Annotated in this window: 32 protein-coding genes and 1 tRNA gene; 12 read left to right on the forward strand and 21 right to left on the reverse strand. The window is 37.8% G+C overall.

Annotated features, from left to right (window positions below; all coding sequences use genetic code 11):
• From BM141_RS18680 to BM141_RS18730, 11 genes are all read right to left on the reverse strand, one after another.
• On the reverse strand, nt 1-268 hold a 268-nt coding region (locus BM141_RS18680), incomplete at its 3' end, for a hypothetical protein (RefSeq protein WP_091549511.1).
• A gap of 223 nt (nt 269-491) precedes the next feature.
• Nucleotides 492-1,058: a hypothetical protein gene (locus BM141_RS18685; RefSeq protein ID WP_245764112.1), complete on the reverse strand. Its 567-nt coding sequence runs from the start codon at nt 1,056-1,058 to the stop codon at nt 492-494.
• A gap of 54 nt (nt 1,059-1,112) precedes the next feature.
• Nucleotides 1,113-2,759, reverse strand: coding sequence for a SusD/RagB family nutrient-binding outer membrane lipoprotein (locus BM141_RS18690; protein WP_091548991.1), 1,647 nt, complete (start codon nt 2,757-2,759; stop codon nt 1,113-1,115).
• 54 nt (nt 2,760-2,813) lie between these two features.
• On the reverse strand, nt 2,814-5,975 hold the full coding sequence (locus BM141_RS18695) for a SusC/RagA family TonB-linked outer membrane protein (RefSeq protein ID WP_091548992.1): 3,162 nt from the start codon (nt 5,973-5,975) through the stop codon (nt 2,814-2,816).
• A 547-nt stretch (nt 5,976-6,522) separates the two neighbouring features.
• Nucleotides 6,523-7,410, reverse strand: a complete 888-nt coding sequence (gene fabD / locus BM141_RS18700; protein WP_091548993.1) for an ACP S-malonyltransferase — start codon at nt 7,408-7,410, stop codon at nt 6,523-6,525.
• Between the two features lie 533 nt (nt 7,411-7,943).
• The gene (locus BM141_RS18705; protein ID WP_091548994.1) at nt 7,944-9,332 is read right to left on the reverse strand and encodes an ATP-binding protein; all 1,389 of its coding nucleotides are present in this window, start codon (nt 9,330-9,332) and stop codon (nt 7,944-7,946) included.
• Nucleotides 9,333-9,494: 162 nt separating this feature from the next.
• Nucleotides 9,495-10,277 carry a bacteriorhodopsin-like gene (locus BM141_RS18710; protein WP_091548995.1) on the reverse strand — a complete coding sequence of 261 codons (783 nt, stop codon included), beginning with the start codon at nt 10,275-10,277 and terminating at the stop codon, nt 9,495-9,497.
• A gap of 180 nt (nt 10,278-10,457) precedes the next feature.
• Nucleotides 10,458-10,874, reverse strand: a complete 417-nt coding sequence (locus BM141_RS18715) for a Cif family virulence factor (RefSeq protein ID WP_091548996.1) — start codon at nt 10,872-10,874, stop codon at nt 10,458-10,460.
• A 126-nt stretch (nt 10,875-11,000) separates the two neighbouring features.
• The gene (gene hemE / locus BM141_RS18720; RefSeq protein WP_091548997.1) at nt 11,001-12,035 is read right to left on the reverse strand and encodes a uroporphyrinogen decarboxylase; all 1,035 of its coding nucleotides are present in this window, start codon (nt 12,033-12,035) and stop codon (nt 11,001-11,003) included.
• Between the two features lie 141 nt (nt 12,036-12,176).
• Nucleotides 12,177-13,337, reverse strand: a complete 1,161-nt coding sequence (locus tag BM141_RS18725) for a cysteine desulfurase family protein (RefSeq protein ID WP_091548998.1) — start codon at nt 13,335-13,337, stop codon at nt 12,177-12,179.
• 94 nt (nt 13,338-13,431) lie between these two features.
• Entirely contained in the window at nt 13,432-14,151 is a 720-nt protein-coding gene (locus BM141_RS18730) for a pyridoxine 5'-phosphate synthase (protein WP_091548999.1), read from the reverse strand.
• A 555-nt stretch (nt 14,152-14,706) separates the two neighbouring features.
• Here BM141_RS18730 and BM141_RS18735 point away from each other — a divergent pair.
• The 3 genes from BM141_RS18735 (at nt 14,707) to holA (ending at nt 22,369) form a co-directional block, all read left to right on the forward strand.
• Nucleotides 14,707-20,292 (forward strand): nSTAND1 domain-containing NTPase, encoded by a 5,586-nt coding sequence (locus BM141_RS18735; protein ID WP_091549000.1) that lies wholly within the window; start codon nt 14,707-14,709, stop codon nt 20,290-20,292.
• Nucleotides 20,293-20,413: 121 nt separating this feature from the next.
• Entirely contained in the window at nt 20,414-21,292 is an 879-nt protein-coding gene (locus BM141_RS18740) for an OmpA family protein (protein ID WP_091549001.1), read from the forward strand.
• A 54-nt stretch (nt 21,293-21,346) separates the two neighbouring features.
• The gene (gene holA, locus BM141_RS18745; RefSeq protein WP_091549002.1) at nt 21,347-22,369 is read left to right on the forward strand and encodes a DNA polymerase III subunit delta; all 1,023 of its coding nucleotides are present in this window, start codon (nt 21,347-21,349) and stop codon (nt 22,367-22,369) included.
• A 3-nt stretch (nt 22,370-22,372) separates the two neighbouring features.
• On the opposite strand, the gene BM141_RS18750 is transcribed toward holA, so the two are convergent.
• Nucleotides 22,373-23,923: a GAF domain-containing protein gene (locus BM141_RS18750; protein WP_091549003.1), complete on the reverse strand. Its 1,551-nt coding sequence runs from the start codon at nt 23,921-23,923 to the stop codon at nt 22,373-22,375.
• 221 nt (nt 23,924-24,144) lie between these two features.
• On the opposite strand from BM141_RS18750, the gene BM141_RS18755 reads away from it, so the two are divergent.
• On the forward strand, nt 24,145-24,615 hold the full coding sequence (locus tag BM141_RS18755) for a Fur family transcriptional regulator (RefSeq protein ID WP_091549019.1): 471 nt from the start codon (nt 24,145-24,147) through the stop codon (nt 24,613-24,615).
• Between the two features lie 25 nt (nt 24,616-24,640).
• Nucleotides 24,641-25,003: an STAS domain-containing protein gene (locus BM141_RS18760; protein WP_091549004.1), complete on the forward strand. Its 363-nt coding sequence runs from the start codon at nt 24,641-24,643 to the stop codon at nt 25,001-25,003.
• Between the two features lie 8 nt (nt 25,004-25,011).
• Here the strand turns inward: BM141_RS18760 and BM141_RS18765 are convergent, their stop codons facing one another.
• From BM141_RS18765 to BM141_RS18785, 5 genes are all read right to left on the reverse strand, one after another.
• The gene (locus BM141_RS18765; protein ID WP_091549005.1) at nt 25,012-26,580 is read right to left on the reverse strand and encodes a GMC family oxidoreductase; all 1,569 of its coding nucleotides are present in this window, start codon (nt 26,578-26,580) and stop codon (nt 25,012-25,014) included.
• 358 nt (nt 26,581-26,938) lie between these two features.
• A complete protein-coding gene (gene trxA / locus BM141_RS18770; protein WP_245764113.1) occupies nt 26,939-27,235 on the reverse strand; it encodes a thioredoxin in 297 nt (98 codons plus the stop codon).
• Between the two features lie 11 nt (nt 27,236-27,246).
• Complete coding sequence (locus BM141_RS18775) at nt 27,247-27,864, reverse strand: Tll0287-like domain-containing protein (protein ID WP_091549007.1); 618 nt, start codon at nt 27,862-27,864, stop codon at nt 27,247-27,249.
• 1 nt (nt 27,865) lies between these two features.
• Nucleotides 27,866-28,177 carry a rhodanese-like domain-containing protein gene (locus tag BM141_RS18780; protein WP_091549008.1) on the reverse strand — a complete coding sequence of 104 codons (312 nt, stop codon included), beginning with the start codon at nt 28,175-28,177 and terminating at the stop codon, nt 27,866-27,868.
• Between the two features lie 57 nt (nt 28,178-28,234).
• A complete protein-coding gene (locus tag BM141_RS18785; protein ID WP_091549009.1) occupies nt 28,235-28,546 on the reverse strand; it encodes an ArsR/SmtB family transcription factor in 312 nt (103 codons plus the stop codon).
• 247 nt (nt 28,547-28,793) lie between these two features.
• Here BM141_RS18785 and BM141_RS18790 point away from each other — a divergent pair, with 247 nt between their 5' ends.
• On the forward strand, nt 28,794-29,498 hold the full coding sequence (locus BM141_RS18790; protein WP_317039492.1) for a TatD family hydrolase: 705 nt from the start codon (nt 28,794-28,796) through the stop codon (nt 29,496-29,498).
• Nucleotides 29,492-30,571, forward strand: coding sequence for an asparaginase (locus tag BM141_RS18795; protein WP_091549011.1), 1,080 nt, complete (start codon nt 29,492-29,494; stop codon nt 30,569-30,571). The genes BM141_RS18790 and BM141_RS18795 overlap by 7 nt, the downstream gene beginning before the upstream one ends.
• 18 nt (nt 30,572-30,589) lie before the next feature.
• Here the strand turns inward: BM141_RS18795 and BM141_RS18800 are convergent, their stop codons facing one another.
• Nucleotides 30,590-31,642, reverse strand: coding sequence for a hypothetical protein (locus BM141_RS18800; protein ID WP_091549012.1), 1,053 nt, complete (start codon nt 31,640-31,642; stop codon nt 30,590-30,592).
• A gap of 195 nt (nt 31,643-31,837) precedes the next feature.
• The gene (locus BM141_RS18805) at nt 31,838-33,979 is read right to left on the reverse strand and encodes a S46 family peptidase (protein ID WP_091549020.1); all 2,142 of its coding nucleotides are present in this window, start codon (nt 33,977-33,979) and stop codon (nt 31,838-31,840) included.
• Nucleotides 33,980-34,243: 264 nt separating this feature from the next.
• Here BM141_RS18805 and BM141_RS18810 point away from each other — a divergent pair, with 264 nt between their 5' ends.
• A complete protein-coding gene (locus tag BM141_RS18810; RefSeq protein WP_091549013.1) occupies nt 34,244-36,148 on the forward strand; it encodes a SpoIIE family protein phosphatase in 1,905 nt (634 codons plus the stop codon).
• Here the strand turns inward: BM141_RS18810 and BM141_RS18815 are convergent, their stop codons facing one another.
• On the reverse strand, nt 36,149-36,910 hold the full coding sequence (locus BM141_RS18815) for a hypothetical protein (protein WP_143090991.1): 762 nt from the start codon (nt 36,908-36,910) through the stop codon (nt 36,149-36,151).
• A 435-nt stretch (nt 36,911-37,345) separates the two neighbouring features.
• On the opposite strand from BM141_RS18815, the gene BM141_RS18820 reads away from it, so the two are divergent.
• The 4 genes from BM141_RS18820 (at nt 37,346) to fbp (ending at nt 41,180) form a co-directional block, all read left to right on the forward strand.
• Complete coding sequence (locus tag BM141_RS18820; RefSeq protein ID WP_091549015.1) at nt 37,346-37,921, forward strand: LysM peptidoglycan-binding domain-containing protein; 576 nt, start codon at nt 37,346-37,348, stop codon at nt 37,919-37,921.
• Nucleotides 37,922-37,998: 77 nt separating this feature from the next.
• Nucleotides 37,999-39,672, forward strand: a complete 1,674-nt coding sequence (locus BM141_RS18825; protein WP_091549016.1) for a S8 family serine peptidase — start codon at nt 37,999-38,001, stop codon at nt 39,670-39,672.
• 182 nt (nt 39,673-39,854) lie between these two features.
• A tRNA-Val gene (locus tag BM141_RS18830) sits at nt 39,855-39,929 on the forward strand.
• 216 nt (nt 39,930-40,145) lie between these two features.
• The gene (gene fbp / locus BM141_RS18835; protein ID WP_091549017.1) at nt 40,146-41,180 is read left to right on the forward strand and encodes a class 1 fructose-bisphosphatase; all 1,035 of its coding nucleotides are present in this window, start codon (nt 40,146-40,148) and stop codon (nt 41,178-41,180) included.
• A 271-nt stretch (nt 41,181-41,451) separates the two neighbouring features.
• Here the strand turns inward: fbp and BM141_RS23105 are convergent.
• The coding region (locus tag BM141_RS23105; protein ID WP_394331694.1) for a hypothetical protein at nt 41,452-41,957 on the reverse strand (506 nt) is incomplete at its 5' end.

The raw sequence follows: 41,957 nt of genomic DNA on the forward strand, positions 1-41,957 counted from the left end.
GTTCCAAAAGTTTAGGAAATAATGCTAAGTAGTTCTTCTTGACTATTTTATACCAAGCCTTCTCAGAATCGCAAACCATTTGACCGACAAGATTTAGACAAATCACTTCACTATCCGAAAAAGTTGGTTTAGGTCCCGAACGTTCAACTAACTGACCGACTTCTTTGTAAATTTCATCTATAATGAAAAAAGTAAGGGTCAGAAAATCTGATAAATTTAACTCTTTTATATTATCTTTGAATACTGAATCAATTGCGATTTGGTGCATAGGTTATCTCTTTTTATGGTTGCACCTTAGAGATAACCTTTTTTACTGAAAATTCCAAACTAGCACAATCGGTATTTTTTAATCAAACCTAAACTTAAAGTAGGTGAAAAACTCGATAATATACAAATATTAAGGAAAAATTAAGGCTAATAAAACTTAAAATAAAAAAACCTCCTATGTGTCATATACATAGGAAGTTTTTATTAGTTCAAATAAATTAGTACTAATTCGCTACTGTGATTCTATAGAAGAAAGGCGAATTGTAGAATGCTCCACCCAAAATATTTGCTCCTGTATTTCTTGAATTAAATGCCTTACCATTTTTCAACTTAATGGTCGCATCTATTTCAAACTGGTCAGTAGGAGAAACATTTGCCTCTGTCAAACCTAAGGTTCGGATTAAATCTGCTGCTCTAATTACCATAGTAGTACGTGGTAAATTAGTTTTGGCATCACGAGTGAACGCAGAGGCAGGAATACTCAAAAATGCCCTGTAAGCTACAGAGTTAGTGCCATTAGCAGGAGTTCTATCTACAAATCTCGCTTGTAAATCATACGAATCGAGCAGGTTGCCTTTTTCTATGTCATAAGCCTCAATTACATAGCTTACTTGAGCCGAGCCTAAACTTGCCTTAGACATCTGTTGATTAGAAGGTGTAATAGAGATAGTACGCATATACCCTCCATGCTCCGTATTAACTATATCTATCCTATCTATCATTTCTGTCTTGCAAGACATCACCACGAACGATAAGAAAAGAAATGAAAAAAGTGTTTTTATGTATTTCATATTAAAATCAATTTAAAAGTTAGAAGTTAATCAGTATGTTCCTTGTTACCAATATTATCTGGTCAAGCCTGGAGGGTTAGTGTCCCAGAAAACAGGCGTAGTAACATTATCTTTTTGCTTAGCATTGGCATTACGATTAGCAAATACCGCAGGATAGAAGAAAGAGCGGATAAAGCCTCCCGGATTTGCTTCTAAGGCTGGCTGCATACCTGCAGGTTTTCCTGTGCGTCTGTACAAGTTGTATGCTTCTATCCCATTGCCGTACAAAGCTAACCAATATTCACGCGCAATAACGTCTAACCTTGCATCATCAGTAGTAGCGGCATCATAAAGTTCTAATACTCTATTGACATACCTATTTACTTCATTGTCCCAATTAATACCTCTGGCAGCCTCAAAGTTAGTAACGAAACTTGCCTCTATGGTACTAAGAGCAAAACTACGTACGTCTGCCATAGATTTGCGAACAGCAGATTCTAATAAGGCTCTTGGATTACCTGTGGTTTTAAGTACTAAAGCGGACTCTGCCAGCATGAAATCTACAAATGAAGACATCATAATCGGGTGAATACCTGCTCCTTGCGCACCTGTTACCAAAGTTACAGGTTGTCCTCTATCATCATCAAAACGACCACCTGCAGGATACAAGCCCCAAGCAGTACGTGCCAAGCCATCGGGTGGGATGCCTTCATTGCTGAGGTGGTCTCTACCCCAATAGCCTAAAGAAGCTGTAGAACCAAAGCAGAAAGGCATACCCTGAGGATAATGTGCAGGCGGTTGGTTAGTAATACAACGCAACTCATTTACATCAGTAGTATTTCTCAATCTTTGACGATAGAAGTAGTAACGCGTACGAGGGTCTTGGAAACCCTTGCTATCGTTCATTGTCCACATATAGAAGTTAGCTTGGTAGTCACCACCACCAGTAGGAGAATACTGACCTGCATAGCGAGGATGACGGCTGTCAGGGTTTGCCAAGTTGGCACTAAATCTGAATCTGAAATTCTGCGCACCTGTACTAATCAGTCTATTAGTAGCAATCAAACTATTAATAGTAGCAGCTGCACCATTATCTACCAACCTACGTGTCAGAACTAATTTTAGCTTAAGTGAATTTGCCGCTCTAATCCAATTTTCACGGTTGCCTGCATAGAAATAATCTGAGGGTATAGCAGAAGAATTAGCATTAAAGTTTTCTATCGCTTTGTCCAAATCAGCTATTGCCGCTTGGTAAATAGTGGCTCCCTCATCAGCTTTGGGGTTAAAGTTCGTGCCGTCTAAAGCCTCCGTCAAAGGCACAGAGCCAAAGAAATCTGTCATCGTAGCAATAACATAAGCACGAATCACTCTTGCTATCCCCGCATGGACAAACAAGTTAGACCTTTCTGCCAAAGGAATCAAGGTTTTTACGTCTGTTAAAATATTGGCATAGCCATTTGTCCACATCCCATCTAAGGTTTGAGGAGAATAGGCATTGATATAAATCGCAGAACCTTGGTTAATCATACGCGTCAGGCGCATGCCTGGGTCGCTTGCTTGATTAAAAAAAGTAGCAAAATCTAACTGAATCCTATTCAGGATAAAAGTTGGACTGGCACTGTTCAGTGTTACGGCATTAGGGTTGTCGAGTAAGTCTAACTTACACGCGTTCAAAAACAAAATGCCCAGTACCAAAGAAAATATTTTTATATATTTTATCATAAGAATATGAATGTTAAATGTTTTGAATAAAGTTCACGCTAAAGCGTCGTTTACTTAAAAGGTTAATCTCAAAGTACCACCCCATCTACGAGCAGCAGGACCAGCCAAAAACTCAAAGCCCAAGCCGTTACCTACACCCAAACCCAAGTTTTCAGGATCCACTCTTAAGTATTTAGGCATATTTACTGCCCTGAACCACAAGTTATTACCTTGTAAAGAGAAGGATACTCCTTTGAAAGGTGTTTTACCCACAATATTTTTAGGTAGGCTATAAGACAAGGAAACCTCTCTGATACGGATGGTAGTACCGTCAAACATACGACCCTCGTCCCCAAAGAAGTAGTAGTTATTGAAGTGCGTATCTGAGGCAGTAACTTGAATATCGTTAGGTGAACCGTCTTGCTTTACACCGGGCAAGATAAAGGTAGCATCTCTATCAAACTCTGTATCTTTGCTCAATCCACGACCTATTACTGCACCTGCTGTACTTGAGTAGATTGCTCCTCCATGGCGATATTCTAACATCACATTTAAACTTAAGCCTTTATAGCTCAAAGTATTAATCCATGAGGTATTGAAAGCAGGGTTTGGATTACCTAACTCTCTGATGTTAGGGTCAGACAAGTAGTTACCATCGCCGCCTACCACTCTATTTCCGTTGGCATCTTTCAAAATAGCTGTACCTTTGATGATATTGAAAGGTCTGCCTGGTACAGCAAAGTTACCTAAGTTAGTAAAGCCAGCTACAACTACTTCCTGCAAGCTACCCCCTAACTCTACGGTTACAGGCACTACTCTGCTATAGTTCACTACAGTTTCCCAAGTAAAGTTATCTGTACGTACTGGAGTAGCATTGATAGCTAACTCTATCCCTGAGTTGCGGATTTTACCGATATTAATAGCTGTACTTGTAAAACCTGTTGAAGGGTCAATAGGAGTATTAGTAATTAAGTTAGTAGTTTCTCTGCGGTAAAGCGTCAAATCTACTCCAATTTTATTATTGAACAACTTAGTTTCTAAACCCGCCTCATACTCAGTAATTAACTCTGGTTTTAAATTAGGGTTGCCTAAGAAGTTATCTACAGTATGGGTTTGTGTAACGTTCCCACTTGCGTCCAAGAAAGCTCTTGCGTTCTGATTCAAAATATTACGAGTACTATATGGTGAAGGGAAACCTGCAGAAGTACCTACCCCAGCCCTAATTTTCAAAAAGTTCAGGAAGTTGGACTGCAAGCCCTCAAAAGCAGAAGTAGGAATGAAGGAAACACTGGCTGATGGATAGAAAATACGGCGATTTTCTAATTCTACAGTAGATGTCCAGTCATTTCTTGCCGCTATGTTAGCATACAAATAGTTTTTGTAGTCTGCGGTAACTTCGCCATATACCCCCATTCTTGTTTGCTCTTCTGTAAAGCTACCTGCCACATTATCTATAAAATTTTGGTGACGCATCAAACCAAAAGCCAACTGGTTTACACTGGTAGCGGATTGCTGCTCAAATCTATCATTACGCATATTTCCCCCTAATTTTGCCGCTAAGGTCAAGTTCTCATTTAATTGCTTAGAGTAAGAGAAAATTACGTCGTGATTCCAAATAGTATTGGTGATATTACGTGTTTCATAGCGACCTTGTACGAAGTTCACCCCTCCCTTATTGTATTGATTTTCTTGCAACTCGTTATAGGTATCTAAACCTACACGGTAAGTAACAGAGAGGTTTTCTGCCAAATCAACAATGACAGAATTAGAAGTAAAGAAACGATTAGTGATGCTTGGTGTCTTGTAGTATTTCAAAATCCAACGTGGGTTAGGAATATCGTTAGGACTTCTGAAATATACACTTTGATTAGTTACAGGGCTTTCAAAGGGCCAGCCCATCAAATCTACTGTTCTCGGTGTAAAGAACACGTTTGCCAATACAGAAGGAGCATCATAAGCATTATTCCCACCGCTACCACTCAAAGGAGGAGTTTGCATATCTGTATTAATGAAGTTAAAAGAGGTTTGGATAGTTACTCCTTTGATAACTTGCGTCCTTGCTCCTAACCCTAAGGTCAATCTTTTCAAATCATTGTTAGGGATGTAACCTTGCTCCCTGTTGTAGCCCACAGAAACATTATAGCTTGTAGTAGCATTTCCTCCTGTTAGGTTTAAGTTACTGGTACTTATCAACCCCGTACGGAAGAAATCTCTTACGTTATTAGGATAAAACTGTAGAGTAAATGGATTGTTGGCTACCCATTCTGCCATCTCTGCCCTTAGAGCTGCATTAGACAAAGAAGCAAATGGGTGATTAAGTTTCAAAGGGTTGTTGTCAGGCACTTGGTCAAGTCTTGGACCCCAGTTGCTAAAGAAGTAACCCGGATTTTGCTGGAAACCACCCATGTAAGTATTTTGATAAACGGGCAAAATGGCACTATTGGCAAATAAAGATTGAGTAAAGTTAATTTCTGCGGGTTTATTTTTTGCCGAAGCGTTCTTAGTAGTAACCAAAATTACCCCGTTTCGTCCTTGGTCGCCATAAAGTACAGATGCCGCCAAACCCTTCAATACGTTGATACTTTCTATGTTATTAGGGTCTATGTCCAAGAAACGGCTGGGAGCAGCTTGTCCACCTTGAGTAAAGCCACCTCTTTGGTTTGTAGCAGAGTTGAAAGGTACCCCGTCCACCACGAAAAGAGGTTGGTTAGAACCAGTGATAGAGGAATATCCTCTAATGATAATATTAGTTCCTGTACCTGATACGCCCGATACTTGGTTAATATTCACCCCTGCTATTTTGCCTTGGAGCACGCGACCTACGTCAGCTAAGGGGCGGTCAGCAATTGCATCTTGCCCTACAGAGGCTACCGCATAACCTAATGCTCTTTTTTCGCGAGCAATACCCTGTGCAGTTACTACTACCTCGCTGAGTTGCTTGGTATCAGGGTCTAAGGCAATATCCACCGTAGTTCTATTGCCTATTTCTACCTCCTGTGTTACAAAACCTACGAAAGAGAACACCAATCTGGTTGCTCCCGCAGGCACATTGAGTTTGTACTTGCCTTCTGTATCGGTAATGACACCTGCATTTGTGCCTTTTGCCACTACGTTTACGCCCGGCAGGGCAGACTTGTCCTCACTCGAAGTTACCGTTCCTGAGATAGTACGGTCTTGAGCTAACAAACTGCCTAAGAAGAATACACAAAGTATTCCTGTTAGTAAGAGTCGTTTCATGTTTTTAATGTTAAGTTTGAAAATCAGTAAATTAAATAATAGTTAATCAGTAAATTTTAAAAATTAAAATTTAAGCAAGAAGAAAGAAAAATGTCGTATGTGATTGGTTTGGTTTGCGTTGGTAGAATACAATGCTATTATGTGTTATGTCAAGTCTTTGCCCAATCCTCCATCAGCTATGAGCTAAGGATTAATCATAATAACTAAATGTATGATATAGTAGAATTGTCTTTCATTCATCAATAATCTTTAATAATATGTTTTAACTTGTTTTAATAATTTTATGTTTGCAATTTATAATATTTCAAGATAAATTTCAAAATAAGTTAAATTAAGTTTTTATATTTTTTCATAAAAAAATCATAAATGCTTATTAAACAGCACTTTCTAATAAAATAAATTTTAAAAATTTAACATTTTATTGATTTAAAGCAAAGAGTGGCATAAAGAAATTATTAACAAAAAAAGTAGCAAATCCAATATAAACGGAATTTGCTACTTTTTCTTACATGACAGTTTTAAGGGGGGCATCAATGACTTTATAAGTTTAATATTCCAAAGAACTCACTTCTGCTTCTTTGTTGATTTTCTTCACTAATCCCTGCAAGACTTTGCCAGGTCCGCACTCTATAAATGAAGTTGCTCCATCTGCTATCATATTTTGTATGCTTTGCGTCCAGCGCACAGGAGCCGTCAGTTGGGTTATCAAGTTTGCTTTGATTTTCTCTGGCTCAGTAAAAGGTTTGGCACTGACATTCTGATAAATAGGGCAAACAGGAGTTCTAAAGTGCGTACTTTGGATTGCTTTTGCTAATTCTTCTTCAGCGGGCTTCATCAAAGGCGAGTGAAAAGCCCCTCCTACTTGCAAAGGAAGTACTCTTTTCGCGCCTGCTGCTTTGAGTTGCTCTCCTGCAAGTTCTATGCCTTTAAAGCTACCAGATATGACCAACTGTCCTGTGCAGTTGTAGTTAGCCGCCACGACTACTTCGCCACTTTCACTTACTTCCTTGCAAATTTTTTCTACCACCTCGTCGTCCAATCCAAGTACAGCTGCCATAGTAGAGGGGTTGGCTTCACAGGCTTTTTGCATGAAAAAAGCTCTTTGAGCTACTAATTTCAATCCATCTTCAAAACTTAACGCCTTTGCTGCTACTAAAGCCGAAAACTCTCCTAAGGAATGACCCGCCACCATTTGAGGCTCAAAACTACTCGCTACTGATGCCAAAACCACAGAGTGCAAGAAAATAGCGGGCTGAGTAACTTTGGTTTGCTTGAGCTCCTCCTCTGAACCTGCAAACATAATATCAGTGATGCGAAAACCTAAGATTTCATTGGCTTGCTCAAAAAGTAATTTGGCTTGGGGGGAAGCCTCGTACAAGTCTTTACCCATGCCTGAAAACTGCGCTCCTTGTCCAGGGAAAATATATGCTTTCATTAATCAATTAAATATGTGTGATAAACTCTCTTTTCGTTATAGAGTGCAATGCTAAAATAATTGTGTGTAAAAAACAAAAAAACCCAACCACAAAGAAGCTGGGTTTTTCCATATATTACTCTATCTTTTTGAATTTTCGAGATTGTACAGTACTGCGCCTGCTGGATGAAAAATTAAAAGTGATACACCGAAATTAGTGTTATCATAAGGCAGACGCAATACTACACATGCCTTGTTTATTTGTCAATAAAACATCTACTTACAATTCATGTTACAAATGTAATATACTACTTAGTAAATGCAAAAAAATCTGTTTTATTTTTCTCAACTTCCTTAAATAATCTTATTTTTTATAAAAAAAGCAATATAAGTATTTTAAAATTTTAAATTGGTAAAATTTTGTCAATCAATATAATATTAAACCATTTGAAAAATTATATTACTTTATTAGAATAATACAATATCAAAAAAGTTAAATTTTAATATAATAAAAAATTCAACGTATAATTTAAAAATTTGTGTAAGTTTTTCTATCAATAATGACCATTTTTTATTTCTGAAATCAAGAAACATACTCTAAGTTGATTTAAATTTTTTGCTGGGATTTCAAAGTCAATTTGAGCTTGGTGATACTGAAAAATGCGCTTAGCTATCATTAACCCTAAGCCACTTCCTGTTTTGTGTTTTGCATTTTGCCCTCTTTTAAAAGGAGTAAATAGTTCATTTATCTCTATTTTTTGAGGGGTTTCTCCTGAGTTGCGAATGATGAGTTGAAGTGCTGTTTCCGTCTGGCAAATTACGCAGTCTATTTGCTGATTGTCGCTATACTTGCAAGCATTCTTCAGCAGATTACTAATAGCTATTTTGAGCAGGTTTTCATCTCCTTTGACTTCCAAGTTTATTTCGTCATTGCTTTGGTTTTCAATCTCAAACTGTACCTTAATATAAGGGTATTGACTTTGCAAAGAAGGTAGGCACGCAAAAATGAGTTCATCTAAACGAATAGTTTGAAAATTTTGGCTTTCTGTCTGATAATCAATTTTTGAAAGTAGAAGCAGAGAACTTACTAAATCAGAAAGTTGGTAAGTATCCTCAGAGATGCGTTGTAATGTTTGGCGAACTTGTAGAGCAAGGTCTTCGGTTTTTAAAATATTTTCTAATTGGGTAACAATTCTGGTGATGGGGGTGCGGAGTTCGTGAGAGGCGTTGCCCGTAAATTCTTTTTGAGACTGGTAGGCTCGCTCTATTCTGTCAATCATTTGATTAAAAGACTTAGATAAAGCATTGATTTCATTATTCTTACTCGAGATAGGAAGTCTAATATTGAGGTTTTTATCAGTAATTTCTGAAATTTGAATCCTTACATTGTCAAGTGGTTTTAGTCCTTTTTTGCTCAAGTAAAAGGATAAAAACCAAACCAATACAGTTCCTGAAATAAAAGTAGCTACTAAAAGATACTTCAAATAGTCCAACTTACGCTTACCATACTTATCCTCTGCGGTAACAAGTGCAAAATAATCTTTCCGATTAGAGTCATAGTACATTCCATAGACTTCGTAGTTGCTATAGGTGCGAAAAAAAGCCCCATGAATCTTAAGGAAATCCAAGTCTTCTTTGTCCCAGCGGATAGGGGCATCGTCAAAGCTACTATATACTAACTCTTGTTTATCATTAAAAATCAGGACTTTTTCATCATATAATTTATGAATACTGTTTTGGTCAATGATTTTCAATAATTGCTCATCTACCTCTTGAACTTCCAGAAGTAGTTTAATCGTAGTTTCTGCTTTCTCAGCGAGACGGTCTTTGAACTCTTCCATGCGATAATCCGCAAACAAGGCATAAATAAAAAAGCAAGCAATACCCAAAATAATAGAGAAAAGCAGACTAAATAGGATAGAAAAACGTTGTTTGAGGTTCATGCTTGCGATATTTTTTTGTGGATTACTGCAACCTAATCGTTATATGCCTATAGTATTACAAAAATAAAAAAAATAGGTACCTTATCCTCTACTAAGATAAAATACCTATTACTTTTTTCAGCAACTAATTAAAATAATTTACACAGTTTCAAGGTAAAAAAATTATACAGTAGCAAATTTTGCTTTTTCTGCCACAGCTGCTTTTTCCGCTGCAGTTGCTCCTTTGGCTATGCTATAAACCACCAAGCCAAAGCCAATTTTATTTACAGCATCAGCGATATTATAAGCTAAGTCCACTGGAGAAGTTTTGGTCAAATCTACGCCTTCTACTAAGCCACTTAACAAGTTGCCGGGCAACATCATGTAGCCAATAGGATAAATAGCCCAACCTACCAAAGTAAACCAGCGTAACACATTGTAACCTGTCTTTACTACTTCACTATCTGTAGCCTTAGCTAATTTAGCTGCTTCACCTGCGTAGATTTCATAAATGATTAAGCCCCAGCCCAAAGTAGAGATAACTCCCCAAAGTACGTTCTGATTTACATATATAGCCTCACCCATGTAACCAGCTACTAACATCACTACTGAACCAACAATTAAGCGAACTAACATGCCTGCGCTTGCGCCTGCTGGCTTCAAAATGAGGTAATACTCTATGCACATCAAAGGAACAGTGAGCGTCCAATCGATGTAGCGAAACTGAGTAGGCGAAGTACCTGTTTCCAACCATACTCCTCTCATGTAAAAATAATGCACAGCAGCGATAAAAGTAATCAAAGCAGAAACCAGCAAAGAGGTTTTCCACTTGTCTATCACTGTTCCTCTTTCTACTATGAAGAAGATAGAAGCGGCTAACATAGACATATAGCCTGTAAAGAAAGTAAAACCGATGTAGTCTCCAGCTTGGAGCGCACCATCAAGTAAAATACCTAAATTATACATAAAACTAATTAGTTAAAGGTTGTGATAATAATTTTGAAATAGTTTGAAAATTTTGTAAGTACTAAAACTAAAGAGAAGAAATAAGATGTTAGTTTAGAAGATTTGTTGATAATAAAATAAAATGTTAAGAAAAATGTTTAGCAATTTTAATAAAAAGTTAAACATTTTTTTGATAATCAATCACCATTCCTGCTTGAGTAGGGAGGCATGCCAACGAGCCTCTTTCCAAGATCCTCCGGCGGTACGTTTCCAGATAATTGTAACTACACAAAAGAATTTCCCTACTTGACCACCGACGTAAAGTCTTTGGCAAAACTCTACTACGCTATATCCCATAGCTTCGGTTTTTAAGGCATCGTAGGTGAGTATTTCCGTATCTGTGCGTGCATTCATGGCTTTTAACTTAGCAAAAAGCTCATGAAACCAGTTTTCCCACTCTTGACGAGTGCGAATCATTTTGCCTCCTCCGTCAGTGTCTATGTCGACAATGCCAAAATCATCATCACATAGCTCGGCTAAGTCCTCGAAATTATTTTCGCTGACATATTTGAACAGGCGAACTGTTTCATCATAAAAAGGCTTCTTTTCATTTTCCATAGTTTTTCTTTTTGTTAAAAATTTTTCTATTAACTCCTTGTAAAGCCTATTGTTAGAAAAAGAAAAGAAAAAACCCTACCTTAGACTGAACAAGATAGGGTTGGAGAATAAAGTCATTTATCCTATTTAGTTTTGCCATTCCTTAACCGTTTCTATGAAACACCTCACTTTCTCAGGGTCAGTATCAGGGTAAACTCCATGCCCCAGATTCGCAATATGTCTTTGTCCACCAAAAGAGGCTAACATTGCTTGTGTTTCTTTGCGAATGACCTCATAAGAGCCGTAAAGCACGCAGGGGTCTAAGTTTCCTTGCAAGGTTTTATTTTGCCCAATGATTTGTCGTGATTCTTGCGGACTCATCGTCCAGTCTAAGCCAATGACATCACACCTTGTCTGGCTGAGTTGTTTTCGAGCAAAAAATGCACCTTTGGCAAACACTGTTTTAGGAACTTCATCAATAGCCTCACAAATTTGGGCAATGTATGGAATTGAAAACTCCTGATAGTGTTCAGGAGTAAGTATGCCCGCCCAAGAGTCAAAGAGTTGGATAAGGTCTGCCCCTGCTTTGATTTGTTCTTTTAGGTAATTAATAGTACTATCTGTAATTTTTTGCAAAAGCGCATGAGCAAGGTGCGGGGCTTGGTACATCATTCGGCGAGCTTTGGAAAAGGTCTTAGAACCGCTCCCCTCTACCATGTAGGTAAATATAGTAAAAGGTGCGCCTGCAAAGCCTATTAAAGGCACCCTCCCAGCGAGTTCTCGCTTGGTAATGCGAATTGCCTCTGCTACATACGCCAAGTCTGATACAGCATCAGCTACTTTTAACTTTTTAATATCTTCTTCTTTCTCAATGGTTTTAGGGAAAAAAGGTCCTCTTTTTTCCACCATTTCATACGGTAAACCCATAGCCTCAGGAATTACCAGAATATCAGAAAAGATAATCGCCGCATCTACTCCCAAAATATCTACTGGCTGGATAGTAACCTCAGCGGCACGCTCAGGGGTTTTTACCAATTCTATAAAATCTTTCAAGCTGTCCCTGACCGCTCTATATTCAGGTAAGATACGCCCTGCCTGACGCATTAGCCACACAGGAGGACGCTCTACTTGCTCACCTTTGGCGGCACGTAAGAGTAAATCATTTTTTAACGTTGTTCCCAATATCTTTCTTTTTAAAGTAATAAGACAAATTCAATGTATGTTCCCATTTATGAGAATGTGTTGTTTAATAATTATTTCTAATCTTACAAATGCAATTTTATATTTGTGAAGCTACTTATGCGTATTTTTCCCTTTTTATCCTTACCCATTTTGCAAAGCCTCGACATTTGATAGGTTGTAGATTTCTGCCAATTTCTCCACTACATAGTCTATCTCTTCCTTAGTATTGTATTTACTAAAGGAGAAACGTACATTGGCGCGATTGGGGTCTGCTTTGATAGCTTGGAGGACATGCGAACCTACTTCAGAGCCACTGGAGCAAGCACTTCCGCCGGAGGCAGAAATTTTGTGAATATCCAAATTGAACAACAGCATATCGTTATCTGAGGAAGGAGGAAAACTTACATTTAAGACGGTATATAGGCTTTTTTCCAGATTAGCCGATTCCCCGTTAAAGCGAATGTCTTGGAAAGTGTCTTTCAATCTGTCAATCATGTAGGCTTTGAGACTTAGAATATACTTCTTATGCTCTTCCATTTCTCTGCAAGCGATTTCTAATGCTTTAGCCAAACCGATAATGCCATATACATTTTCTGTTCCTCCCCTCATGTTGCGTTCCTGTGCCCCTCCTGTGATGAACGGTTGAATCTTTGCATCATTTTTAATATAAATAAAGCCTATACCTTTGGGTCCGTGGAACTTATGTGCCGCTCCATTGATACTATGTACTTTGATTTTTTGTAAATTGATGGGGAAATGCCCTACGGTTTGCACAGTATCTGAGTGAAAATAAGCATTGAACTCTTCGCAAAGATTGCCTACGGTTTGTATATCAAGTAGATTGCCAATTTCATTATTAGCGTGCATAAGCGAAACCAAAGAACGCGGGTGAGTAGCTAAGAGTTCTCTTAAATGGTCTAAATCTACGTTTCCTTTTTCATCAATATTTACAAAGGAAAGTTTGATGATGCCACTTTTGGCTAAGTCCACCAAGGTATGCTCTACGGCATGATGCTCAATAGGTGAGCTAATCGCATGAGTGAGTTTGTAAGTATGTATGGCACTGCGAATGGCAGTGTTATCGGACTCAGTTCCACCAGAGGTAAAAAAAATCTCAGACGGAGAGGTATTGAGCAAGGTTGCTATTTTCTTCCTTGCCTGTTCTATGCCCGCCCTTACCTTGCTTCCATGCCCATGAATAGAGGAGGGATTGCCAAAATGCTCAGTCATGTACGGGAGCATAGCCTCTAATACTTCTTTGTCTAAAGGCGTGGTAGCCGCATTGTCTAAATATACACGCATAGTGATGAATATGTTTTTTTGCAAAATTAGTATCTATCTCTCTAACTTTTGAGAAGTAAAGATTTTTTTATTTTACCAATATTTAGAACAATCACTATCTATCTTTTAACTGCCTCAAATACAGTTGAATAGTGTTTTCTAAGCCATAATACAGTGTATCACAAATTAAGGCATGACCTATGGAAACTTCTAAGAGATGAGGAATATTTTTATAGAAATAGTGAAGATTGTTTAAGTCTAAATCATGCCCAGCATTGATGCCTAAGCCAAGTTCATGTGCTAATATGGCACTTTCTCTATAATGATGGATGGCTTGTGCAGGACTTTGCAAATATTCTCTGGCATAACGCTCAGTGTAAAGCTCTATGCGGTCTGTCCCTGTTTTTGCTGCTCCTTCTATCATTTCCTTGATGGGGTCGACAAAAATAGAGGTACGTATGCCGTTGCTTTTCAGTTCACTGATAATTTCTACAAGGTAGCTTTGGTATTTAATAGTGTCCCAGCCCGCATTAGACGTAAGTGCGTTAAGAGCATCAGGCACTAAGGTAGCTTGGGTAGGTTTTACTTCCAAAACCAAATCCATGTATTTGTGCTGGGGGTTGCCTTCTATATTAAATTCTGTGGTGATAATTTCTTTGAGTGCATATACATCGGCAAATCTGATATGCCTTTCATCAGGGCGAGGGTGAACTGTAATGCCTTGCGCCCCAAACCTTTCACAATCTTTGGCGACCTGAATGAGATTAGGATTGTTACCTCCACGAGAGTTTCTCAATGTAGCAATTTTATTAATATTTACGCTGAGTTTTGTCATAGCTTCATCAACTTTACATTCTCTTTTAGGCAAGTATTTATACTTGTATTAAATTTTTTTATTTTCCAATAATTTATACTCAAAATAAAATGATTTTGAAATCCCTCTTGCTAAGGAATGGACTTGGTTTCTCTGACACTTTTGGTGGAGTTAGCCCATGAACAGTACTACATGTAACTTTAAGCCCGTAGGGCTATCATCTTGGTAGAAAAGAGTGAAATATGCCACCGCTACGCGGTTTTATTCATTATTTTCTACAAAAATAGCACACCTACGGTGTTAGTCAAGGGCAAATTAAAGTCCAATGCTTACATAAGTTTTACACAGAAAGTGCCAGAGAAACGGAACTTTGGAGTAAAGAAAATTTCAAAAACACTTTTGATTGAGTATAACTTCCTTAAAGAGCATTTTGCCAGACAAAGGTAAGAAAATAAAATGAGGTGAGGAAAGTAAGTGATAATGATAATTTTATTCCCTGTATTCCTCATTTCTCAATATTTTTTTTAAAATTTGAAGTGAAGAAAGTCAAAATCAAACCATTAAATACTCAATTTTGTGCAAATTCCTGTCATTTTTTTAGCTTTTGCCAACGACAAGGTCGACAATGCCCGCTACCTTCGCAATCTACCACGAGAGTTGGACGGAATCCGCAATGCCTTACTTCCTGCTGTGAAGGCAGGTCTTTGCGAAGTAGTAGAGCGAGCCAACGCCACCATAGATAACATTCTGGACACTTTCCAAGACCAGCGGTACAGAGATAGAATTGCTATTTTTCACTATGGAGGTCATGCAGACGGCTACCAACTTTTGTTAGAGGAATTGGACGGCTCTCATGCGGTAGCATACGGCGGGGGTTTAGTTTCTTTCTTTGCTATGCAAAAAGGGCTAAAATTAGTGTTTTTTAATGGATGCTCTACACATCAGCAATCCTTAGAACTTACCCAAGCAGGGATTCCTGCGGTCATAGGTACTTCTAACGCTATCAATGACGACGTAGCCACCTTGCTTGCCATACGCTTTTACAGAGGAATTGCTCAAGGTATGACCCTTGAGAGGTCTTGGAACGCCGCAGTCAGCAACATCAAAATCAAGCAGAACGAAGGCAATACGCGAGGGCTTTATCGCAAAGAAGCTGCTCAAAAACTTGTAGATGAGCGTTTCCCTTGGGAGTTGCTCATTCGCGAGGGGGCAGAAATTGTGAAAGAGTTTAATTTGCCTACTGAAGTCAATAATCCACTTTTTGGCTTACCCGAAATTCCTAAAATATACAATCTGCCCGCAGAACCCTACCAATTTTTACTGCCTTATACACGCCCTTATGCGGAAATATTTTTTGGTAGAGCTACCTACATCAGGGACTTATACAATAGGATTACAGATAAAAATTCTGCCCCTATCATCTGCATATTTGGGCAGGCAGCAGTGGGGAAATCCTCACTTTTTGATGCAGGGCTTCGTCCTCGCTTGGAAAGTTCGCACATAGTGCAGTACATAAAACGCAAGCAAGGCAAAGGGCTATTAGGCACATTGGAGGAGGCTTTAGGCATTGAAAAATCAGAGGAAGAAATTGACGCAGAGCGAAAAAGTATCTTAGAAGCCAAAGATAACTTTGAGCAGAAGCCCGTAGAAACGCTCAGTTTGGACTTGCTCAATAGCCTTACTATCACCGACTCCCATACTCTTTCTAATGAGGCATCTAACAATCATAATTCGGCAGAAACCTTTGAAGGACAAGCTGTTGAAGTAATGACAGAAACAGAAATCTCTTCCCAAGAATCCAAACCTAGCAAAAGCAAAGATGCACTCATAGAGGCACTTAGAGATTTGTCCACCAAAGTAGATTTGTCTTTGCAAGGTACGATTTTTAAGTTCATTCAAGAGCTAAACAAAGAGGAAAAAAGTAATAAAACTTCTAATACCCCCAACCAACCCTCAGCAGCAGGAACGAGTCGGCTTTTGCAAAGGTGGAAACAGATAGAGGAAGAGAGCGGCAAACCTTTGGTCATCATCCTTGACCACGTAGAAGAGTGCTACACGCGCCCCATGATGACGGACAAGGCACTGAACGAGGGAGAACAGCTCAACATGGGAGAGCGAGAGATAGAAATTTTCTTGCAAGAGGTCAAAGCACTTTTTAATGACCTTTCCAACCTGCCCAGAGGAAAGCTTCTCTTAGGCTATCGCAAAGAATACCAAGCTGACTTTGAGGAGTGGTTCAAGTGGTTCAAACTTCCGCAGAACAAGGTTTTTTTAGAAAACTTGGAAAGAGAAGAAATCATTGAGATAATTCAGGGCTTGACCTCTACGGAAAATCTTAGAAGAAATTATCGGATAAGTATCGAAACGGGCTTGGCGGAAATCATTGCAGATGACCTGCTCGAGGACCGAGAATCAGCCATTGCGCCTGCCTTGCAGATGATACTAACCAAACTTTGGAAGTCATGTGAAAATGAACATACCCGCCTTTTTACCATTCAAAAATACCAAGAACTAAAAAAACAAGGGCTTTTTGTCAAGGATTTTTTAGAAGAGCAGATGCAAAAAATACGAGAGTGGAATCCCGAAGTAGAGGAATCAGGTTTGGTCTTAGATATTCTGATGCAACACACCACCCGCTTTGCTACGGCAGGAATGCAGAACGTAAATGAACTAAAAAAACTTTATTCTCACAAAGCAGAAATTTTAGGCAGCATCTTAGACAAATGCAAAGAACTTTTCTTACTCACTGACTTAGGGCAAAGCACTGCTTTGGCTCATGATTCTCTTGCACCTATTATCCAAGAAAAATATCGCAAATCTATGTACGTAGGGCAGAGAGCTATGCGACTTTTGGAGAATAAAATCGTCAATTTTAACCCTAACGATAAGAAAAGCAGTGTATTTGACGAAAGAGAATTGGGCGTAGTAGAGGAAGGTGGCAAAGGCATGAGGTATTGGACGGAAAAAGAATTGGAACTGATAGAAGCAAGCAGAAGGCGAAGGGCTATCAATAAAAGAAACCGCCGTTGGCGAAGGATTGGCTTTATCGCAAGTGTGGTTACGGTTATTGGATTTACGATTTATTCATGGATTTTAAAAAACATTGCAAGCAACGAGCAGATACGCGCCGAAGCAAGCCAACTCATGACTTTGGCTGTCCAAAACGAAGACATGACTATGGCATTGCGATTGGCGGAAAGAGCCGACAGCCTTGCTATGTATATCCAAGATAACTCTATGAAAGAGAAGTTAATAGAAATATTAGCTACAGGGAACTTTTACACTTCTTTTTGGCAAGGAAGTTTGGCTAATCCTAAAATTTGCTTAGATAAAGAAGGAAGCAGAATGTTGTTTTATGGTATAGACTCTGTTTTATATGTACGAGATTTAAAAGGAAACGACCTTTTCAAACTCACTAACCAAAGCATCATAGACTTTGATTTGTCCGCAGACGGAAGGAAAATCCTGACGCTTGGCAACTCAGACAATATAGCAAGACTTTGGGACATCAACGGCAAGCAATTAGCCACTTTCAAGGAAAATATCAAAGACTATGTTTTTAATCAATTAGGATTTTCTCCTGACGGAAAATATTTTTATACGCTATCTAATGGACTGATAGTCAGAGTTTGGGATATGCAAGGCAGGCAGGTGAACCAGTACCAAGTCAAAGAAAATAAAGAATATATTTATCAGCTTACCTTTGCTCCTAATAGCCAGTCTTTATTGCTTTATGCAAGTGTTTTTAATAATAAAAAAGGAGGTGATTTTTATGAAATTAGGAGTTGGGACCTCAGAACAGGAAATATCTCATTTAAAAAACGTTATGATGAATATTTCTACCAAATTGCTTTTTCGCCCAATGGAGAAGAAATTGCACTTGTCAGCGATACTACTCTTTACTTGACAGATTTGAAAGGAAATGTTCTCACTAAAATCAATGAACACGAACACAAGTTTTTCAATTTCTGTTTTTCCCCTGACAGCAAGCAAGTGATTACTACCAATAGGGCAAGAGCTATCAAGTTTTATGACATTGACTATATTAGGCAACTTTACAGTGAAGGCAACCATGACCTCATTTTACCTATGCGCGTGTTTGAGGAAAGCGGTTTAGTAGATGCCATGTCCATAGTAGCCAACGGGAAGCAACTGATGACTGCCAATATTTACAATGGGTTAAAATTTTGGGATTTACAGAGTTACTACAAAATCGTGTATGGGGGAATAAACAACTTTATCAAGCCTGTAGCTTTTGCTCCTGACGGAAAGGAGTTCTTCAGCATGGTGCAAGGCAATACTAAAATTTATTCGTACAAAATCCGCTCAGAAAACACTTTTGATAAAGAGGAAATTAACCTTACTGATTCTGTCTATGCGGAAATTCATTTTGACGAAAAACATATCTTAAAAGCCACAGATAGTATTCGCATCTTTGATTTTGACTTACGGCAGTTGGCAAGCATTGCCAAACCTGAAAACTACTATCAATCCAAACTTTCCCAAGACGGTCAGAGAATATTGGTACTAAGCATAGATACTATCCAGATTTTCAATACCAAAGGCGAAATCTTAACCACTATCCGCGATACAGGCACAGATGTTTTCATTTCGCCTGACAATCAATACATCGTTACTATCAACGATTTTGACAATGGCAACGATTTTAATGCCAGAATATGGGACAGCAAAGGGAAACTATTAAGCACGCTTAAAGGACATAATAACTATATCAATGAAGTGAGTTTTTCTCCTGACGGCAAATATTTGGCTACAGCAAGCCAAGATTTTACAGCCAAAATTTGGAATTTTTCAGGACAAGAAGTCTTGACTTTGGCAGGGCATACTCAATCGGTAAATGTAGTAACTTTCTCGCCTAATGGAAGTTACATCTTGACAGGAAGCGATGACTATACCGCAAGGCTATGGAATTTAAGCGGAGAAGAACTCAAAACTTTTATCGCTCACAAGGTCAATGCGGCAGTTTTTTCTCCTGACGGCAAGCAAATCTTGACGGCAGGTACGCAAGATTTTAACCAAAAAGATTATTTTAACATTTCTAAGAAAAAAAGAACTTCCAATTTCTTTTCTATGAGCTATTCTGAAGAAGAGGAATTAGGCAAAGACAAGTATATGGTCAGTTCTATGATTTTGTGGGATATTAGCCAAGACCAAAAAACATGGCTGCACTCCCCCAAAATTGCCAATTTTGCCTTGACTGACTACTTAGTAGCGGGAGCATCTATCCCCTACCGCACCCTGATTAGCTTAGAAAATGCTTATGAACTCAATACCGCAGGTTTTTACTATCTTCAGACTGACGTGCCTATCAGTGGTGTGCCTAAAAGCAAACGCTTGGGCTATGCCAAAAACTTTTTTGAGAAATCTTTGAAAATAGAACGTACCTATTACGGGGTCGTGGGCTTGGCAGAGGTAGGAGAACGCCAAAAAGGAGAGTTTGAGGTAGAACTGATGACCAAAACCAATGATATAGAAGAACTAAGATGGTACATGGACTATATTTATAACAGTAAACTCAAAGTCGCTAAGAACCGCACTGACTCCTTAGAGTATTGGAAAGGACTGAAAAAAATAGCAGAAAAGTCTTTGGAAATTCGCCAAACCCCCCAAGCTCTCAATACTTTGCAAAGTGCCAACTACGTACTGAAGGACAAAGCAAATATCGCAATGGTACTCAACAATAGCCTCAACGAAATGAGAAAGTATGCAGACTTTTTCAGAGAGCAAAGAAATTTCCGCAAGTTAGGACTGCTGCAAGCCACACAAGTCTATGAACACATCTTGCGAAACCTGAAACCTACTTCCGAAGATTACAAAAATGCAATAGAAACTTATAGCAAGTTGGCTTGGTATCAACTTTTGGACAGAGAAGTCGTAGAAGCAGAAAAATCGGTAAATCGCGGCTTAGAAATCAATGCCTTGCAAGCAGACAAGAGCCAAAAGTATCTCTACCTGAACCAACTGCTCGTCTATGTATTTACCAATCGCTATGAAGAAGCCAGAGCGATTTACCAGCGCGAAACGAGAAATGACCAACTCCCCGATGGCAAATCTTTCCGAGTTTTAGTAAAGGAGGACATAGACAAATTGGAAAAAGCAGGTTTGGTATTGGATAGGAATAAGGTGAGTTGGGTAAGATAAGGGAGAAAGTCATACTCCACCCTTTTAGCAGTCAAAGATTCCAGCACAGAAAAAATAAAAACCTTCTCTATTCCTTACATTTAGCAAAAGTTTGTTATCTTTAAACATAAGAGTTACAAACATGAAAGTAGGCATTGGAAAAATAGTATTCTTGTTCTTGGTGGCTTGCGTGCCTACCAAAAAATACGACCTTTTAGTCCAATCTATGCAGAAAAGCACCATAGAAAAAAAGTTATTGGAAGACTCCTTAGCTGTAGTCAGCGCAGAACTCAGAGAGTTAGACAGTCTTACCATAGAAACTGTTTTTCATAAAAATCGACAAATTGATTCTTTGAAAAAGAAATTGGAAGAACTACAAACCAATTACTTGAGTTTGCAAAAAAACGTATTTTTCCAAATCCAAGAACTGCAAAAAGATAAAACTAATTACAAATCCCAACTTGCACAGAGAGATTCCCTGCTTAGCCAGTTGATTCAACAAAGCAGGCAACTAATGTCTGAGAATCAGCTTCTGATAGAGGAAATGAACTTTCTGAAAAAAAGCTACCTTTCTGCCCCCTCACTTGGGCGTGAGTCTTATTTGGACAGTTTGCAAAGCAAACTGTTAAAGGAAATAGGTAATTTCATTGGTCGGGAGATGAGTTTACAAAAGCAAAATAATCAACTTCAACTCTTTTTAGCCCATCAGTTACTTTTTAAGCCTAACGATTACTCACTGACACAAGACGGCGAATTTATACTTTATTTGATTAGCAAAGTGCTTAAAAATGAAGTAAATACCGATATTTCTCTCTTGAACTACACTGCCCAAGATATGCCCGAAACGGACAAATGGGAGGTCAGCATCAAGCAAAGTAAGGAAGTAATGAACCAACTGCTTAAAAACGGACTTGCAGAAAACCAACTGAATATGACCAATATCTCACCTGCACAAAACTCCGCTACAGGAGTAGGAACGGTACTGAATCGCATAGAATTGCATATAGGATTGAAAAAGTAAAAAATACCTTTATCTTTGCACTCGCTAAGACGAACCGTTTTACTTAAAAAAATCATGGCAGTTACAGCAGATTCAGTTTTAAAAGACTTAAAATCAAATAAATACGCTCCAGTTTACTTTCTGCAAGGCGATGAGCCTTATTACATAGACCTGATAGCAGAATATATTGAAAACCATGCACTTAGCCCAGAGGAAAAAGGCTTTAACCAAACCGTAGTGTATGGCAAAGATGTCAATGTGGTAGGCATTCTCAACACTGCTCGCCGCTTTCCCGTCATGGCTCAAAGGCAGGTGGTCATCGTCAAAGAAGCCCAAGAAATCCAAGATTTAGGGCAGGAAAAAGCCCGCACCATGTTGCAAAACTACTGCCTCAAACCTGTACCCAGCACTATTTTGGTATTTTGCCATAAATACAAAAAGTTGGATGGCAGGAGCAAGCTCGCTCAAACCATTGCCAAAGAAAGTGTTTTCATAGAAACTAAAAAACTCTACGACAACCAGATACCCAACTGGATAAGCAATTACTTTCAAGAAAAAGGCTTTAAAATTACAGAAAAAGCAGTCATTATGTTGGCTGAGTTTATTGGGAATGATTTGAGCCGCATGGCAAATGAGATAGACAAACTGCTGATTAATTTTAATGAAAAAGTACAAATTAACGAAGAGGTTATCAGCAAATACGTAGGCATTAGCAAAGAATACAATACCTTTGAACTACAAGATGCTTTGGCAAAAAAAGACGTAGTAAAAGCAAACCGAATAGTCAATTACTTTGCTATGAATCCCAAAAATAATCCTATCATTCCTATTATTGCTTTGCTCTATAGCTACTTCACCAAAGTAATGATGGTACATCACAGCGAAGACAAAAGCAAGCAAGGAATCGCTAAAACTTTGGGAGTCAATCCTTTTTTTGTAGATGACTACCTCTCCGCCAGCAAAAACTACTCTGTGCCTAAACTTATCAAAGTCATAGAATTTTTGAGGGAGGCAGACTTGCACTCCAAAGGCATCAATAGCAATATAGAAGATGGACAAATTTTAAAAGAATTGGTTTTCAAGGTTTTGCATATATAATAGCTATGCTTGCTTGCTTTCCAACTCTTTGATTCTGGCAAGGTATTGAGCTTCTTTCTCTTGCAACTGCATTAACTGCTCCCTAAGCGTTTCTTGCGCTCTTTGTGCTTCTTCGTTTCTTTGCTCTGACTCCTCCAATAATTTGTTGATAGCAGTTTCTTTCTCTTTGAGTTTCAACATATTCTTTTTCAGAATTTCCTCATTGACTTGCATTCTATGGTTTGCCAATTCTATCTCTTTTTGCTTGCGTTGCATTTCCTCTTGGGTAGCGTGTAGTTCTTCCATATTTTGACGCATCTCCTCCTCTTGTGCGCGCATCTGCTCAGCTTGTTCTTGGGTTTCTCTGAGCAATTTTTGTGTTTTTTCGTTAATTTTGGCAGAAAGAATGGCAGAAGCAATAATCTCTCCCACACGACTAACAAACTCAACATGGAAAGGTTGGAAAGTTTTGAAAGAGGCTAACTCTATCATGCCACAGATTTGTTGATTGTATTTTAGAGGCACGATGAGAATACAGCGAGGAAGGGATTTGCCCAAACCCGAAGTGATATGCACATAGTTCTCAGGGACTTCTGTTAAAAGTAAAGGCTCTTTATCTTGGAAAGACTGACCTAACAATCCCTCACTGATATAGATTTTTTTGTCTATGTATTTTGACCTTTCGTAAGCGTAGCAGGCTTCCATAGTCAGAAAAGGCTCATCTTCCTCCTCCTCATTGAGAATGAATAAGCCCCCTTGCGTTGCCTCTACCTGCTTAACCATTTCTGCAATAATTTCCTCATAAAGCACTTGTATATGCTGAACATCTTTTCGGATAATTTCATTGAATTTGGCAATACCTTCTGCCCTCCACTGCCTGATTTTATCTTCTTCTTTTGCCCTTTCTACTTCTCTAATGTAATCGCTTAGTTTACTCTCATTGGCTTGCAGCTGCGCTTTTTGTACTTGCATTTCCTTGATGAGGCGAGAACTATTTGCCTCACTTACTAAAATATCTTGCTGCAAAACATATAAAATAATGAAACTTACCAAGACAGAGGAAAATTTGAGAAACACATCAAAAAAGGCAGTTCTAAGCACATTACTATCAAAATTGAAATCAAGCAGGCTATTAAAGAATGGAAAAAGAAAGAGAGAGAGCATAGTGAGTGTCAAAGCCGAATACAAAGAAAGCTTTTCCTGAGCATTAAAGAGTATCCAAGGAAGAATTACTACAGCAAACTGAAATATGACTACCGCAGGGACAGCTTGCTCTCCATTACCCAATACTGCTGCATGAGAAGAAAGTATGCCAAAAGAAGGCAAAATAGACATTAGGAAACGACTTGCCAAAGGGAACTGTACCAAAGATAGCAAAAGAGGAAGAGCGTAAACCAAAGTAACTACTAAACTCAAATACAGAAAGTTATTTTGTTTAAGAACGATAAAAACTATGTCGAGCAATAACATGTAAATCAGAAAAGTAAAACTAATCTGATTGCTCATCTTGATTTTCCTTCTCAGCAAAGGATGATGGTCTTCCCTAATGCCTAACTCAAATATCTTCTTTAGCATCTTTTTCTAATAATCATAATCAATAAGCCTCTATGCAAATATGTCATTTTTTAGTTAAAAAGCCAAAATAGAAAACTTATTTTTAAGATAGAGAAATTAATAGAAATTTTTTATCTTTGTAAAACATACAAAGATTGATATTTACAATGCATACAGTAGAAAAAAATGCTAAAAATCCTATAAAAGAAAATATGGACAAAGAACTGATAGAAAAGGAGAAAATGGATAGAGAGAAATACGAAACAGTAAAGCAGATATTTACTAACTATTTGGAGAACAAAGAGTTAAGAAAAACACCAGAACGCTTTGCTATTTTAGAAGAAATCTACATCAGAGGAGGGCATTTTGACGTAGAGTCCTTGTATATCAGCATGAAAAATAAAAACTACCAAGTAAGTCGTGCTACTGTATATAATACTTTAGATTTGTTAGTAGATTGTGATTTGGTTACAAAGCATACTTTTGGGGAGAATATAGCACGCTATGAAAAATCCTATGGCTATAAGCAACACGACCATTTGATTTGTTCAGATTGCAACAAAATTATGGAGTTTTGCGACCCCCGAGTACAACACATTCAAAATATGGTAGGCGAACTACTGAAATTTAAAATTAGTCATCATTCTTTGGTGCTTTATGGCACCTGCGAAGACGAAAATTGTCCTGAGAAATTGAAAAAGTTTTCTAATTAAAAACCTTAATTTATTTTATGATATTATGATTTATCACCATGAAATCACTGACGATGTATTATTGGTTAGCGTCAATGGAGACTTATTAGGACTGCCAGAAGACCAAAAGTTACTCCATTTGGCAGAAAGTCAAATGTTAGAGAACAACATTACTCGCTGCGCTATTGACATTTCTAACGCCCACTATATCAATAGTACAGGTTTGACGATTCTCATTCGTATTCTCACCCTATATCGCAATGCAGGAGGTGAGGTAGTCTTGATAAATCCTTCTCCTTCAGTAAGTAAGGTATTGGTAATTACCAAGTTAAACGCTATTTTTCAAGTGCTAAAAAACAAAGAAGAAGCCCTAAATGCCCTTTCTACCAAACAATTAGCAAGTGTATAAGCCTCTCTTTATTTGTTTTTTATCAAGTCTGCCGCTTTTTCTGCTATCATAATCGTAGGGGCATTAGTATTGCCACGAACTATGGTAGGCATGACAGAAGCATCTACTACCCTAATATTTTCCAAGCCATGTACTTGCAGTTTATCATTAACTACTGCCTTTGTATCATTGCCCATTCTACACGTGGAAGTAGGGTGATACAAAGTTTGGAGGTGAGTTTTTATATGCTCTATTATCTCTTGCTCATTTTGAAGCTCTTTGGTAGGAAGGTAAGCCTGCTTGATGTAAGGCTGAAGAGGTTTAGCAGTAAGTATTTGATAGCCAATATTAAATCCTTCTATCATGGTACGTAAATCTTCTTCTTTGCTCAGGTATTGAGGGTCAATCAGGGGAGCATCGTGTGGATTAGGTGATGATAGTCGCACTTCTCCTGTACTTTCAGGCTGTAATAGCGTAGGTCCCATGGAAAAACCGTTGCCTTTGATTTTATTAAAACCATGATTGACAAAGTAGCCCGGACCGAAGTGATACTGTATGTCTGGAGCGGTTAAGTGGGGCTTGGTGCGAATAAAACCACCTCCTTCTGCAATATTACTTGCAAAAGGGCTTTTCCCAGTAAACAAAAATTTTAAAAGATTCCATGGCGTATCTTGAGTATCTAAGGTAATTTTTTGATTACAAGTCATGACTATAGAGGTGATTACATGGTCTTTCAAATTTTGACCCACCCCTTGCAAGTCATGTACTACTGGAATATTGAATTGCTGCAAATCTTGACCTCTACCGACTCCAGAGAGCATCAATAGTTGAGGGCTTTGAAATGCTCCTGCACATAATAAAATCTCACTATTGGCTTTTTCCGTTTTGATTTGTCCCCCTTGCTCAAACTCTACCCCTACTGCTTTTTTCCCTTCAAATAGAATCTTACGCACCAAACTTTTTGTCATTACCTTCAAATTGGGTCTTTTCAAAGCAGGTGCTAAAAACGCCTTAGCAGTGCTATGTCTTCGACCTCTTTCATCTATGGTAGTTTGAAACATGCCAAATCCCTCTTGCTCTGCTCCGTTAAAGTCTGGATTGGCAGCATAGCCAAGTGATTTTGCCGCTTCTACAAGCAAGGACGTAAGTGGGTTAGGTAGCACTTGGTTGCGAACATTGAGTAGTCCTCTTTCTCCATGAAAACTATCTTTAAAAACTTGTTGATTTTCTGATTTTTTGAAATAAGGTAAAACATCTTCGTAGCTCCACCCTTTATTGCCCAATCTCGCCCAAGTATCATAGTCTTCCTTATGACCACGAATGTAAATCATGGCATTGATGCTACTTGACCCGCCTAAAACCTTGCCTCGCGGTTGGTACATTTTCCTATGATTGACAAAAGGTTGTGGCTCAGTATAAAAGTTCCAATCTGCCTCAGTACGGAAAAGTTTATAAAAAGCGGCAGGTATACTAATAAGAGGGTTATTATCTTTTTTCCCTGCTTCTAAGAGTAATACTTTGATTTGTGGATTTTCTGAAAGTCTATTAGCAAGTACGCAGCCCGCAGAGCCTGCCCCTACAATGATATAGTCAAACATATTTTTATTGGATTCTGATAGGTTACTAAATAGTCAGCTATTGATTAGTTCAAAGTTATTGCTAAATAAATAACTATCCCAATACTTTCCTAACATTCTCTTGTTTTTCTTACAGATATGTTTTTCTTACTTTACCTCAACATGATAAAAATTATTGCTGCAAAAATTCAGTACCTATACTCTAAGCAAAATTATTCTATTAGGTAGGAAAGAAAGTGAATTTTCGCAATACAGTAGAAGCAAACTTTCAAAAAGTTTGCTTCTACTGTATTTATCAACCGCTTAATTACTCAAAAGTTTACCATTAAGCGAAACAAGGCGAATAAAATTTATTCCTGTAAATATTTTAAAATTCGCTTTAATCTGCGTATTGCTCTATAACCTTTTGTAAGGTATTTACAGGTACTACGCCCGCTTGTCGCCACTTCACCTCCCCGTTTTTGAAAAGCATCAGGGTTGGCACAGCGTTGATGCTATAAGCCTCAGCTACTGACCTGTTTTTATCTACATCTACTTTGACTATCTTTGCTTTACCTTCTACCTTTTCTGCTAAGTCTTTAAGCATGGGTGCCATCATCTTGCAAGGACCGCACCACTCGGCAGAAAAATCTATCAATACTAATTTTTCAGAATTAATTAACTCTTTGAACGTCATATTTTTATTTTTTAATTTTGTTGATTTCTTTTCCATTGAATATGCCAAACGCCTCTCAAATCGTTAAGTTGATAGCCAACGGCTTTATCCTCTGGATAAAGCGTTTTGATGACTTGGTAATTTTTTTCATCTATTTCCTTACCTACTTCTCCGTGGCAATTTAAGCAAAGAGCCTGTACCAAAATAGGCTTAAAATAATGTACTATTTCACCTTTAGTTACTACCTTTGGAAGCAACTCTACACCGCCGTTTTTTTCCTGTTCGTATTGAGCTAAAATCATTGTTTCTAAACTATCCGCAGCATTAGTAGGATTGCGATTTTTAGTGCTTGCTCTTTTAATAATAGCTTCATCTCTATCTGCATACATATTTGTAAGAGCATGAGCATTGACATTGCAAAACTTCAATGCTCCCCCTATTCCTTCTTTTTGAATTGCATTTTTCAAAGATGCACTTAGCGTATCAAAAGTAAGTTTAACTAATTGATTTCCTTGCTCTACATAAATTTTTCCATCAAAAACTGTATTTGTTGGATTTGGCTCTGCTACCTTTTTGCTTTGATGACTACTATCAGATTGGCATGCTGACAGTAAAAATAAAAGCCCAAAGACTAAAAATACCGTTTTCATATTACATATTATTTAGGTTGTACCAACTTCCTGCATCATGCACCTCTGTTATTCCATTTTTGCTCAAAAAAGATTTTGCTCTTGCACTTCTCATACCCGAGGCACAGCAAACTATTACAGGTTTTTTTAAGTTTTTGATAGTTTGGATACTTTGAGCAATTCTATCCAAAGGAATATTTTTCGCTCCTTTGTAATGCCCGTTAGCAAATTCTTGTGGAGTACGTACATCGATCACTACCGCTCCATTTTGCAAAACAGATTTGATTTCTTCTGTATTAGACTTCCCAAATAGTGATTTTAGAAACTTAAACATAGTTTTAGAAATAAAAAGTTAGATAAATAAAATATTGATTTTCAAGTTAATACGATACTAATTATTATCAAAAAAATGACAAAAAAACTGCTTAGCCATCTCCCATTTTGTCTTATCTAAGCAATATTTCACTTTGGGAGGTTGCTCGGTAGCGAGAATTAATCCTGCCTCTTTGAGTTCTTTTAAATGCTGGGAAACAGAAGATTGAGAAATAGGTAGTTGGCTTACTATGTCCCCACAGTAGCAACCTCCCCGCTCGTACAACAACTCAATAATAGCTACTCTCGCAGGGTGCGAAAGTGCCTTAGCAAAGTTGGCTACATTGATTTGATGTTCATTATATCCTTCTATTTTGATGGTATATGCCATATTGGATTTTATCTTATAAACGTTCAACGTAAATGTACGATAGATAAGTTCAAAAATTAACTAAAATTTTATACGAATTTGCTTATTCCGTTTTTAAAAGAAGGACTTAACATATTAAAGGCACATTATCCTTATATTTGTAGGATAAAAAATAAACCTTATCGTTTAAAATAAACCTAAGTAAATGCAATTTATTGATACACATGCACATATATACTCGCATCAATTTCAAAATGATAGGGAGGCAATGTTAGTACGTACGTTTGATGCAGGGGTAAAAAAAATATTGATGCCCAACGTAGATAGCGAATCAGTAGAAGGAATGTTGGCTTTGGAAAAAGAATACCCTAAGCAGTGCTTTCCGATGATGGGGTTACACCCTTGTTCGGTAAATCAAGATTTTGAGCAAGAGTTAAAAATAGTCGAGAATTGGCTTTCTCAACGCAAGTTCATTGCCATAGGGGAAATGGGAATAGACTTATATTGGGATAAAACTTTTTTTGAGCAACAAAAAGAGGCTTTTAGCATACAAGCAGGCTGGGCAAAAAAATATCACTTGCCCTTGGTGATTCATTCGCGCGAGTCCATGAAGGAGGTAATTAGCTTATTGGAAGAGCTGGCAGATGAAAACTTATTTGGCGTACTGCATTGTTTTACAGGAACTTTGGAAGACGCTCAGAAGCTAATTTCTATGAACTTCAAATTGGGAATAGGTGGGGTAGTTACGTATAAAAATGGAGGTTTGGAACCTGTTATTAGAGAAGTTGGCTTAGAGCATTTAGTTTTAGAAACAGATAGTCCTTACCTTGCTCCTGTGCCGCATAGAGGCACACGCAATGAAACAAGTTATATTCCTATTATAGCCCAGAAAATAGCTGATATTAAAGGAATTAGCTTAGAAGAAGTAGCGGAAAAGACATCAGAAACTGCAACCCAATTATTCCAATGCTAAACTATTACCCTACTATCAATATTAAAACGGCATCAGTTGGTTCATCAGATACCTCTATTTTTGTTATCTACACAGGAGGGACTATCGGCATGGACTATGACAAAACGCATAAGCACCTCAAGCCCTTAGATTTTAAGTATATTATTGATAAAGTCCCAGAACTCAGGCGTTTTGATTTTGAATTGACGGTACTTTCTTTGAACGAGCCTATAGACTCCTCCAATGTCCAGCCTCATCACTGGCTAAATATAGGACGTATGATTTATGATTTTTACAATGATTATGATGCCTTTGTCATTTTGCATGGAACAGATACTATGGCATATTCAGCTTCTGCTTTAAGCTACTTGCTTGAGAATTTGGACAAGCCCGTCATTTTTACAGGGGCGCAGTTGCCCATAGGTGTTACGCGTACAGATGCAAGGGAAAATTTTATTTCTGCTTTGGAAATAGCCTCTACCAAGAACGAGTCAGGAAAAGCCTTAGTACCAGAGGTCTGTATCTTTTTTGACCACTTGCTTTTAAGAGGTAATCGCTCGCGCAAGGTGCAGAGTTTTAACTTTACTGCCTTCAAATCGCAGAACTGTCCCCCTTTAGCAGTGGCTGGTATCCATATAGACTATAACAAGCAACTCATCTTGCCTCAGCCTAATGAACCTTTTTGGTTTTATAATCGCATGGATAGCAATGTGATTATTGTCAAGTTATATCCAGGACTTTCCAATGCTTACTTAGACCATATCCTTCATACTCCTCATTTGCGAGGGGTAGTATTAGAAACCTATGGCTCAGGAAATGCTCCTTCAAACGATGAGTTTATTGGAATTTTAAAAAATGCAATTGACAGAGGAATTGTAATTTACAACGTTTCTCAGTGCAATGGCGGGGTAATACAAGGACTTTATGAAACAAGCAAAAAGTTAGCTGAGATAGGGGTGATTAGTGGCGGGGATATTACCCCAGAGGCAGCAATTACCAAGTTAATGTTCTTACTTGGCAATGAATCTGACAACCAAGTAATTAGGCAAAAACTGGAAGTATCAATCAGAGGGGAAATCACAGAGCATAAGTAGATAAATGCAGAAGTTTTTTTACATTTTTAATATTTCCTTAATCTCTACTACGGTTAATCCTGTCAGTTCAGCGATTTCATCTGTGCTCATTCCTTTCTGAAAACAATTCTTTACCATGTTTTGCTTTAGCTGCTCTTGATGCTCTTTTATTTCTTCTGCCCTCCTTTTTTCTTCTTCTGCCTTCCTTTTTTCTTCTTCTGCCTTCCTTTTTTCTTCTTCTGCCTTCCTTTTTTCTTCTTCCAATTTCATTTCAGCCTCATCTAACTTTTTTCTTGCCTCATCAATCATGCGCTCATAATCAGTAAGTTCAGAAACAAAATCGTCCTCCAATTGCATCTTGTTTCGCATAGCCTGCTCGCTTGCCGCTTTTTGCAACCTTCTAATGATAGGACGATATTTTTCAGGAAAATCATCTTCTTTCACATTCAAAATGTGATGACTTGCATCTATGGTGCTTTGGTCAAAAATACTTAGCAGGATTTCTAACTCATTTCGTCTTTTTTCGCTTACATCAGGGATACTGATGATGTAGCTTTTGTGGGTAAGGCTTTCTACAAAATCTTCCCTTTGCTCTATTTTTTTCCCTGAATAAAGGTCAATCGCTTCGTTGTTTACCATAACCACAGGAACTCCTTGAATATGCTCCAACCTCTCTCCCAAAAAATAAATGCTAATGATAGGGAAGCCATATTTAGTTTCTTTGCCGTTGAGGTTTTTTTTCAAATAAAAATAATCAGGATTTTGATACTGCTTGCCCAAGTACCTACGAAAACGCATCACATCATTGAGCAATTTGGCTTTTTGAATCTCAATAATGACGATTTTTTCACCTTCCTCCGTCAAGATTTTCGCAGAAAAATCTAAGCGATATACCGTAAGATGAGGAATAAAATCATCTTCTTTGATTCGTCTTTTAGGTATAGTTTCCAATTCTCCTGAAAGTTCTTGAGGTTTGAAATCAAGTTCTAAGATTTCCTGCCCTATAATGGCAGAAAGAAAAATCTTAGCGACTTTGCTATCTTCCATGAGGTATTTGAAAACCACATCATATATGGGATTAGCTATGAGCATTTTTTATACGTAGTGTGAAATTACTTACTTACACCTGACAGGTTTTGGAAATCTGTCAGGTGTAAAATTTTGATAATAAGGCTTTTATATTTTAAAAGCTCGCAGTTGCAATAAATTTGCAAATCAGCTCTTTCGGATTATACTACACAAAGATACAAAATAAAGACTATAAAATTCTATCTTGTGCCTCTGTGTTTACTTTCCTACTATCTTCATTTCGTTGAGCAAATAGCCCGCTCCTGCAAACTTATCAATCACAAACAGCACATAGCGAATATCTACGGCTATATTTCGGCAGATATTGGGGTTATACATCACATCGCTCATGGTGCTTTCCCAACTTCTGTCAAAATTGATTCCAATGAGTTCGCCACTGCCATTTAGAATGGGACTACCTGAATTTCCACCTGTGGTGTGATTAGAAGCTGTAAAGCAGACGATTAACTTGCCATCCTCGCCGTATCTGCCGTAATCTTTTTTGTTGTAAAGTTCAATGAGTTTTTTGTCCACGTCAAATTCTCCATTTTTCTCTGGAACATATTTTTCCATGATACCCTCCAATGTCGTGTAGTGCTTATACATCATGCCATCTCTCGGGGCAGAACCTTCTATTTTTCCATAAGAAAGTCGCAAAGTACTATTGGCATCTGACCAATATTTTTTATCAGGCATGAGTTTTCGCAAGCCGTCCACATATATTCTCATCTGGCTTTCTATCTCATTGTTTAGCACTTGGTACTCGTTATTGATTCGCACCGTGTAGGAAGCAAACAGACTTTTCATCAGGCGGTAAGTGGGGTCTTGCGAAAGGATTGTTTGTACCTCTGACTTATTTTTTTTGAGCAATTCATTGACTTTTTCTAAATTGACTAAGTGAGAGTTATCGTAAATAAAGTCTGCATACTTTTTAAAATCTCCACCAAATTCATTCTGAACAGCTTGGAAAATGTCAGGATATAAGGCTTTATCGATATTGTCGTAATAAATTTTCATACTCTCGGCAAAAATCGCCTTGTCAGTAGGAAGATGATAGTCTTTGAAATGCTCCTCTACTTGGGATTTCAGGTTTTCTACCGACTCGCCGTACTCATAAGTAGCCATGAACTTGCTTGCTAAGTCTATGATTTGCGAACCATAATAAACTATTTCTAAGAATAGCTCTCTTGCCAAAGCATATTTTTCTAAATTTTTCTGATTTTGGATTATTCTGGGGAGTACCTCGCCATATAACTTTGCTGTTTCTGGATTTTTATTAGCTAACTTGATAAATTCTTCTTCCAAAGTTTTCTTTTTTCCCACGGCATCAAAGGCTTTTAATCCTTGCAGCTCGCCAATCCATTTTTTGTAATAATTAGCAATGCTGGCATATCTGGCGGCGTATTGGATACGAATTTGGTCGGAGGATTTCATGGAATTGTCCATGATGCCCAAAACGGTGGCTCTCATTTTGATTTTGGCGGGATTGGATTTTTCTATGAGGTAGCGTACTGCTTCTGAGCTAAGATACTGCTGAGTACGTCCCGGGAAACCATAAATCATGGAAAAATCATTTTCTTTTACTCCTTTCAAAGAAATAGGGAAAAAATGCTTAGGCTTGTAGGGAACGTTATCCTTAGCATAAGGAGCAGGTTTATTGTCTTTGCCTGCATAGATACGAAATACACTAAAATCTCCTGTGTGGCGCGGCCAAACCCAGTTGTCGGTATCTCCGCCGAACTTGCCTATGGAGGAAGGAGGCGCACCCACCAAACGCACATCTAAGAAAGTTTCTGTGATGAACATGTAGTACTCGTTTCCATAGAAAAACGGTCTGATAGAAGCTTCATAATGCGAATCTGCGACTGCTTCCCTACGGATTTTGTTGATATTGCGGTTGATTTGGACTTGTCTTTCAGATTCAGAAAGGTTAGCGGTAACTCCTTCTAAGACCTTAGCTGTAACGTCCTCTATGCGCACAATGAAAGTAGCTGTAAGCGAGGGATTAGGCAATTCTTCTTTGAGAGATTTTGCCCAAAAGCCATAAGTTAGGTAGTCGTTTTCTACGGAGCTATGCGACTGAATAGCACTGTATCCGCAGTGGTGATTGGTGAAAATCAAGCCTTTATCAGAAACAACCTCTGCCGTACAAAACCCACCAAAGTTTACTACTGCATCTTTCAGGCTGGATTTATTGACCGAGTAGATGTCCTCAGCCGTAAGTTTTAAACCCTTTGCTTTCATGTCTTTTTCATTCAGATTTTTAAGCAAAAGAGGCAACCACATTCCCTCATCAGCCTTAGCCAAGAGGAAAGTAAAGCAAAAAAGTAATACCAATAAGCTAAATTTTGAATAGTTCATATCTTTAATTTTAAAGGTGTGCGAAATAGGTATAATTTTCAATTACTTACTTATTAAAAATCAAAACTTGTTAAAAATAGCACAATACAAGTAAAATTGTCGTATTTTTTAGGTAAAAACTTCATGTTTTTTTAATTTTGTGTTCCTGTCTATCTACCCTTAATTAAAGATATTTGTAATAAACTTTATCAAAACAACGCAACTATAATTCATTTGTTTTCTTATATTTTTGAATAAATCTAAGTTTGATTTTTAGTTAATCTTATGAATATTTACGTCAAACTTACTTTGCTTTGTTTAGGATTGGTACTTTTTACAGGTGCTTCGCTCTACTTTGTAGCCAATGAAGAATCCCAGCAAAAGTTAAAGGAAGAGATTTCTGCCCATATCGTAGCACAATGCGACTATACTATGAACAGTATAGATAGGTTTTTGTATGAGCGTTTGCAAGATATTAATCTGATTGCCAGCGACCCAATTTTCAGGGATACCTCTGCTACCCCTACTCAAATTACCCAACGGTTGCTCGAGTATAAGAGGATTAGCACGCTTTATAACAGTATTTCTTACTTTGATATTCGCAGGATAAGAATTGCAGATACAGAAGGGAAAAATATAGGCAAGCAACACACCCTGATTAATTACTGGAAGAGGATTAACCAAGGGGAAGAAGAAGTCATAGATATTTCATTCTCAGAGTCTTTGAGTACCAATGTGTTTCACTTTGCAAGTGTAGTGAAAGATGATAGAGGAGAAAAAATAGGGGTGGTGGTTACAAGAATGTTGGTCAATCGTTTTTATGAAATCTTGCCTACGCTTTCTGAAAAAGAAAATATTTTGTCCAAAATGCAGGTGGATTTGTTGGACGCCGAAGGAGTTTTGCTTTACTCTAACTACAATCCCAATGGAATCCTAAGAGAAAAGTATAATAAAAGCCTGATTCTAAACTACCTAAAAAACTCCTCCAAAGGTTATCACGAAGACGGCGATATTCTCTACTTTTTAGCCTTAGACAAGGGCTATCTTACTTACAAAGGTCAAAAATGGTTGCTTATTTTTGAAGCCCCCGTAGATATTGTGTATGCTCCTTCTAAAAGTTTGAGAAATAGGCTATTGAATAATGCAATTCCTATTTTGATTGTAGCGATGCTGATAGGGCTTTTTATCGCTCATAGGTTTGCCCGCCCTATTTCTTCTTTGGCAGATTCTATCCGTTCTTTAGCCAAAGGCGATTTGGATACTGAAATAACCGTAAACTCTACTAATGAAGTAGGCTTTTTGCAAAAAGAATTTAAACGCATGGCAGAGAGTCTGAGCCAAAAAATACAAGAGCAAGCCCAACTTAATATGCGTTTGGATACAGCACTGCACAAATTAGAACAGCAAAATAAAGATATTACTTCCAGCATTTCGTATGCAGAGAAAATCCAGCGAGCCATGCTCCCTGATGAGCAGGTGCTAAAATACTACTTTACAGACTACAATATTTTGTATCTGCCCAGAGATATTGTTAGTGGGGATTTTTATTGGTTTGACCAAGTTCACTACGCAGGCAAGGACTACTTCGCTATTGCAGTGGCAGACTGCACGGGTCACGGGGTACCGGGTGGCTTTATGTCTATGTTAGGAAGCAATTTGCTTACTTCTTTGATTACTTTTGGGAAAAACCTGAGCCCTTCCATAGTATTAGCAAAGCTAAATAAAGCTATCAAGCACGAGCTGCATCAAGAAAAAAATAATATCCAAGACGGCATGGAAATAGCCTTGATTATCTTAGATTTAGAAGCAAAAAAATTATACTTTGCGGGAGGCAATAGACCTATTTTTATTTTTAGGGACAGGGAATTTATCATGTTGGAAGGAGCAAAAGTAAGCATAGGAGGCGTATCTAAGTTTGAGATAGAACGCAAACGCATGGCTGAGTTAGAAGACAAAGTAATAGATATTCAAGAGAATGATTTAATCTATTTATTTAGTGATGGTTATAAAGACCAATTAGGAGGGGAACAGCTACAAAAGTTCTCAGGGAAAGCCTTTAGAAAACTTTTGTATGATATTCGCAACTTGCCACTGATAGAGCAAAAACAAATCTTACTACGCACTTTTGCAGAGTGGAAAGGCGAGCATAGACAAACTGACGACGTATTGGTAATGGGGATAAGAATATAATTATTTTTCTAAAAGGCTGTTATAGAAAGCTACTGCTCCTGCCAACGTTTCCTTTTTATCAAAATCCAATTTATTTTTTGCTAAGTAGGCTTCAAACTCTTTTTCGTGTTGGTTTAATATCTGTAACAAACCCTTCTTTGATTTTTTGAGTTTGACTACTTCATTTTCTGGCGTAACGATAAAAAACTCTGTATTGGAAACAAACTTGTCATAATCTCGTCCAGAACTTTGTGAATTGCCTACATCTGCGGGAATAATGGATTTGGTTTGAAAAACAAGAGCAGTGTACTTGCCTTCGTGAAGCACCTCACAAAACCTTTCTCCTTTGGAACTACCTACTGCATACCTTTTAAAAACGTGTTTTGTTCCTGTTTCAGGGTGTTGCATGATAAAAGAAGCCACCGTAACATCATCTACCAAGATAGAATCCCCTTTTTCCTTTCTCAATACCATTAGCTCCTGCTCCTTGAAAATATCTAATTTGGCAAAGACACCTTCAAACTTGTAACCGTCTTTCAAATGAATTTCTGTTATATGCCATTCATCAAAAAAATAAGGCGTGCCACGATAATTTTTAACCCTATTATCAAAACCACGCATCATCATCGTAGAAGCCCGATTGAGATTGCCATCTACTAATAGCTTTTTAAAATCATTTTCCAAACTTACCGCTTGATTAGGATTGGAAGGTTGATTTTGAGCAAATAGAGTCATAGAACTCAACAGCAGAAAACAAATAAAAATTAAGTAATTGATTTTCATACTTTCGTTGATTATATTAAATTTTATATTTGCCTAATTTTGGTTCTCTGGTACTTTTTGTGGAGTTAGCAAATGAATAATACTACTTATAAATTAAGCCCGTAGGGCTGTCATCTTTGTAGAAAAGAATAAGACCCGCATACAGCAACGCCGTAGGCGTGAAATATGCCACCGCCACGCAGTTTTATTCATTATTTTCTACAAAAATAGCACGCCTTCGGTGTTAGTCAAGGGCAGACTAAAGTCCACCACTTACATAGTTTTACACAGAAAGAGGCATAGAACTCTAATTTTTAATCTAATTTAAGCATTTTCCTTAATTTTCATCTCCAAATTCAAGTATTTTAACAGTATTTATTTTATACATATAGCATATCTTTGTAATGAGCAAAGTCGTGTTATCAGATTAAATTTTTAAACAAAACTTTTATATTCATGTCAGTTGAGGAAAAAGAAAAGGTAATTTCAAAAACTACACTTATTACTGCGATGAGTGTATTTTTCTTATCTATATTCATCATTTTCTTATTTTTAAGTAGCAAAGAGGCATGGCAACAAAAAATCAAGGAAGCAAGTACCTATCCACCTGAAATAGAGGATTTACGTAAAGAAAACACCACGCTAAAAGCGAAGTTAGACTTTTATAGAAAACAAGATTCTGTCTATACCAAACTAATTGCTACGCGAACTTTTGATGCTAAGGATACAGAAAACTTCCGCATGTACGGTCTTTTCAAAGACAAAGATAAAAAATACACCCCCGAGGAGATGGCTGCCAAGTTCAATATCCCAAATGAGAAAGCTATTAAAATTACAGAAGTTCAGGGAGATAACTGGTTTATCATTCCTGTAAAAGGAGTGCATTTTGTTCGCAAAGCTGAAACGGCAAGTAGTATTGCAAAAAAATATTATACACTCCTGCGCGATTCTGTATTGATAAAAGAGTTTAACCCCTCTATCAAAATAGACAATCTCGTTTTTATTCCTTATGGCTCAGAAAATACTAAATGAAGGTTTGAAGTCCTTTGCAACTATATTGAGAATAAAGCCGTAACTTTGTAAAGCATATTTTAAAATTCTTTACATCAATGCGATATATTCTTACTTTATCTTTTTTATTTTCAGTTACTTTACTCAGTAACATACCCACTTTTGCCCAAACTCGCACTTACTTAGTGCAGTTTACGGATAAAAATAATTCTACTTTTTCTGTCAATCGTCCACAAGAATTTCTAAGCCAAAGAGCTATTGATAGACGTAGGAAACAAAATATACCAATTTTAGAAAGAGATTTACCCGTCAACCAGACATATATTGAGCAGGTACGCCAAGCAGGTGCGAAGGTACTTTATCCTACTCGCTGGATGAACGGTATAGTTATAGAAGCAGACCAAGCTACTTTGGATAGAGTAAACCGCTTGAGCTTTGTTAGAAATAATAATGCCATGCGACTGACTTTGCGTCCTGAGTACCCTGATTTATTTGTTGCCGATGCAGAAATAAAGGAAAATAATAACTCTCTGATATCAAATGCCAGAACAGAAGAAAACTATGGAAATTCTCTGAGGCAAAGCCAAATGATAGGCATAGATGCGATGCACCAAGATGGGTTCAGAGGAGAGGGTATCGTTATTGCTGTGATTGATGACGGTTTTCAAGGCGTAAATACTAACCCACTATTTCGTCAAATGAATATCTTAGGAACGTATAATTTTGTCAGAAATACGCCAGACGTATATAATGTAAGCGTTACACACGGGGCAAGAGTACTTTCTACCTTAGCTGCCTATCAAGATGGCGGCCTCATTGGTACGGCTCATAAAGCATCTTATTATCTATTTGTTACTGAAATAGATAGTAGGGAGGATAGAAGCGAGGAGGCTTTTTGGTTGGTGGCGGCAGAACGGGCTGATAGTCTGGGAGTAGATATTATTTCTACTTCTTTGGGCTATACGACGTTTGATGACCCTACTTTGAATTATACCCCGAATGACTTAGATGGGAAAACGGCTCTCGTTTCGCAAGCGGCAGCAATCGCAGTGCGTACAGGCATGATAGTAGTAAAAAGTGCAGGGAATAATGGATTAAGAGCTTGGCAAAAAGTTTCTTTTCCCGGTGATGTAGATTCTGTCTTGACGGTAGGGGCGGTAGATGCTAATGGAACTTACTTTAGCCAAAGTGGACGAGGAAGAACCGCAGATGGACGCATCAAACCCGATGTTGTGGCAATGGGTGTAAATACAGTAGTGGCTTTGCCTAATGGAAATCTCAGTACAAGTTCAGGTACTTCCTTTGCCGCCCCTTTGGTAGCTGGTTTGGCTGCAGGACTTTGGCAAGCCAATCCTTCTTTTACCAATATGCAGATAGTCAATATTATACGTCGTTCAGGGAATCGTTTTAACAATCCGAGTGATTCGCTTGGCTACGGTATTCCTAATTACACACGTGCAAAAATATTGACTTCTACAGAGCAAAGTTTTGATAAAGAGGCACTTGTAGAGGTTTACCCTAACCCACTGACAAGTAATATACTAAAACTAAAGGTTAGATTTACTGAAAATCAGCTAAATAGAAGTTTTCAAATTCGTATTTTTGATGCTTTGGGAAGATTGTGCTGGGACACATCTCTGCAAAGGACTCAGCAAAGTTCTGATACGTATGAATTGGATATAAGTAAGGCTAACTTATCCAATGGTAGTTATTTCCTTCATATTGCGGGCGAACGTATAAATAAAACACTCAAAATAAGTATCATACAATAATAAGTTAAGTCTTTGTTTAAGAATACTTTAAATAAATTGTTCAAAATATGTAGTAACAAATATTTAATAAATTTTTCATAAAGTATTTGGAATATCAAAAAACATGCTTACCTTTGCATCGCAATTAAGCACAAAAGGAAATAAAAATACTTTATGCAAAAATTGCAAAAGTGCTAAAAAAAGGGTTCATAGCTCAGCTGGTTCAGAGCACCTGCCTTACAAGCAGGGGGTCCAAGGTTCGAATCCTTGTGGACCCACAATCAAACTAAAAAGCCACTTAGAAGATACTTCTAAGTGGCTTTTTAGTTTGATTCATTAATGCCTTTTTACATTTTATTTGCCTGTAATTTAACTTCATCTTCGTTCCCAATAATTTTAAGGCAAGAGTATATCAAAGAATCACCAAAAGAGCATTATTTTTGTAACAAAATTTAACAAAAAAATAACCAATAACAACATAAATTCAAAAAACGATGACAACACAAGAAAAAGAGGCGAATGTGGAAATAAAGAAATTCGTTGCTTCCATAGGCATAACCTTAGACCGCTTTATTTCCCAACGCCAACAAGAGTTTCCTTATGCCAAAGGAGAACTTTCTCAAATCCTTAGAGATATAGGCTTAGCGGCGAAGGTAGTCAATAAGGCAATCATGGGGTCTGGACTGATAGGCATAGAAGGTCCTGCGGGAGAACGAAATGTGCAAGGCGAAGAGCAGCAAAAGTTAGATGTAGTAGCAAATATGCGCTTTATCAGGGCTTTGACCAAAGGGCAGGAAGTTTGTGCTATCATTTCCGAAGAAGATGAAGAAATGATAGATACAGGAAATCACGAAGCGAAGTACATTGTAGCCATGGACCCTTTGGATGGCTCATCTAATATCGATGCCAATGTACCTATTGGAACTATTTTCTCTATTTATAGAAGAAAATCCCCCGTAGGCACTCCTCCAACCACAGAAGATGTACTGCAAAAAGGGGCAAATCAAGTAGCGGGAGGATATGTGTTGTATGGTAGCTCTATGATTTTAACTTATACTACAGGTTATGGGGTCAATGGCTTTACCTACGACCACACTATTGGAGAGTTCATACTTTCTTATCCCAATATGAAAATAAAAGAATTAGGCTCGATATTCTCTTATAATGAAGGGAATTATAATGACTTTTCTGAAGGAACGAAAGCCTACTTGACTTATTGCAGAAATCAAAAATATACTGCCCGCTACATAGGCTCTCTGGTGGCTGACTTTCATCGAAATCTTTTGAAAGGAGGTATCTTTTTTTATCCTGCAACATCTAAATCCCCTAACGGAAAACTTCGCTTACTCTATGAATGTAACTCTTTGGCATTTGTTATAGAGCAAGCAGGCGGAAAGGCAACCGACGGGAAAAGAAGAATTTTAGATATAGAACCTCATGACATTCATCAACGCTCTCCACTCATTATAGGCTCCTCAGCTATGGTTGATGATGTAATGCAATTCATTAAAAATGAGCAGTTTCATTAGTTTTAATCAATAAACTTGACAAAAAAACTGCAACTGATATAACATCAGTTGCAGTTTTTTCATGCTTGCATTTCTTTTTTGGATTACAAACTTATCCCAAGTTTGAACTATCCGATGATCCCGTTTCTCATAATGATTAAGTAGTTTAAAGGGTAAATGGAAAAACAATTTTTAGCTGATAATTATTATTGTAAAAGTTTTGTCATATAATCAAGAAATTAAAAAGGTGAATGATTGATTTATATATTGATTTCCAACAGATTTCATTGTCCTATCTTCCTCCTTTTTTATTTTTCTTAGCTGTTTCCAAGATGACAGGTTCTACCTTGCTAAACTTCTCGGTCTTGTTGTCATAAATCATGTAGTAATTGCCTGCTCTGAGTGTAGCACAGTCCACCTGCTCTCCTTCGCCTTTCATTACCAAGTTGTTATGCTCATCATGGATTTCATACTTGACCTGTGCAGAGAAAGTCAAACTATGCTCTACTTGCTTAGGGAAAAAACTCACAGATTCCTTGTCAGAGAAATATACTATTTCCTTAGAGAAAAACATCTTGCCGTGATTGTTCACATAGCGGATTCTAAACTTGTTTACCCCAGAGTGCAAAGCCACTTCTTCTGCATAAGGATTGCTGGAGGTATGTCCTTGAGCGTTCACCACCTTCACGGTAGCCCAAGAATCATGCTTGAAAGCCTCAATGAAATAAACTCCATGCTTTTGCTCTCCCTTGCCAATCCAAGACAACTGACTTTTAGCAATCTCCAAAGCAGAGAAAT

The sequence above is a fragment of the Thermoflexibacter ruber genome, from assembly GCF_900113045.1.
GTDB classification, from domain to species: domain Bacteria; phylum Bacteroidota; class Bacteroidia; order Cytophagales; family Thermoflexibacteraceae; genus Thermoflexibacter; species Thermoflexibacter ruber.

Coding starts and splice junctions, on each gene's coding strand:
- BM141_RS18685 (WP_245764112.1), bottom strand. CDS start 1,058: ATGAAATACATAAAAACACTTTTTTCATTTCTTTTCTTATCGTTCGTG.
- BM141_RS18690 (WP_091548991.1), bottom strand. CDS start 2,759: ATGATAAAATATATAAAAATATTTTCTTTGGTACTGGGCATTTTGTTT.
- BM141_RS18695 (WP_091548992.1), bottom strand. CDS start 5,975: ATGAAACGACTCTTACTAACAGGAATACTTTGTGTATTCTTCTTAGGC.
- fabD (WP_091548993.1), bottom strand. CDS start 7,410: ATGAAAGCATATATTTTCCCTGGACAAGGAGCGCAGTTTTCAGGCATG.
- BM141_RS18705 (WP_091548994.1), bottom strand. CDS start 9,332: ATGAACCTCAAACAACGTTTTTCTATCCTATTTAGTCTGCTTTTCTCT.
- BM141_RS18710 (WP_091548995.1), bottom strand. CDS start 10,277: ATGTATAATTTAGGTATTTTACTTGATGGTGCGCTCCAAGCTGGAGAC.
- BM141_RS18715 (WP_091548996.1), bottom strand. CDS start 10,874: ATGGAAAATGAAAAGAAGCCTTTTTATGATGAAACAGTTCGCCTGTTC.
- BM141_RS18725 (WP_091548998.1), bottom strand. CDS start 13,337: ATGCGTGTATATTTAGACAATGCGGCTACCACGCCTTTAGACAAAGAA.
- BM141_RS18730 (WP_091548999.1), bottom strand. CDS start 14,151: ATGACAAAACTCAGCGTAAATATTAATAAAATTGCTACATTGAGAAAC.
- BM141_RS18740 (WP_091549001.1), top strand. CDS start 20,414: ATGAAAGTAGGCATTGGAAAAATAGTATTCTTGTTCTTGGTGGCTTGC.
- holA (WP_091549002.1), top strand. CDS start 21,347: ATGGCAGTTACAGCAGATTCAGTTTTAAAAGACTTAAAATCAAATAAA.
- BM141_RS18750 (WP_091549003.1), bottom strand. CDS start 23,923: ATGCTAAAGAAGATATTTGAGTTAGGCATTAGGGAAGACCATCATCCT.
- BM141_RS18755 (WP_091549019.1), top strand. CDS start 24,145: ATGGATAGAGAGAAATACGAAACAGTAAAGCAGATATTTACTAACTAT.
- BM141_RS18760 (WP_091549004.1), top strand. CDS start 24,641: ATGATTTATCACCATGAAATCACTGACGATGTATTATTGGTTAGCGTC.
- BM141_RS18765 (WP_091549005.1), bottom strand. CDS start 26,580: ATGTTTGACTATATCATTGTAGGGGCAGGCTCTGCGGGCTGCGTACTT.
- trxA (WP_245764113.1), bottom strand. CDS start 27,235: ATGACGTTCAAAGAGTTAATTAATTCTGAAAAATTAGTATTGATAGAT.
- BM141_RS18775 (WP_091549007.1), bottom strand. CDS start 27,864: ATGAAAACGGTATTTTTAGTCTTTGGGCTTTTATTTTTACTGTCAGCA.
- BM141_RS18780 (WP_091549008.1), bottom strand. CDS start 28,177: ATGTTTAAGTTTCTAAAATCACTATTTGGGAAGTCTAATACAGAAGAA.
- BM141_RS18785 (WP_091549009.1), bottom strand. CDS start 28,546: ATGGCATATACCATCAAAATAGAAGGATATAATGAACATCAAATCAAT.
- BM141_RS18790 (WP_317039492.1), top strand. CDS start 28,794: ATGTTAGTACGTACGTTTGATGCAGGGGTAAAAAAAATATTGATGCCC.
- BM141_RS18795 (WP_091549011.1), top strand. CDS start 29,492: ATGCTAAACTATTACCCTACTATCAATATTAAAACGGCATCAGTTGGT.
- BM141_RS18800 (WP_091549012.1), bottom strand. CDS start 31,642: ATGCTCATAGCTAATCCCATATATGATGTGGTTTTCAAATACCTCATG.
- BM141_RS18805 (WP_091549020.1), bottom strand. CDS start 33,979: ATGAACTATTCAAAATTTAGCTTATTGGTATTACTTTTTTGCTTTACT.
- BM141_RS18810 (WP_091549013.1), top strand. CDS start 34,244: ATGAATATTTACGTCAAACTTACTTTGCTTTGTTTAGGATTGGTACTT.
- BM141_RS18815 (WP_143090991.1), bottom strand. CDS start 36,910: ATGAAAATCAATTACTTAATTTTTATTTGTTTTCTGCTGTTGAGTTCT.
- BM141_RS18820 (WP_091549015.1), top strand. CDS start 37,346: ATGTCAGTTGAGGAAAAAGAAAAGGTAATTTCAAAAACTACACTTATT.
- BM141_RS18825 (WP_091549016.1), top strand. CDS start 37,999: ATGCGATATATTCTTACTTTATCTTTTTTATTTTCAGTTACTTTACTC.
- fbp (WP_091549017.1), top strand. CDS start 40,146: ATGACAACACAAGAAAAAGAGGCGAATGTGGAAATAAAGAAATTCGTT.